Source organism: Paraburkholderia oxyphila NBRC 105797 (assembly GCF_000685075.1).
GTDB classification, from domain to species: Bacteria; Pseudomonadota; Gammaproteobacteria; order Burkholderiales; family Burkholderiaceae; genus Paraburkholderia; species Paraburkholderia oxyphila.
Window position 1 is genome coordinate 171,409 of sequence record NZ_BAYD01000004.1, and the last position, 57,411, is coordinate 228,819.

General features: G+C 65.8%; 47 protein-coding genes, 3 tRNA genes and 2 pseudogenes (2 of these 52 cut by a window edge). 21 read left to right on the forward strand and 31 right to left on the reverse strand.

Annotated features, from left to right (window positions below; translation table 11 throughout):
• The 9 genes from BO1_RS03635 to BO1_RS49520 all read right to left on the reverse strand — a co-directional run.
• A protein-coding gene (locus BO1_RS03635; protein WP_028216394.1) for an alpha/beta hydrolase crosses the window boundary here: on the reverse strand, positions 1-138 show its 5' end (the start). Its footprint begins 825 nt before the window's first position; only the first 138 of its 963 coding nucleotides appear in the window; the start codon lies at positions 136-138; its stop codon lies off the left edge, out of view.
• Positions 139-211: 73 nt separating this feature from the next.
• Positions 212-1,093 (reverse strand): SDR family oxidoreductase, encoded by an 882-nt coding sequence (locus tag BO1_RS03640; RefSeq protein ID WP_028216395.1) that lies wholly within the window; start codon positions 1,091-1,093, stop codon positions 212-214.
• 86 nt (positions 1,094-1,179) lie between these two features.
• Complete coding sequence (locus BO1_RS03645) at positions 1,180-2,178, reverse strand: NADP-dependent oxidoreductase (protein WP_028216396.1); 999 nt, start codon at positions 2,176-2,178, stop codon at positions 1,180-1,182.
• 115 nt (positions 2,179-2,293) lie between these two features.
• The gene (locus tag BO1_RS03650; RefSeq protein ID WP_043283672.1) at positions 2,294-2,791 is read right to left on the reverse strand and encodes a PaaI family thioesterase; all 498 of its coding nucleotides are present in this window, start codon (positions 2,789-2,791) and stop codon (positions 2,294-2,296) included.
• A 17-nt stretch (positions 2,792-2,808) separates the two neighbouring features.
• A complete protein-coding gene (locus BO1_RS03655; protein ID WP_028216398.1) occupies positions 2,809-3,111 on the reverse strand; it encodes a Dabb family protein in 303 nt (100 codons plus the stop codon).
• A 229-nt stretch (positions 3,112-3,340) separates the two neighbouring features.
• Positions 3,341-4,519, reverse strand: coding sequence for an acetyl-CoA C-acyltransferase (locus tag BO1_RS03660; protein WP_028216399.1), 1,179 nt, complete (start codon positions 4,517-4,519; stop codon positions 3,341-3,343).
• 96 nt (positions 4,520-4,615) lie between these two features.
• Positions 4,616-5,251 (reverse strand): bifunctional nicotinamidase/pyrazinamidase, encoded by a 636-nt coding sequence (gene pncA, locus BO1_RS03665; RefSeq protein WP_028216400.1) that lies wholly within the window; start codon positions 5,249-5,251, stop codon positions 4,616-4,618.
• 24 nt (positions 5,252-5,275) lie between these two features.
• The gene (locus BO1_RS03670; RefSeq protein ID WP_028216401.1) at positions 5,276-7,357 is read right to left on the reverse strand and encodes a 3-hydroxyacyl-CoA dehydrogenase NAD-binding domain-containing protein; all 2,082 of its coding nucleotides are present in this window, start codon (positions 7,355-7,357) and stop codon (positions 5,276-5,278) included.
• A gap of 245 nt (positions 7,358-7,602) precedes the next feature.
• Positions 7,603-9,357 (reverse strand): 3-(methylthio)propionyl-CoA ligase, encoded by a 1,755-nt coding sequence (locus BO1_RS49520; protein WP_084687750.1) that lies wholly within the window; start codon positions 9,355-9,357, stop codon positions 7,603-7,605.
• A gap of 176 nt (positions 9,358-9,533) precedes the next feature.
• Between BO1_RS49520 and BO1_RS03680 the strand changes: the two genes are divergently transcribed.
• The 5 genes from BO1_RS03680 (at position 9,534) to BO1_RS03700 (ending at position 13,381) form a co-directional block, all read left to right on the forward strand.
• Entirely contained in the window at positions 9,534-11,132 is a 1,599-nt protein-coding gene (locus tag BO1_RS03680) for a protein adenylyltransferase SelO (RefSeq protein ID WP_043283674.1), read from the forward strand.
• A 59-nt stretch (positions 11,133-11,191) separates the two neighbouring features.
• Entirely contained in the window at positions 11,192-11,611 is a 420-nt protein-coding gene (msrB, locus tag BO1_RS03685; protein ID WP_028216403.1) for a peptide-methionine (R)-S-oxide reductase MsrB, read from the forward strand.
• Positions 11,612-11,709: 98 nt separating this feature from the next.
• The gene (locus tag BO1_RS03690) at positions 11,710-12,243 is read left to right on the forward strand and encodes a septation protein A (RefSeq protein WP_028216404.1); all 534 of its coding nucleotides are present in this window, start codon (positions 11,710-11,712) and stop codon (positions 12,241-12,243) included.
• The gene (locus BO1_RS03695) at positions 12,240-12,566 is read left to right on the forward strand and encodes a BolA family protein (protein WP_028216405.1); all 327 of its coding nucleotides are present in this window, start codon (positions 12,240-12,242) and stop codon (positions 12,564-12,566) included. Before BO1_RS03690 ends, BO1_RS03695 begins: the two co-directional genes overlap by 4 nt.
• A gap of 35 nt (positions 12,567-12,601) precedes the next feature.
• Positions 12,602-13,381, forward strand: coding sequence for a peptidylprolyl isomerase (locus tag BO1_RS03700; protein WP_028216406.1), 780 nt, complete (start codon positions 12,602-12,604; stop codon positions 13,379-13,381).
• 118 nt (positions 13,382-13,499) lie between these two features.
• Here the strand turns inward: BO1_RS03700 and BO1_RS03705 are convergent, their stop codons facing one another.
• Both BO1_RS03705 and purL read right to left on the reverse strand, forming a co-directional pair.
• On the reverse strand, positions 13,500-14,624 hold the full coding sequence (locus BO1_RS03705) for a Fic family protein (RefSeq protein WP_028216407.1): 1,125 nt from the start codon (positions 14,622-14,624) through the stop codon (positions 13,500-13,502).
• 224 nt (positions 14,625-14,848) lie between these two features.
• Positions 14,849-18,925 (reverse strand): phosphoribosylformylglycinamidine synthase, encoded by a 4,077-nt coding sequence (purL, locus tag BO1_RS03710; RefSeq protein ID WP_028216408.1) that lies wholly within the window; start codon positions 18,923-18,925, stop codon positions 14,849-14,851.
• Between the two features lie 119 nt (positions 18,926-19,044).
• On the opposite strand from purL, the gene BO1_RS03715 reads away from it, so the two are divergent.
• The 4 genes from BO1_RS03715 (at position 19,045) to pgi (ending at position 24,409) form a co-directional block, all read left to right on the forward strand.
• On the forward strand, positions 19,045-19,269 hold the full coding sequence (locus BO1_RS03715) for a hypothetical protein (protein WP_043283675.1): 225 nt from the start codon (positions 19,045-19,047) through the stop codon (positions 19,267-19,269).
• A gap of 177 nt (positions 19,270-19,446) precedes the next feature.
• Positions 19,447-20,742, forward strand: coding sequence for an FAD-dependent oxidoreductase (locus BO1_RS03720; RefSeq protein WP_028216410.1), 1,296 nt, complete (start codon positions 19,447-19,449; stop codon positions 20,740-20,742).
• Positions 20,743-20,913: 171 nt separating this feature from the next.
• On the forward strand, positions 20,914-22,578 hold the full coding sequence (locus BO1_RS03725; RefSeq protein WP_028216411.1) for a bifunctional ADP-dependent NAD(P)H-hydrate dehydratase/NAD(P)H-hydrate epimerase: 1,665 nt from the start codon (positions 20,914-20,916) through the stop codon (positions 22,576-22,578).
• A 211-nt stretch (positions 22,579-22,789) separates the two neighbouring features.
• Complete coding sequence (gene pgi / locus BO1_RS03730) at positions 22,790-24,409, forward strand: glucose-6-phosphate isomerase (protein WP_028216412.1); 1,620 nt, start codon at positions 22,790-22,792, stop codon at positions 24,407-24,409.
• An 83-nt stretch (positions 24,410-24,492) separates the two neighbouring features.
• Here the strand turns inward: pgi and BO1_RS49525 are convergent, their stop codons facing one another.
• Entirely contained in the window at positions 24,493-25,275 is a 783-nt protein-coding gene (locus BO1_RS49525) for an ABC transporter ATP-binding protein (RefSeq protein ID WP_084687751.1), read from the reverse strand.
• 6 nt (positions 25,276-25,281) lie between these two features.
• Here BO1_RS49525 and BO1_RS03740 point away from each other — a divergent pair, with 6 nt between their 5' ends.
• Together BO1_RS03740 and BO1_RS03745 are read left to right on the forward strand one after the other, a co-directional pair.
• On the forward strand, positions 25,282-26,043 hold the full coding sequence (locus tag BO1_RS03740; RefSeq protein WP_028216413.1) for an arylesterase: 762 nt from the start codon (positions 25,282-25,284) through the stop codon (positions 26,041-26,043).
• A gap of 159 nt (positions 26,044-26,202) precedes the next feature.
• The gene (locus BO1_RS03745; RefSeq protein ID WP_028216414.1) at positions 26,203-26,550 is read left to right on the forward strand and encodes a hypothetical protein; all 348 of its coding nucleotides are present in this window, start codon (positions 26,203-26,205) and stop codon (positions 26,548-26,550) included.
• A 117-nt stretch (positions 26,551-26,667) separates the two neighbouring features.
• On the opposite strand, the gene BO1_RS03750 is transcribed toward BO1_RS03745, so the two are convergent.
• The 8 genes from BO1_RS03750 to tig form a co-directional block, all read right to left on the reverse strand.
• Positions 26,668-28,608 carry a SurA N-terminal domain-containing protein gene (locus BO1_RS03750; protein WP_028216415.1) on the reverse strand — a complete coding sequence of 647 codons (1,941 nt, stop codon included), beginning with the start codon at positions 28,606-28,608 and terminating at the stop codon, positions 26,668-26,670.
• 102 nt (positions 28,609-28,710) lie between these two features.
• A tRNA-Asp gene (locus BO1_RS03755) sits at positions 28,711-28,787 on the reverse strand.
• 63 nt (positions 28,788-28,850) lie between these two features.
• A tRNA-Val gene (locus BO1_RS03760) sits at positions 28,851-28,926 on the reverse strand.
• A gap of 79 nt (positions 28,927-29,005) precedes the next feature.
• The gene (locus BO1_RS03765; RefSeq protein ID WP_028216416.1) at positions 29,006-29,278 is read right to left on the reverse strand and encodes an HU family DNA-binding protein; all 273 of its coding nucleotides are present in this window, start codon (positions 29,276-29,278) and stop codon (positions 29,006-29,008) included.
• Positions 29,279-29,640: 362 nt separating this feature from the next.
• Positions 29,641-32,070, reverse strand: a complete 2,430-nt coding sequence (gene lon / locus BO1_RS03770) for an endopeptidase La (protein ID WP_028216417.1) — start codon at positions 32,068-32,070, stop codon at positions 29,641-29,643.
• Positions 32,071-32,262: 192 nt separating this feature from the next.
• Positions 32,263-33,534 (reverse strand): ATP-dependent Clp protease ATP-binding subunit ClpX, encoded by a 1,272-nt coding sequence (clpX, locus tag BO1_RS03775; protein WP_028216418.1) that lies wholly within the window; start codon positions 33,532-33,534, stop codon positions 32,263-32,265.
• A gap of 229 nt (positions 33,535-33,763) precedes the next feature.
• Positions 33,764-34,417, reverse strand: coding sequence for an ATP-dependent Clp endopeptidase proteolytic subunit ClpP (clpP, locus tag BO1_RS03780; protein WP_028216419.1), 654 nt, complete (start codon positions 34,415-34,417; stop codon positions 33,764-33,766).
• Positions 34,418-34,586: 169 nt separating this feature from the next.
• On the reverse strand, positions 34,587-35,933 hold the full coding sequence (gene tig, locus BO1_RS03785; protein WP_028216420.1) for a trigger factor: 1,347 nt from the start codon (positions 35,931-35,933) through the stop codon (positions 34,587-34,589).
• Between the two features lie 481 nt (positions 35,934-36,414).
• Here tig and BO1_RS03790 point away from each other — a divergent pair, with 481 nt between their 5' ends.
• From BO1_RS03790 to BO1_RS03800, 3 genes are all read left to right on the forward strand, one after another.
• A complete protein-coding gene (locus tag BO1_RS03790; protein WP_028216421.1) occupies positions 36,415-37,572 on the forward strand; it encodes a glycerate kinase in 1,158 nt (385 codons plus the stop codon).
• Positions 37,573-37,770: 198 nt separating this feature from the next.
• A complete protein-coding gene (locus BO1_RS03795; protein ID WP_028216422.1) occupies positions 37,771-38,217 on the forward strand; it encodes a MarR family winged helix-turn-helix transcriptional regulator in 447 nt (148 codons plus the stop codon).
• 292 nt (positions 38,218-38,509) lie between these two features.
• Positions 38,510-38,788, forward strand: coding sequence for a hypothetical protein (locus tag BO1_RS03800; protein ID WP_028216423.1), 279 nt, complete (start codon positions 38,510-38,512; stop codon positions 38,786-38,788).
• Between the two features lie 292 nt (positions 38,789-39,080).
• Here the strand turns inward: BO1_RS03800 and BO1_RS03805 are convergent, their stop codons facing one another.
• From BO1_RS03805 to BO1_RS03820, 5 genes and pseudogenes are all read right to left on the reverse strand, one after another.
• Positions 39,081-39,548: an Imm50 family immunity protein gene (locus tag BO1_RS03805; protein WP_028216424.1), complete on the reverse strand. Its 468-nt coding sequence runs from the start codon at positions 39,546-39,548 to the stop codon at positions 39,081-39,083.
• Between the two features lie 10 nt (positions 39,549-39,558).
• Positions 39,559-40,590, reverse strand: a complete 1,032-nt coding sequence (locus BO1_RS03810; protein ID WP_028216425.1) for a hypothetical protein — start codon at positions 40,588-40,590, stop codon at positions 39,559-39,561.
• A gap of 89 nt (positions 40,591-40,679) precedes the next feature.
• Positions 40,680-40,939 (reverse strand): annotated as a pseudogene (locus BO1_RS62255) (tyrosine-type recombinase/integrase); the annotation flags it as partial.
• 57 nt (positions 40,940-40,996) lie between these two features.
• Positions 40,997-41,164, reverse strand: a pseudogene (locus BO1_RS62260) (Arm DNA-binding domain-containing protein); the annotation flags it as partial.
• A gap of 194 nt (positions 41,165-41,358) precedes the next feature.
• Positions 41,359-41,445, reverse strand: a tRNA-Leu gene (locus BO1_RS03820).
• A 329-nt stretch (positions 41,446-41,774) separates the two neighbouring features.
• Here BO1_RS03820 and BO1_RS03825 point away from each other — a divergent pair.
• On the forward strand, positions 41,775-42,617 hold the full coding sequence (locus BO1_RS03825) for a squalene/phytoene synthase family protein (protein WP_028216426.1): 843 nt from the start codon (positions 41,775-41,777) through the stop codon (positions 42,615-42,617).
• A gap of 58 nt (positions 42,618-42,675) precedes the next feature.
• Here BO1_RS03825 and BO1_RS03830 read toward each other — a convergent pair whose 3' ends face one another.
• The 3 genes from BO1_RS03830 to BO1_RS03845 form a co-directional block, all read right to left on the reverse strand.
• Positions 42,676-43,917 carry a DUF1501 domain-containing protein gene (locus tag BO1_RS03830; RefSeq protein WP_028216427.1) on the reverse strand — a complete coding sequence of 414 codons (1,242 nt, stop codon included), beginning with the start codon at positions 43,915-43,917 and terminating at the stop codon, positions 42,676-42,678.
• 117 nt (positions 43,918-44,034) lie between these two features.
• Complete coding sequence (locus tag BO1_RS03840) at positions 44,035-45,579, reverse strand: DUF1800 domain-containing protein (RefSeq protein WP_084687752.1); 1,545 nt, start codon at positions 45,577-45,579, stop codon at positions 44,035-44,037.
• Positions 45,580-45,734: 155 nt separating this feature from the next.
• Positions 45,735-46,052 carry a hypothetical protein gene (locus BO1_RS03845; protein WP_245643697.1) on the reverse strand — a complete coding sequence of 106 codons (318 nt, stop codon included), beginning with the start codon at positions 46,050-46,052 and terminating at the stop codon, positions 45,735-45,737.
• Between the two features lie 263 nt (positions 46,053-46,315).
• Here BO1_RS03845 and ompR point away from each other — a divergent pair, with 263 nt between their 5' ends.
• The 3 genes from ompR to BO1_RS03860 all read left to right on the forward strand — a co-directional run bounded on the left by ompR (position 46,316) and on the right by BO1_RS03860 (position 49,194).
• A complete protein-coding gene (gene ompR, locus BO1_RS03850; protein ID WP_027814652.1) occupies positions 46,316-47,050 on the forward strand; it encodes an osmolarity response regulator transcription factor OmpR in 735 nt (244 codons plus the stop codon).
• 53 nt (positions 47,051-47,103) lie between these two features.
• Positions 47,104-48,453, forward strand: coding sequence for an ATP-binding protein (locus BO1_RS03855; protein ID WP_028216430.1), 1,350 nt, complete (start codon positions 47,104-47,106; stop codon positions 48,451-48,453).
• 192 nt (positions 48,454-48,645) lie between these two features.
• The gene (locus tag BO1_RS03860; protein ID WP_028216431.1) at positions 48,646-49,194 is read left to right on the forward strand and encodes a peroxiredoxin; all 549 of its coding nucleotides are present in this window, start codon (positions 48,646-48,648) and stop codon (positions 49,192-49,194) included.
• 57 nt (positions 49,195-49,251) lie between these two features.
• On the opposite strand, the gene BO1_RS03865 is transcribed toward BO1_RS03860, so the two are convergent.
• The 3 genes from BO1_RS03865 to ispD all read right to left on the reverse strand — a co-directional run bounded on the left by BO1_RS03865 (position 49,252) and on the right by ispD (position 51,896).
• A complete protein-coding gene (locus tag BO1_RS03865; RefSeq protein WP_043283682.1) occupies positions 49,252-50,409 on the reverse strand; it encodes an acyltransferase family protein in 1,158 nt (385 codons plus the stop codon).
• Positions 50,410-50,639: 230 nt separating this feature from the next.
• Complete coding sequence (gene ispF, locus BO1_RS03870; protein WP_028216433.1) at positions 50,640-51,119, reverse strand: 2-C-methyl-D-erythritol 2,4-cyclodiphosphate synthase; 480 nt, start codon at positions 51,117-51,119, stop codon at positions 50,640-50,642.
• A gap of 57 nt (positions 51,120-51,176) precedes the next feature.
• Positions 51,177-51,896, reverse strand: coding sequence for a 2-C-methyl-D-erythritol 4-phosphate cytidylyltransferase (ispD, locus tag BO1_RS03875; protein ID WP_028216434.1), 720 nt, complete (start codon positions 51,894-51,896; stop codon positions 51,177-51,179).
• A gap of 345 nt (positions 51,897-52,241) precedes the next feature.
• Between ispD and mfd the strand changes: the two genes are divergently transcribed.
• From mfd to BO1_RS03895, 3 genes are all read left to right on the forward strand, one after another.
• Complete coding sequence (mfd, locus tag BO1_RS03880) at positions 52,242-55,730, forward strand: transcription-repair coupling factor (RefSeq protein ID WP_028216435.1); 3,489 nt, start codon at positions 52,242-52,244, stop codon at positions 55,728-55,730.
• Positions 55,731-55,949: 219 nt separating this feature from the next.
• On the forward strand, positions 55,950-57,191 hold the full coding sequence (gene argE / locus BO1_RS03890; RefSeq protein ID WP_028216436.1) for an acetylornithine deacetylase: 1,242 nt from the start codon (positions 55,950-55,952) through the stop codon (positions 57,189-57,191).
• A 64-nt stretch (positions 57,192-57,255) separates the two neighbouring features.
• On the forward strand, positions 57,256-57,411 hold the 5' portion of the coding sequence (locus BO1_RS03895) for a threonine/serine dehydratase (protein WP_028216437.1). The gene runs 864 nt beyond the window's last position; only the first 156 of its 1,020 coding nucleotides appear in the window; its start codon is at positions 57,256-57,258; its stop codon lies beyond the right edge, outside the window.

A 57,411-nucleotide genomic window follows, 5' to 3' on the forward strand; every position in this document is an offset into this window, starting at 1 on the left:
CGCGGCCGCGATCTCCAGCACCGACGCGCTCTTTTCATACGACGCGCGCGCTTCCCGCGGCGTCAGTTCGTGGTAAGGCGTGCGGCCCGCGCGGGCCACCATGTCGAGTACGAGAGCGATCTTCGCGTTGAGCGGCATGAGTCTTTCGAATGAGGCCTCGCTCGAACGCCACATGGCGCAGGCCGCATGGCCCACGCCGGATAGCGCACTATCAAGCCGGCGCCTTCTTCACTTCGGGCTTGAGCGAGAGCGGATCGGTGGGATTGCGCAGCGTCTCGATGTCTTCGTGACGCAGCTTTACCGATGCGAGTATGCCCGGATGCGTGAGGATGTAGAAGCGTCCATCGCGCACCGCGTCGAAAGTGGCCTTCGCGACGTCGTCGGCCGTGAGACGCCCCGAGCGCACCGCGCGCGCCAATTGCAGATCGGCGGCCTGTTGCGAGCGCGTGGGCGGCGCCTCGTTGCGCAAGTCGTCGGGGCGGCTGCGCTCGGCGTTGGCGATGCCCGTCGGCACGAACGCCGGGCACAGGAGCGAGCAGCTGACCTGCTCGCTGACGTTCTTGAGGTCGTGATAGAGCGTCTCGGTGAGCGCCACCACCGCGTGCTTCGAAGCGTTGTAGACGGCCATCGCGGGCGGCGCGAGCAGGCCCGCCACCGAGGCTGTGTTGACGATATGCGCGCGCTCGCCCTGCTTGAGCATGATCGGCGTGAAGCTGCGCACGCCGTTCGCGACACCCATCACGTTCACGCCGAAGACCCAGTCCCAGTCTTTCGCGCTGCTTTCCCACACGAAGCCGCCGCTGCCCACCCCGGCGTTGTTAAAGAGCAGATGAACCTTGCCGTACGCGTCGAGCGCGGCCTGCGCGAGCGCATCCACCTGCGCCGGGTCGCGCACGTCGGTGCGCACGCCGATCGCCTGCGCGCCTTGCTCGCGCATCGCCTTGACGGTTTCCTCGAGCAAGGCTGCATCGACATCGGCAAGCACGAGCTTCATGCCGAGCGATGCGGCCTGCTGGGCGAACGCACGGCCGAAGCCGCTCGCCGCGCCGGTAATGACGGCCACGCGGCCTTCGAACTGAAACGGATCCGACATCGCGCTCCCTTATCTATTCGTTAGTACTGCACAGGCAATAAAAAACTGGCAACGGGCCGGCGCTCAGGGCCGGCCCGTTGCCTTCGTCAGACGAGCTTGACGAGCTGCTTGCCGAAGTTCTGCCCCTTGAGCATGCCGAGGAACGCGGTGGGCGCGTTTTCGAGGCCTTCCGCAACGCTCTCGCGATACACCAACTGCTTCTTCGCCACGAGTCCGCCGAGTTCGGACAGCGCCTGCGGCCAAACGTCGATATGCTCGCTCACGATGAAGCCCTGGACGAGCAGGCGCTGCGTGAGCAGCAGTTGCGGATGCTTGAGCGGAATCGGCTCGCCGTCGTAACCCGCGATCATGCCGCACAGCGCAATCCGGCCGAAGGCGTTCATGCGCGCGAGCGTGGCGTTCAGGATGTCACCGCCCACATTCTCGAAGTAGCCGTCCACGCCGTCTGGCGTTGCGGCCTTGAGGTCCTGATAGAGATTGCCCGCCTTGTAGTCGACGCAGGCGTCGAAGCCAAGCTCCTCCACGACGTAGCGGCATTTTTCGGCGCCACCCGCGATGCCCACGGCGCGGCAACCCGCGCGTTTTGCCAGCTGGCCCACGACGCTGCCCACGGCGCCACTCGCCGCGCTCACCACGACGGTCTCGCCGGCCTTCGGCGCGATGATGCGGTTCAGGCCGTACCAGGCCGTGACGCCCGGCATGCCCACCGGCCCGAGATACGCGGCAAGCGGCACGTGCGTGGTATCGACGACATGCAGGTCGCTGCCATCCGAGCTGGCGTACTCCTGCCAGCCGCCCATGCCCACGACCTTGTCGCCGGCCTTGAATTTCGGGTTGAGCGACTCGACCACCTCGCCCGACGTGCCGCCGATCATCACGGCATCGAGCGGCTGCGGCGCCGCATACGACTTGCTGTCGTTCATGCGTCCGCGCATATACGGATCGAGCGAAAGCCAGTGATTGCGCACGCGCACCTGACCCTGTGCGAGCGGCGCGAGCGGCGTTTGAACGAGACGGAAGTTATCGACGCTGGCAGCGCCTTCGGGGCGCGAAGCCAGCAAGATCTGACGATTAGTCTGGGTCATGGCGTTCGATGTGGCGTCGTGATGCGCGGTTCGCACCGCGCGGGAATGAAACAGAATCGCAAGCCGCATGGGAAAGCAAAGCACGCATGCGGCCTGCGTGCGTCGGGCACGGCGCTCAGCCGTCGCTCGGGCCCGGTTTTGCGTTGGGGTCGCTGCGCAGGCGCTGACGCGTCACGTCGCGGCCCACCGCGAGGCGGCGCATGTATTTGAAGGTGCCGAGCGCCTTCGCCACGAAATGCCCCTCGCTGTCGCGGATCTCGCCTTCGCAATAGGCCATCGTGGTCGAGCGGTGCAGCACGCGGCCGTAGGCACGCAGCTCGCCGCGGCCGGGCTGCATGAAGTTCACTTTCATTTCGACGGTGACGACGCCCACGCCGTCGGCGGCGACGCTGCGCGCGGCCATCGCAAGCGCGATGTCGGCGAGCGTCATGGTCACGCCGCCGTGCGCGACGTCCCACGTATTCATGTGGCGCTCGGCGAGCGGCAGGAGCACTTCGCTCGCGCCGTCGCGCGCGCTCACGAGCTGCGCACCCAGATGATCGACGAACGGGCTTTCGATCGTCGGCTGCTGGCTGGACGCGCCGTCTTGCGTCGTATCTGCGGTACCGGTCATGGTTAAGCTCGAATCCCTCAGACCACGTAATCGACGCACTGGCGCGCCTCGACCACGTGCTTGGCGAAGTCCTTCACGATCTGGTGATCGGGATGATCCTGATACGCGTCGAGTGCTGCCTTGTCGGCGAAATCGGAGACCAGCACGATATCGAACGTCGATGCGAGGCCCGGCTCGGCGAGACCGGCTTCGAGATGCAAGGTGCCAGGCACGAGATCGCGGCAGCCTTCGAGCATCGTCTTGAACTTCGCGACGTTCTCGGCGCGCGTCGCGCCTTCGGCCGATTCCTTGAATTTCCACATCACGATATGACGAATCACGGGTTCACCTTTTCAGTCTGTCTTGAACGGAGGCCGCGCCGCACGGGCGCGACTCAGCCGTCATGATACCTGCCTCGTCATGTGCTCGAGGGGCGCGCCCTCGGCCGAGCGAGGCCTGGAGGAACGCTCGTGAGTGAGATGCGTGCGATGGGCGAGGCACACGCGGCACGCGAGGAAACCCGAGCGGCCGGTGCAGCGTGCAGCGCGCGCCGCACCGGCCCTGCGGCGATCAAACGATTTCGAACAGCCCCGCCGCGCCCTGCCCGCCGCCGATGCACATCGTCACCACGACGAACTTCGCGCCGCGGCGCTTGCCTTCGATGAGCGCATGGCCCGTGAGTCGCGCGCCCGAGACGCCATACGGATGGCCGACCGCGATCGCGCCGCCGTTCACGTTGAGGCGGTCGGCGGGAATGCCGAGCTTGTCGCGGCAGTAGAGCACCTGCACGGCGAACGCTTCGTTCAGTTCCCACAGGCCGATGTCCTCGACCTTGAGGCCGGCCTGCTTGAGCAGCTTGGGCACCGCGAACACGGGGCCGATGCCCATCTCGTCCGGCTCGCAGCCGGCCACCGCGAAGCCGCGGAAGATGCCGAGCGGCTGCAGCCCTTCGCGCTCCGCGACCTTCGCGTTCATCACCACGCAGGCGCTCGCGCCGTCCGAGAACTGGCTCGCATTGCCGGCCGTGATCACGCCGCCCGGCAGCGCCGTGCGGATCTTCGAGACGCCTTCGAGCGTCGTGTCGGCGCGAATGCCTTCGTCGGCGGCAATCGTCACTTCCTTCGTGATCAGCTGGCCCGAGGCCTTGTCGGCGACACCGGCGAGCACCGTCATCGGCACGATTTCGGCGTTGAAGAGGCCCGCGGCCTGCGCTGCCGCCGCGCGCAACTGCGACTGCACGCCGTACTCGTCCTGGCGGTCCTTCGAGATCTCGTAGCGCCTGGCGACGTTCTCGGCGGTCTGCAGCATGCTCCAGTAGATCTCGGGCTTGTGCTGGTTGAGCCAGCCTTCGAAGGCCATGTGGCGGTTCATCTCGTTCTGCACGCACGAGATGGACTCCACGCCACCGGCCACGAACACGTCACCCTCGCCCGCAATCACGCGTTGCGCGGCGAGCGCAATCGTCTGGAGTCCGGAAGAACAGAAACGGTTCACGGTCATGCCCGGCACCGAGACGGGCAGGCCCGCGCGCAGCGCGATCTGGCGAGCGATGTTGCCGCCGGTGGCGCCTTCGGGGTTCGCGCAGCCCATGATCACGTCTTCGACGCGTGCGGGGTCGATCTTCGCGCGCTCGACGGCGGCCTTCGTGACGTGGCCGCCGAGCGTGGCGCCGTGGGTCATGTTGAACGCGCCTTTCCACGATTTGGCGAGGCCCGTGCGGGCGGTCGAAACGATTACGGCATCAGTCATGTATGTCTCCAGTCGACGGGACTTGGCGATTTAACGCTTGGTCCCATCCCATGCGAACGTGTTGATCCTGCAAATTGGACTAGCTTCGGACGTCCATCAGACGGCGCCGCTCAGCACCTCGGCCGTTTGCGCGCGCTTCACGCCGGCTGCGCTCAACTGCTGCCACGCCGTGGCGAGCGAGCCATTCAGGTCGATGGCGCGCGAGGCGTCTTCGATCAGCACGGTCTCGAAGCCGGCGGCGCGCGCATCGAGCGCGGACCACGCGACGCAATAGTCGGTCGCAAGCCCGCAGCAATAGACGCGCTTCACACCGAGATCGCGCAGATAGCCCGCGAGCCCGGTCGGCGTCGTGCGGTCGGCCTCGAGAAACGCCGAATAGCTGTCGACGTTTGCGTGATGCCCCTTGCGGATGACCGCGCGCGCATGCGGCACGGCGAGATCGCGATGCAGTGCGGCGCCCTCCGTGCCCTGCACGCAATGCGTGGGCCACAGCACCTGCTCGCCGTAGGGCAGCGCGATCGTCTCGAAGGGCTGGCGCCCCGCGTGATTGCCCGCAAACGACACGTGCTCCGCCGGGTGCCAGTCCTGCGTGAGCACCACGTTCCGGAATGCCTGCGCGAGCCGGTTCGCGACCGGCACGACTTCATCGCCGTGCGCGACGGCAAGCGCCCCGCCCGGCATGAAGTCGTATTGCAGATCGATCAGCAGGAGCACGTCTTCAGCGCTTCTCATGATGTTCGTCCGTCACCCAATGGCTTAGTTGAAAGACCCGCCCTTCTCGGCCAGTTCGGCAAGCGACGAGGCGATCTGCCATGCGTCGCCGTTCGGCTGCTGCGCATAGCGGCGGATCGCGCGCGCCACGTTGTAGAGGCCAACGGTGTCCGCATAGAGCATCGGGCCGCCGCGCCACAGCGGGAACCCATAGCCCGTGAGATAGACCATGTCGACGTCCGACGCCTTCGAAGCAATGCCCTCTTCGAGAATCTTCGCGGCTTCGTTCACGAGTGCGTACACGAGGCGCTCGACGATTTCCTCATCGCCGATCTTGCGGCGCCCGGCGCCCACTTCCTTCGAGTACGCGACGATCATGTCGTCCACGAGCTTCGAAGGCAGCGCATTGCGCTCGCCCGCCTTGTAGTCGTACCAGCCCGCGCCCGTCTTCTGGCCGAAGCGGCCCAACTCGCACAGACGGTCGGCGACTTTCGAATACTTGAGGTCCGGCTTTTCCTGGTAGCGGCGCTTGCGGATCGCCCAGCCAATGTCGTTGCCCGCGAGGTCGCTCATGCGGAACGGGCCCATCGCGAAGCCGAACTTCTCGATTGCGCGGTCCACTTGCGCCGGCAGCGCGCCTTCTTCGAGCATGTAGAGCGCCTGGCGCACGTATTGCTCGATCATGCGGTTGCCGATGAAGCCGTCGCACACGCCCGAGACCACGGCCGTCTTGCGGATCTTCTTCGCGACCTGCATGACCGTGGCGAGCACGTCCTTGGCCGTGTCCTTGCCGCGCACGACTTCGAGCAGCTTCATCACGTTGGCAGGACTAAAGAAGTGCAGGCCCACCACATCTTGCGGACGCTTCGTGAACGCGGCGATCTTGTCCACGTCGAGCGTCGAGGTGTTCGACGCGAGAATCGCGCCGGCCTTCGCGACTTCGTCGAGGCGCTTGAACACCTGCTCCTTCACGCCGAGCTCTTCGAACACGGCCTCGATGATGAGGTCGGCTTCCTTGAGGTCGTCATAGGACAGCGTCGGGCGGATCAGCGCCATGCGCGCTTCGAGCTTCTCGGCCGTGAGCTTGCCCTTCTTGACCTGGGCTTCGTAGTTCTTGCGGATCGTCGCGATGCCGCGGTCGAGCGCTTCCTGCTTCGTTTCGAGCAAGGTGACCGGCAGGCCCGCGTTGAGGAAGTTCATGGTGATGCCGCCACCCATCGTGCCCGCGCCGATCACCGCCACCTTCTGGATCTCGCGCGTGGGCGTGCTCGACGGCACGTCGGGGATCTTGCTCGCGGCGCGCTCGCCGAAGAACGCATGGCGCAGCGCGCGGCTCTCCGGCGTCTGCACGAGTTCGAGGAAGCATTCGCGCTCGAACACGAGGCCTTTATCGAAGCCCTGCTTCACGCCCGCGGCAATGGCGTCCACGCACTTCACCGGCGCCGGATAGTTCTTCGACATCGCCGCAACGGTGTTGCGCGAGAACTGCAGGAAGCCTTCGGCATTCGGATGCTCGATCTTGCGGTTGCGCACGAGCGGATGCGGCCCTTGCTTGTCGGCGGCCTTGCGCGCGAAGGCGACGGCCTCGTCGAGCAGATCGCCTTGCGCCATGGCGTCGAACAGGCCCGCATTCGCGAGCTTTTCGGAAGGCACCGGTGCGCCGCTCACGATCATGTTGAGCGCGGCCTCGAGGCCGATGGCGCGCGGCAGGCGCTGCGTGCCGCCCGCGCCGGGCAGGATGCCGAGCTTCACTTCGGGCAGCGCGATCTGCGCGCCCGGCGCGGCGATGCGATAGTGCGCGCCGAGCGCGAGCTCGAGGCCGCCGCCCATGGCCACGCTATGGATCGCGGCCACGACGGGCTTCGCGCTCTTCTCGACTTCCTTGATGACGGTGTGGAGCGTGGGCTCCTGGGTCGCCTTGGGCGTATTGAATTCGGTGATGTCGGCGCCGCCCGAGAAGGCCTTGCCGGCGCCCGTGATCACGATCGCCGAAACGGCCGGATCGCTGTTGGCACGCGCCAGACCCTCGACGATGCCGGTGCGGGTCGAATGCCCGAGCCCGTTGACGGGCGGATTGTTGAGCGTGATGACGGCGACGCCGTCGCGAGTCGTGTAATCCACTGCCATTTGCCTGCCTCCGTACTTGCGGGCCGCGATGTGCATCACGTGTATCAGGCACACGCACCGGCCGCTTCATTGTCCGGCATTCCCGGTCTACACGCAGAATACCGAAAAAAGAACGTTCGTTCAATTTTTTGCTGCGCACAAGACGCCAGGGTTTGTACTGAGTCTTCGGCCAATGCGCGGAAATCGGACAGACAGGCGAAAAAAACGCAGCCCGAGGGCTGCGCTGTGTTCGAGTGTGTTGGGCGCTAGCGGCGCAGGTCGGCCGATTGCGTGCTGTCCGGGGCTCCGCCGGCCGCGCCGCCGCCCGCGCTTCTGTCCGAGTCGTGGGGCTCGAGCGGACACTTCTCGCCCACCTCCAGCGCGCTCGGCAACACGTAATGGCGGAACTGCTCGCGCAGCTTGAGCTTTTGCAGCTTGCCGGTGGCCGTGTGCGGCAGTTCGTCGACGAACACCGCGTCGTCGGGCAGCCACCACTTCACCACCTTGCCGTCGAAGAACGCCAGCAGCTCCTCGCGCGTCACCTGCGCCCCCGGCTTCTTCACCGCGACGATCAACGGCCGCTCGGTCCAGCGCGGATGCGCGCAGGCGATGCACGCGGCCTCCGCGATGGCCGGATGCGCCACCGCGATGTTCTCGAGCTCGATCGAGCTGATCCACTCGCCGCCCGACTTGATCACGTCCTTGCTGCGGTCGGTGATGTGCAGGAAGCCGTCGGGATCGATGGTCGCGACGTCGCCGGTCGGGAACCAGCCGTCCACGAGCGGCGTGCCGTTTTCCTGCCTGAAATAGCGATCAATGATCCACGGCCCGCGCACGTGCAGATCGCCGAATGCCACGCCGTCCCATGGCAACTCGCGCCCGTCGTCGCCGACGATTTTCATGTCGACGCCGAAAATCACGCGCCCCTGCTTTTCGAGCAGCGCGCGTTGCGCCTCGGGCGGGCGCCGCGCCTGCTCCCAGTTCAGCTTGGCGAGCGTGCCGAGCGGCGACATCTCGGTCATGCCCCACGCGTGGATCACCTGCACGCCGTAGTCGTCTTCGTAGGTGCGCAGCATGGCCGGCGGACACGCCGAGCCGCCAATCACCGTGCGCTTGAGCGTGGAGAATTTCACGCCGGTCTCACGCATGTACGCGAGCAGGCCGAGCCACACCGTCGGCACGCCGGCCGAGCAGGTCACGCCCTCGGCTTCCATCAGCTCGTAGAGCGACTTGCCATCGAGATCCTTGCCGGGCAGCACGAGCTTCGTGCCGTTGAGCGGCGCCGCGTGCGGCACGCCCCACGCGTTGACATGGAACATTGGCACGACCGGCAGCAAGGCGTCGCGCGCGGAAAGCCCCATCGCGTCGGGCAGCGATGCACCATAGGCGTGCAGGACTGCCGAGCGGTGCGTATAGAGCGCGCCCTTCGGGTTGCCCGTGGTGCCAGAGGTGTAGCAGAGATTCGAGGCGCTGCGCTCGTCGAGCAAGGGCCAGTCGTACGCGCCGTTTTGCGCCGCGAGCAGCGTCTCATAGCAGAGCACCGGCGTGCGCATGGCCGGCAGGTGAGCCTCGTCGCACAGTGCGATCCAGCCGCGCACCTGCGGGCACTGCGGCGCGAGCGTGTCGACGAGCGCGGCGAATGTGATGTCGAAGAGGACGTAGCGGTCTTCCGCGTGATTGACGATCCAGGCGATCTGCTCGGGGAAGAGGCGCGGATTGATGGTGTGGCACACGGCGCCGAAGCCGGTTACGCCGAAGTACGCCTCGAGGTGCCGGTAGCCATTCCACGCGAGCGTGCCGATGCGCTCGCCCGGTTCGACGCCGAGCGCGATCAGCGCCTGCGCCAGCTGCTTCGAACGTACTTCGCACTCGCGGTACGTATAGCGATGCACGTCGCCTTCGATGCGCCGCGACACGATCTGCGCGTTGCCGTGATGGCGCGCCGCGTGCGCGATCAGCGACGACACGAGGAGCGGCACGTCCATCATTTGTCCCAACAGCGGCGCGGTGGTCGCGGTCATGGTCAGCGGTCTCCTCGACTCGAATGCCAGTTTTTTTGTATGGGATGGCGTAATCCTCGCCGGTCTCGGCGCGGCATGCAGGGAGCCGCAAAGGCAAGTCCGACACGCGTTCGGGCCGCGTCCTGCACGCCGGCGGGCGCGGACTTACAATATCGGCTATTCAACAGGCGCTCAACATGTCGTTTTCACCAGGCCAAACTGACTCAAACGGCGGCTCGACCGCCCCGCGCGCGCCGTCAGACGGCCCGCTCGCCGACTTCGAACGCGCGCTCGGCGTGCCCCGCGACGACACGTTCGCAGCGCTCGGCGCGACCTTCCATACGCGGCTGCCCGGCGCTCCGCTGCCCGCGCCGTACGTGGTGGGCTTCTCGGAGCAGACGGCGGCGCTGCTCGGCCTCGATCGCGAGGTGCCGTCCGATCCCGCATTCGCCGAGTATTTCTGCGGCAACTTCACACGCGAGCGATCGCCTTCGACGATGTCGTATGCGAGCGTCTACTCGGGACACCAGTTCGGCGTCTGGGCGGGCCAGCTCGGCGACGGGCGCGCGCTCATGCTCGGCGAGATCGAGCACGCGGGCAAGCGCCTCGAGGTCCAGCTCAAGGGCGCGGGGCGCACGCCCTATTCGCGCATGGGCGACGGCCGCGCGGTGTTGCGCTCGTCGATCCGCGAATTCCTGTGCTCCGAGGCGATGCATCACCTCGGCATTCCGACCACGCGCGCGCTGACCGTGATCGGCTCGGATCAGCCGGTGCGCCGCGAAGAGCTCGAAACCGCCGCGGTCGTCACGCGCGTGTCGCCGAGCTTCGTGCGCTTCGGCCACTTCGAGCACTTCTATTCAAACGACAACGTGGAGGCGCTGCGCGCACTCGCCGATCATGTGATCGGCCGCTTCTACCCGCATCTGCGCGAAGCCGACGATCCGTATCTCGAGCTGCTCGACGAAGCGGTGCGCAGCACGGCGGCGCTGATGGTCGAGTGGCAGGCCGTGGGCTTCTGCCATGGCGTGATGAACACCGACAACATGTCGATACTCGGCCTCACGATCGACTATGGCCCGTTCGGCTTCATCGACGGGTTCGACGCGAATCACATCTGCAACCACTCCGATTCGCAGGGCCGCTACGCCTACCGCATGCAGCCGCAGATCGCGTACTGGAATCTGTTCCGCCTCGCGCAGGCGCTGCTGCCGCTGTTTGGCGCGCACTACGACATCGCCGACGAAAAGGCGCGCGGCGAGCGCTGCGTGGCCGATGCGCAAGGCGTGCTCGAACGCTTCAAGGGGCACTTCGCGCCGGCGCTGGAAGCCCGCATGCGCGCAAAGCTCGGCCTCGAACACGCGCACGAAGGCGACGACGCGCTTGCGAATCGTCTCTTCGAAATCATGCACGCGAACCGCGCCGACTTCACGCTGACGTTCCGCCATCTTTCGCGCGTCTCGAAGCACGACGCGCAAGGCGACACGTCCGTGCGCGACCTGTTCCTCGATCGCGCCGCGTTCGACGCCTGGAGCCTCGACTATCGCGCCCGCCTCGCACTCGAAACGCGCGACGACACCGCGCGCGCCGTCGCGATGAATCGCGTGAACCCGAAATACGTGCTGCGCAATCACCTCGCGCAAACGGCCATCGAGCGCGCCGCGCAGAAAGATTTCAGCGAGCTGGAACGGCTGGCAAAGGTGCTCGAGCGTCCGTTCGACGAGCAGCCCGAGCACGAAGCCTACGCAGCGCTGCCGCCCGATTGGGCGAGCTCGCTCGAAGTCAGTTGCTCTTCGTGAGCACGCCCCCATCTACGGCAGAGCCTTCCACCGCGCATTTGACCCGACAGGAACCCGACATGAGCCAGGACGATCACAACTCCGACGCCTACCCCGGCCAGAAGTCCGACGCCGAATGGCGCAAGCAGCTCGACGCCACGCAGTACCAGGTCACGCGCCACGCGGCCACCGAGCGCCCCTTCACGGGCAAGTACTGGGACCACACCGAGCGCGGCGTATACGACTGCGTGTGCTGCGGCACGCCGCTCTTCGAGTCGGATACGAAATTCGACGCCGGCTGCGGCTGGCCGAGCTACTTCCGCCCGATCAACGGCGAAGTGATCGAGGAGCGCACGGACCGCTCGCACGGCATGCTGCGCATCGAAGTGCGCTGCAAGCACTGCGGCGCGCACCTCGGTCACGTGTTCGAGGACGGCCCGGCCCCGACCGGCCTTCGGTATTGCATCAATTCGGCTGCGCTACAATTCGAGCCCAAGTGAACGCGGGCGAGGCAAGCTCGCGTCCCGCAGGGGGTGACGCAGGACTGAAAGCGTCGCGCCCTCTTTTTGCGGCTCCTTTTGTAAACTTTCAGGCCGATATGAAATTTCTGTTTGATCTGTTCCCGATCATCCTGTTCTTTGTCGCCTTCAAGCTGTGGGGCATCTTCACGGCCACGGCCGTGGCGATCGTCGCAACGCTCGCGCAGATCGCGTGGGTGGCGTTCCGCCACCGCAAGGTCGACCCCATGCTGTGGCTCAGTCTCGGGATCGTCGTCGTGTTCGGCGGCGCCACGCTCATGCTGCACGACGAGACCTTCATCAAGTGGAAGCCCACGGTGCTCTACTGGGCCTTCTCGGTCGTGCTGCTGGTCTCGCAGGTGGCGTTCGGCAAGAACCTCATCGAAGCGATGATGGGCAAGCAGATCAGCCTGCCGTCGCGCATCTGGACGCAGCTGAACTTCGTCTGGTCGGTCTTCTTCGCGCTGCTCGGCATCCTCAATCTGTTCGTTGCGTTCCACTTCTCCACCGATGCTTGGGTCGACTTCAAGCTGTTTGGCGCGACGGGCATCCTCGTGGTGTTCATCCTCGGCCAGAGCCTGTGGCTCTCGCGTCACATGAAGGAAGAAGAATGAGCGACGTGTTTCTGAATGCCAGCCCCGCCGAGCGCATGGCGCTGATCGAAACGCGCCTCACGGCGGCGCTCGCGCCCGTCGCGTCGATCGTCGTGCGCGACGACAGCGCGCAGCATGCGGGCCATGCCGGCGCCTCGGCGGGCGGCCATTATCACGTCACGATCGTTGCGGCCGCATTCGCGGGGAAAGCCCGCGTGGCAAGGCATCGCATGGTGTATGATGCGCTGGCCGAAGCCATGCAGCGCGGCATTCACGCGCTCGCAATCACGGCGCTCACGCCCGAAGAGGCGGCAGCGCTGCCCCGGCCAGGCGCGCCCCGCTAAACCCTACTTTTAGTTCGCCCCGTTAGGACTTTTCGATGACCCTGAAGAAAACCCGTCTCTGGGTGTTGCTGGCTGCGTGTGCGGCGGCTCCCGCCTTTGCGCAGAACGTTGCCGTCGTGAACGGCACGCCGATTCCGAAGTCGCAGGCCGACGCGCTCATCGCCCAGGTCGTGGCCCAGGGCCAGCAAGACACGCCGGACCTGGAAAAGGCCGTGCGCGAGGAACTCATCAACCGTCAGGTGCTGATGCAGGAAGCGGCGCGCCTCGGCATTCCGAACCGTCCGGACGTGAAGGCGCAACTGGCGATGGCGCAGCAGCAGGTCGTCCTGCATGCGTGGATCCAGGACTTCCTCAAGAACAACCCGCCCACCGACGCCGAAGTCAAGGCGATGTACGACAAGCTCACGCAAAGCGCGGGCGGCAAGGAATACCACCTGCATCACATCCTCGTGGACAACGAGCAGCAGGCGAAGGACCTGATCGCGAAGATCAAGGCCGGCGCGAACTTCGAAGACCTCGCGAAGCAATACTCGAAGGACCCGGGTTCGGCGAAGAACGGCGGCGATCTCGACTGGTCGGACCCGAAGGCCTACGTGCCGGAATTCGCCGATGCGGCCACGCACCTGCAGAAAGGCCAGATCACCGATACGCCGGTGCACACGCAGTTCGGCTGGCACATCATCCGCGTGGACGACATTCGCGACATCGCACCGCCGCCGCTCGAGCAGGTGCGTCCGCAAATCGTGCAGCAGTTGCAGCAGCAAAAGCTGCTCGCGTTCGAGCAGCAACTGCGCGACAAGGCCAAGATTCAGTAAGGCTGCATTCGCGGCTTCGTTGCTGTGATCAAAAACCCCGCGACCTGCGAAGGCGCGGGGTTTTTTGTCGGCCTGGCGGGACGTGATGCGCTGGCGACCGGGCCGTTCAGGTGCGCCGTTACTTCGGCAAAGCATTCAACTCGTAGCTCGTGCTGCGCCCGCCTCCTTCCGCCTTGCGCAAAACGCCGCGCGCGAGCAGGTCGTTGATATCGCGTAGCGCGGTATCGGAGGAGCATTTGGCGATGGCCGCCCATTTGCCGCTGGTGAGCTTGCCGTCGAAACCATCGAGCAGCTTGTTGACCAACTTCGCTTGCCGCTCGTTGAACGGTGCAGTGGCCCAGTGGTGCCAGAAGCGTGCCTTGGCCAGCACCGTATCCAGCGTGAACTGCGCTTGATCGACCGCACGATGCAACGCATCGAAGAACCAGGCCAGCCAGTCGGTGACGTCCATCGACTGTTTCTGGGTGCGCTCCAGGATCTCGTAGTACGCCTTGCGCTCCCGCTGTATCTGTGCCGACAAGCTATAGAAGCGTTGCAGGCTACCGTCTGCACGCGCCAGCAACAAGTCGCCGATGGCTCGGGCCACCCGGCCATTGCCGTCATCGAACGGATGCAGCGTGACGAACCATAGATGCCCAAGGCCAGCCCGGATCAGCGGCGGCTCCTTCGGCGGGCCGTTGATCCAGTCGAGGAAGCCGCTCATCCCGGCGTCGAGCCGTTGCGCAGGCGGCGCCTCGAAATGCACATACTGTCGACCCACCGGACCGGAGACGACTTGCATCGGCCCGCGGGAATCGTCGCGCCACGCGCCGACGTCAATGCGCGAGAGACCCGCGTAGCCGGTCGGAAACAATGCCGCGTGCCAGCCGAACAGGCGCGCTTTCGTGACCGGCAAGCGGCTATGGGAGGTGGCGTCCAGCACCATCTCCACCACGCCGTCGACGTGGCGATCCACGGGTGCCAGCGCGCCGATGTCCACACCCAGACGACGCGCAATGGACGACCGTACCGAGGCAACGTTCAGATGCTCGCCTTCGATCTCGCTGGTTTTGACCACGTCGTCGGTCAAGGCGGCAAGGCTGGCCTGATCGCGCAGCCTCATGCCGACATCGGCCAGACGCCCCATCAGCAATCCCTGGGCGCGGCTCGCCTCGGCCATGGGCTCGGCCAGTTTCGCCAGGTCGTAGCGCCAGATCGGCCAATCGCCGGCTTGCCAGATGTAGGTGTAATCGCCGCTATTCATGCGGCGATTATGAGCCGTATTCGCCGCATCGACAAGTTATTCGCCGCAACAAATGCGGTGAATAAGAGGCGCATTCGCCGCAAGCCTGTCCTGGCGGCACTTCGGGGCGTTCGCTCTCTTGCCGCCAAAAACCTGAAACCCCGGCCACACCCAGGTCCAGGGCATGGCCGGGGTCTCTCGACTCCGACGGGGCCGTCAGTCCGACGGCGGAACGGCAGCGCAGCTTAGCCCAGCCACTTGCGCGCGTTCTGGAACGCACGCAGCCACGGGCTCGCCTCGCCCCAGCCTTCCGGATGCCAGCTCATCGTCACCGTGCGCTGCACGCGCTCGGTGTGCGGCATCAGCACCGTGAAGCGGCCATCGGGCGTCGTGACCGAGGTGATGCCCTGCGGCGAGCCGTTCGGGTTGAACGGATAGCCTTCGGTCGCCTGACCACGGTGGTCGACGTAGCGCATCGCCACCGCCACCTTCGAGATGTCGCCTTGCTGCGAGAAGTCCGCAAAGCCTTCGCCGTGCGCGACCGCGACCGGAATGCGCGAGCCTTCCATGCCGTTGAAGAAGATCGACGGCGAGCTTTGCACTTCGACGAGCGAGAAGCGCGCTTCGAACTGCTCCGACTTGTTGCGCGTGAACTTGGGCCAGGCTTGCGCGCCCGGGATCATCGAGGCAAGGCTCGACAGCATCTGGCAGCCGTTGCAGATGCCGAGCGCGAAGGTGTCCTCACGCGCGAAGAACGCCGCGAACATGTCCGCGAGCTTCGCGTTGAAGCGGATCGTCTTGGCCCAGCCCTCGCCCGCGCCCAGCACGTCGCCGTACGAGAAGCCGCCGCAGGCCACTGCGCCCGCGAAGTCGGCGAGCGTCGCGCGGCCTTCGAGCAGGTCGCTCATGTGCACGTCGTGCGCGTCGAAACCGGCGCGATCGAACGCGTAGGCCGTTTCGAGGTGCGAGTTCACGCCCTGCTCGCGCAGGATCGCCACGCGCGGACGCGCGCCCTTGCCGATGAACGGCGCGGCCACGTCTTCGGCCGGGTCGAACGTGAGATGCGGCTGCATGCCCGGATCGGCGGCGTCGAGCAGCGCGTCGTATTCGGCGTCGGCGCACGCGGGGTTGTCGCGCAGGCGCGCGATGCGCCAGCTCACTTCGCTCCACACGCGTTGCAGTTCCGCGCGCGGCGCTTCATAGATGCGCTTGGCGTCGCGATAGATCTCGATCGAGTCGCGGTTATTGAGCGTGCCGACGACATGCGAGCACGCCGAAAGGCCATGCTGGCGCAGCACGGCGAACACGGCGTCGCGCTGCTGGGCCGGCACCTGAATCACGGCGCCCAGTTCCTCCGAGAACAGCGCGCGCACCGTGCGGTCTTCGCGGCGGCCGCTGGTCTGCTTCGCCCAGTCCTTGGCATCGCCGTAATCGGACTCGTGCTCGCTGTCGAGCGTGAGCATGTCGACGTTCAGCGACACACCCGTATGGCCCGCGAACGCCATTTCGCAGACCGTCGCCCACAGGCCGCCGTCCGAGCGGTCGTGGTACGCGAACAGCTGCTCGTTCGCGTTGAGCTGCTGGATCGCCGTGAAGAACTGCTTGAGGTCTTCGGCGCTGTCCACGTCGGGCACCGCGTCGCCCACCTGCTGGGTGACCTGCGCGAAGATGCTGCCGCCCATACGGTTCTTGCCGCGGCCCAGATCGATCGCGATCAGCACCGAGTCGCCCACTTCGTCGGCGCGGCGCAGTTGCGGCGTCACGTGGCGGCGCACGTCCTCGACCGGCGCGAACGCGGAAATGATCAGCGAGACCGGCGCGACCACTTCCTTCGCGACGCCCTCTTCATTCCACTTCGTGCGCATCGAGAGCGAATCCTTGCCCACCGGAATACCGATGCCGAGCGCCGGGCACAGCTCCATGCCGATCGCCTTCACGGTGTCGTAGAGCGCGGCGTCTTCGCCCGGTGCGCCGCAGGCGGCCATCCAGTTCGCCGAGAGCTTGAGCTTGTCGAGCGAGAGAATGGGCGCGCTGGCGATGTTGGTGATCGCCTCGCCCACGGCCATGCGGCCCGACGCCGGTGCATCGATCACGGCGAGCGGCGTGCGCTCGGCCATCGTCATCGCTTCGCCCTTGTAGCCGGCGTAGTCGAGCGCGGTGATCGCGCAGTCGGCCACCGGCACCTGCCACGGGCCGACCATCTGGTCGCGCACCGTCGTGCCGCCCACCGAGCGGTCGCCGATAGTGATGAGGAAGGACTTGCTGCCGACCGTCGGGTTGCGCAGCACGCTCTTCGCGACTTCGTCGAGCGAGATGCCCGTGACTTCGACTGGCGTGAGCGGCACGCTCGCGTGCTCGACGTTACGGTGCATGCGCGGCGGCTTGCCGAGCAGGATGTCCATCGGCATGTCGACAGGCTGGTGGCCGCCGTTCGCGGCGAGCGCCTGCTCGTCGGTGTCGATCAGCTTCAGTTCGCGCTCCGCGGTCGCCACGCCCACCACGGCGAACGGGCAGCGCTCGCGCTGGCAGATCGCTTCGAACATCGGCAGAGCGGCGGGCGGGATCGCGAGGACGTAACGCTCCTGCGACTCATTCGACCAGATCTCGCGCGGCGAGAGGCCCGATTCTTCGAGCTGCACTTTGCGCAGCTCGAAGCGCGCGCCCTTGTCGGCGCCGTCGACGAGCTCGGGGAACGCGTTCGAGAGGCCGCCCGCGCCCACGTCGTGGATCGAGAGGATCGGGTTGGCCTCGCCGAGCTGCCAGCACGAGTTGATGACTTCCTGCGCGCGGCGCTCGATTTCAGGGTTGCCGCGCTGCACCGAGTCGAAGTCGAGCTCGGCGGTGTTCGTGCCCGTGGCCATCGAGCTGGCGGCACCACCGCCCATGCCGATGCGCATGCCGGGGCCGCCAATCTGGATCAGCAGCGTGCCCGCGGGCAGGTCCTGCTTGTGCGTGAGCGTCGCGCTGATGTTGCCGATGCCGCCCGCGATCATGATCGGCTTGTGATAGCCGCGCACGGTGCCGGCGACGTTCTGCTCGTAGGTGCGGAAGTAGCCGCCGAGGTTCGGACGGCCGAATTCGTTGTTGAACGCGGCGCCGCCGAGCGGCCCGTCGATCATGATCTGCAGCGGCGAGGCGATACGGTCCGGACGGCCATAGGCCTCGCTTGCATCGGCGGGATTGCGGTGCGCGAGCGGCGTGACCGCGTCGCGGGCGTTTTCCCACGTTTCGCGCGCGTCGGGCAAGTCGAGGTTCGAGACCGTGAAGCCCGTGAGGCCGGCCTTCGGACGCGCGCCGCGGCCCGTCGCGCCTTCGTCGCGAATTTCGCCGCCCGAGCCCGTTGCCGCGCCGGCGAACGGCGAGATCGCGGTCGGGTGGTTGTGCGTCTCCACCTTCATCAGCGTGTGCGTGAGCTCGGTGTGGCGGCCGTACTGCTCGCCCGGCGTACCGTCTGTGTTGCTCTTGCGCGGGAACCAGCGTTCCGCGACTGCGCCTTCCATGATCGACGAGTTGTCCGAGTAGGCGACGATGGTGCCCTGCGGGCTCACCTTCTCGGTGTTGCGGATCATCGCGAACAGCGACAGGTCCTGGTCCTGGCCGTCGATCGTCCAGCTCGCGTTGAAGATCTTGTGGCGGCAGTGCTCGCTGTTGGCCTGCGCGAACATCATGAGCTCGACGTCGGTCGGATTGCGTTCGAGCTTGGTGAAGTTCTCGACGAGGTAGTCGATTTCGTCGTCGGCGAGCGCGAGGCCCAGTTCGACGTTGGCCGTCTCGAGCGCCTTGCGGCCGTGGCCGAGCACGTCGACGGTCTGCATCGGCCGCGCCGGCAGCTCGTCGAACAGATGCAGCGCCGTGTCGCGCGAGGCCGCCACGCTTTCGGTCATCCGATCGTGCAGCGCGGCCGCGACGGCGGCGTGCGCCTCGTCCGACAGGGTCTTCTTGCCGCCCAGCAGGCCGCTCTTGAGGATCACCGTGTACTCGACGCCACGCTCGATGCGGCGCACCTGCTCGAGGCCGCAGTGATGCGCGATGTCGGTGGCCTTGCTCGCCCACGGCGACACCGTGCCAAAGCGCGGCACGACGAGGAACGTCACCGCGCTGCCACGCTCCTGCGGGGCCGCGAATGGCGCGCCGTAGTGCATCAGCGCTTCGATCTTCGCGCTGTCGTCAGCGGTGAGCGGCGTGGCCGAGTTGACGAAGTGCAGGAACTGACCGTGTACGCCGACGATATTGGCATCGATACGCTGAAGCGTTTCGAGCAGGCGGGTCTGGCGGAAATCGGAGAGGGCCGAAGCACCGGGGAAACACGAGAAGTGGGCCATGGACTGGGGCGTTGCGTCGAAGTTGCGTCGGAGTTACGTCGCGCCTTCGCCTCGCACGGGCAACTCGCGGGGTGGCGAAGCGCCGCACGCAGGCGGTGACGTCGGGCCGACGTCGGGCGATGAAAGGAGATCGCGATTATAACCCGGAAGCCCCCTTCCGGCCGCCCTTCGAGGCGGGCGCAACGCGCTTGAAACGGCACGCCCGTGCGTCTTTTCGCGACACCGGCGTATGGCGTCACGATGATCCGCGTGGCGTCATCGATATTTTCTTGATTCAGGATGGGCTGGCGCAGCGGTGGCCGGCCGGTATTGCGCGTCTCGCGAGCGGCGCTCGCGCGGCGTGATTGCCCGCTTGTCCTGGGTCGACGCACGCATGCCGCGCACATGGCGAGCGGCCCGGTTTGGCTGCTATGATTGCGCGTTTCACCCGATCGGCGCGACAGCCTGCGCCGCATGCCTCACCCCCTTCGGCAGGGCGCCCTCGCTCCTCGGCGCGCCGCCTGCCTGCAGATCGAATCATCATGGATGTCATCGTCATTGGCGGCGGAATCGCCGGCGTCGCCACCGCCTACCAATTGCGCGCGGCGGGCCACCGCGTCTGCGTAGTCGAGCGCCACGCCACCGTTGCACAAGGCGCGAGCTATGGCCATAGCGGCGTCGTGCTGCCCACACCGCTCGACGTCTGGTTCGGCCCCACTTTCCTGCGCAACGGCCGGCAGTCGTCGGGCGGAGTGATCTGCAAGACCGGTTTCACCGGCCAGGCGCGCACCTTCGTGAAGCGTCTCTCGACACTGCACGGCTCGGAAGCCTTCGCCGCGCGCTACACGCTCCTGCGGCCGTTGATCGAATCGGCGCAAAACGTGCTGGAGGACGCCGAGGGCCGCTTCCAGCTCGAATACGAGCAGCGCGAAGGCCTGCTCTACCTCGTGCGCGGCAGCGACGAATGGTCGCTCACGCAACCCGCGCTCGAATTGCTGCGCCATTTCGAGACGCCACATCACGTCCTCACTGCGCACGAGTGCGTGGCGGCCGAACACACGATTCCCGCCGATCCGCCGTTCGCCGGCGCCGTGCGCTTCGACCACGCGCGCGTGGCCAACTGTCCGCTCTTCGTCAAGCAGCTCAAGCAAGAGCTCGATACGCTCGGCGGCGTGCAGTTCCAGACCGGGCGCACCGTGAGCGCGATCCGCCTCGAGAACGCGCGCGCGGCCGTGGAGCTCGCGCCGCGCCCCGAGGAAGCGGCGCGCAAGCGCGACGTCGAAGTGATTTCCGCCGATGCCGTGGTCGTCGCGGCCGGCGCGCAAACGCCGAGGCTGCTCGCGCCGCTCGGCTTCAAGCTGCCGTTCTATCCCGTGCGCGTGCACACACTGAACGCGCCCGTCGCGCACGAGGAATGCGTGCCGCATACGACGCTGATCGACGCCGCACGGCGTATCGCGATCACGCGCACGAATCACCGGTTGCGCATTTCGGGCGGCGCGGTGCTCCAGCGCATGAAGGAGCTCGACGAGGCGCTGCCCGAGGCGCTCACCGAAGAGGCCCTCGCCCTGCTCGGCGAGGCCTCGCGCGACTGGGCGCCAGGCGCCGCGCGCATTTCGGCGGCGCTCGCGTGGGAAGGCATGAAGCTGCTCTCCGCCGACGGCATGCCCGCGGTGGGCAGCGCAGGGCACCCGCGGCTCTACGTCAATGCCGGGCATGGGCCGGCCGGCTGGGCACTCGCGCTGGGGTCGGCGCGCCTCATTGCTGCACAGATCTCGGGCACCGCGCCCGATCTGCCCGCCGAGACCATCGAAGCGCTCTGGCCCGGGCGCGATTGAGGCGCGCTCGCGCCTTTTCTTCCTTCCGCTTCATGATGTTCCAGGGCCGCTGACACCCTGTCAGCGAGCGCGATAGCGCGTCTGCCAGCACCCGGACGCGCGGCGCTCGGGTATCGTTGCATTGTCGAATTCCCGCACGCGCAGCCGTCTCTTGCGGCTGCCTTCGCCACCATGACAGACGCCACGTTCACCCTGCCCCTTCCGATGCTCGTCAATCCGCACGACCGCGCCGTGCCACTCCTCACCGTCGCGCAGTTACGCGAAGCTGAAACGGCCGCTCAGGCTGCGCTACCCGAGCACACGCTGATGGCACGAGCCGGCGCCGGCGCCGCCCATTTTCTGCGCGAGCAGATCGCGCATGCACCGTCGCCGGTCAGCGCGAAGCCCGTCTGGTTCGCCGCCGGCCCCGGCAACAACGGCGGCGACGCGCTCGTGGCCGCCGCCGAGCTCAAGCGCGCGGGCATCGACGTCGAAGTCTGCATGCCGCTCGAAGTGAAGCCCGACGACGCGCGCTGGGCGCTCGCCGAGGCGCGCGCCGCAAGCGTGCCGATCACCACCGCGCCGCCCGAGTCGTTCGACGCCTACGGCTGGCTCGTCGATGGCCTGTTCGGCATCGGCCTCGCGCGCGCGCTCGACGGCGTGTTCGGTGCGCTTGCGCAACGGCTTGCGGCACGCGCGCGCAGCCACGGGCATGTGCTCGCGCTCGATGTGCCGAGCGGCCTCGACAGCGACACGGGCAACGTCGTCGGTGGCGGCCCGGCCGTGCGCGCGACCCATACCGTCACCTTCATCGCCGCGAAGCCGGGGCTCTATACGGGCGCGGGCCGCGATTACGCCGGCGCGGTGAGCGTGGCGCCGATTGGCCTCGATGCGGGTCTCGCGCCCGACACGGCGCCAGGCGCAAGAACCATCCAGCCAACTGGCATCGAAGCCGATCCCGGAACGCATCCGTTGGCAGACACGATCGCCCAACCCGCGCGCCTGAACGCGCCGGCGCTGTTCTCCGCGGCGTTGCCCGCGCGCGATTTCGCCACCAACAAAGGCAGCTTCGGTACGCTCGCCGTGGTGGGCGGCGACACCGGCATGTGCGGAGCACCGATCCTCGCCGCCCGCGCCGCTCTGCTCGCGGGCGCTGGCAAGGTTCACGTGGGCTTCCTCGGCAGCGACGCGCCGCCCTACGACGCGCCGCATCCCGAGCTGATGCTGCATACCGCCGGCAAGCTCGCCCTCGAGACGATGAGCGCCGTCGCGGCGGGCTGCGGCATGGGCGGGAGCGCGTCCGCACGGCAGCTCGTCGACCGCATCCTGCAGCTCGACGTTGCAGTGCTGCTCGACGCGGACGCCCTGAACCTCGTCGCCCGCGATGAACTGCTCGCCAAGCGCGTGGCCGAGCACTTGAGCGCCCATGGCACGCCATGCGTGCTCACGCCCCATCCGCTCGAAGCCGCGCGGCTGCTCGGCACGGATACAGCCGCCGTGCAGCGCGACCGGCTGGCCGCGGCGCGCGCACTTGCGGCGCGCTATGCGGCGGTCGCCGTCCTCAAGGGCAGCGGCACGATCATCGCCGCGCCCGATGGGCGCGTCGCCGTCAATCCCACCGGCAATGCGGCGCTGGCCACCGGCGGCACCGGCGACGTGCTCGGCGGCCTGATCGGCGCCCTGCTCGCGCAGCGCCTGCCGCCCTGGGAAGCGGCACTGGCGGGCGTCTACCTGCACGGCCTCGCCGCCGACACGCTCGTGAGCGAGGGCGACGGCCCCGTGGGCCTCGCCGCGGGCGAACTCGCACCGGTGGTCCGGCGCCTGATGAACCGCTTGTTCTACGCGCTGAAAGATTGATGCAAGCTTCGCCGGCGGCCTTGCGGCACGCGGTTTGCTAGTCCCACTCGGCGATTCGCACAGTGCTGCTCAGTGACACACGGCCCCGCTATACTGATCTTTCGCGCGCCGCTCACCGGCGGCGCGCGCATCCCCGCAGCGCGTGACGCGCGTCGGCCCACCGGCCCGCGCCGTTCGCCGCCCTCCCTTCGTTTTCCCGCGCTAGACGAACATGACGAATCCGCTTCCTGCCTGGTCCGCGCTACAGACGCACTACGAACAGATCCGCAACGAAAAGATGCGCGACTGGTTCGCACCCGCCAACGATCCCGCGCCGACTCGCGCCGAACGCTACACGTACACGGGCGGCGGCCTCGGAGCCGACTTCTCGAAGAACCGTATCAACGACGCCACGCTGAAGCTGCTCGTGCAACTCGCGCGCGAGGCCGGCGTCGAAAAGCGCCGCGATGCGATGTTCGCGGGCGAAGTCGTCAACCCGACCGAAGGCCGTGCCGCACTGCACACCGCGCTGCGCGCAACCGAGCCCGACGCGCCGTTCCACGCGCAGATCGCCGCCGAGCGCGCCAAGATGGCGAAATTCGCCGACGCCGTGCGCAGCGGCGCATGGACCGGCTACACGGGCAAGCGCATCCGCCACGTGGTGAACATCGGCATCGGCGGCTCGGACCTCGGGCCGAAGATGGTCGTGCACGCGCTCAAGCATCTCGAAACGCCCGAGATCCACTCGCACTTCGTGTCGAACGTCGACGGCGCCGATCTCTGGCGCGTGATCGATGACATCGATCCGGAGGAAACGCTCGCGATCATCGTCTCGAAGACCTTCACGACGCTCGAGACCATGACGAACGCGCGCTCGATGCGCGACTGGTTCGTCCAGCACGGCTGCCCGGAAAGCGCGCTCGCGAAGCACTTCGTGGGGGTTTCGGCGAACCCCGCCGAAGTCGTGAAGTTCGGCATCGCCAAAGACAACGTCTTCGAGATGTGGGACTGGGTGGGCGGCCGCTATTCGCTGTGGTCGGCCGTGGGCCTTTCGATCATGATCGCGATCGGGCCGCAGCAGTTCGACGAGCTGCTCGCGGGCGCCCACGACATGGACAAGCACTTCCGCGAGGCGCCGCTCGAAAAGAACCTGCCGGTGCTGCTCGGCATGATCGGCATCTGGTATCGCAACTTCTTTGGCTCGCAGAGCTATCTGGTTGCACCGTACTCGGAAGCGCTGCACTACCTGCCCGCCTACCTCCAGCAGCTCGAAATGGAGAGCAACGGCAAGTCTGCGCGCCTCGACGGCCAGTTCGTCGATTACCCGACCGCGGCGGTCACCTGGGGCGAGCCCGGCACGAACGGCCAGCACGCGTTCTTCCAGATGCTGCACCAGGGCCCGACGATCGTGCCGATCGACTTCGTCGCCGTGCTCACGCCCGAGCATCCGCTCGGCGATCATCATCCGAAGCTGCTCGCCAACTGCTTCGCGCAGAGCGAGGCGCTGATGCTCGGCCGCACCGAGGAGGAAGCGCGCAAGGTGGCCGGCCCGGACAAGCCCGAGCTCGTGCCGCACCTCGTCTTCCCCGGCAACCGTCCGACCACGACGCTGCTCGTCGACGCGCTCACGGCGCGCTCGCTCGGCGCACTGATCGCGCTGTACGAGCACAAGGTGCTGGTGCAGGCCTCGGTCTGGGACATCAACCCGTTCGATCAGTGGGGCGTGGAGCTCGGCAAGATTCTCGGCAAGGTGGTCGAGGCCGACCTCACGGCCGCGAGCGCCGACGTGAAGCCGCACGATTCGTCAACGGCCGCGCTGATCGCGAGGGCGCGCGCTGCGCTCAAGCGTTGATGCGCTGATGGCATGAAAAAGGCGTGCGCGGTGAGAGCCGCGCACGCCTTGTTTTTTGGGGCGCTAAAGCGTTTTGCGCCCGGTCAACGGCCAGCTTCGATACGGCCGCGCTCGGGCGCTTCGCGCACGTCCTCCGGGCTGCCGATATGAAGCGCATTCGGCACGCGGCGGCCGGCCTCGATCGTCACCATGGCGTCGCAACGGCGCGCGAGATCGACGTCGTGCGTGACGAGCACGAGCGTCGCGCCGCTGTTCCCATCGCTATTTGCACCGGCGTTTGCCCGATTGAGCTCGAACATCAGGTCAATGACGGCATGCCCCGTGGCGGCATCGAGGCTGCCGGTGGGCTCGTCCGCGAACAGCACGGCCGGGTGCGTGACGAACGCGCGCGCCAGCGCCACGCGCTGCTGCTCGCCGCCCGACAGCAGCTTCGGATAATGGGCCGTGCGCTGCCCGAGCCCGACGCGCTCCAGCAGCGCGCGGGCCCGCGCGAACGCCTCGCGCGTGGTGAGCCCGCCCTGCAATTCGAGCGGCAGCGCGACGTTCTCGAGCGCGGTCAGATGCGGCATCAGCTGGAACGACTGGAACACGAAGCCCACCGCGCCGTTGCGCAGCGCCGCGCGCTGATCCTCGGCCATGCCGGTAAGCTCATGGCCAAGCAGGCGAACCGAGCCGGCGCTCGCGCTGTCCAACCCGGCCAGCAGGCCCAGTAGCGTAGACTTGCCCGAACCCGAGGCGCCCACGATCGCCACGCTGCTGCCCGCGTGCACGGTCAGGTCGATGCCGTCGAGTATCGTCAGCTCGCCGCTCGCGTCGGTGACCCGCTTGCACAGGCCACGCACTTCGATGACTGGATCGCTATTCATTCGCACATGATGAAGCAAAGATTCGCCGCCTGGGCGCGGCACGCCGCGCCGGCCGCCACGGCCCGCGCCGCCCTCAACACTATCGCCACCCTCGCCGCTTTCACGGCCACGGCCGCGCTGGGTCTCGCTGCCAGCGCCGCCCTGCCCGGCGGCTCGCACGACGCCTTCGCAGCTACCGCGCCTGCCGTCCAGCCCGCCGCCGCGAAGCCCGTCATCGCCGTGCTCGGCGACAGCCTTTCCGCCGAATACGGGCTGCCGCGCGACACGGGCTGGGTCGCCCTGCTGCGCCAGCGGCTCACGAGCGAGCGGATCGATTATAGCGTCGCGAATGCGAGCATCAGCGGCGACACCACGAGCGGCGGCCTCGCCCGCCTGCCGCTCGTCATGCAGCGCATGAAGCCCTCGATCGTGATCGTCGAGCTCGGCGCGAACGACGCGCTGCGCGGCGTTCCGCTCACGATGACGGAAAGCAATCTGCGCGCGATCGTCGCCGAGATCCGCAAGGGCCATGCGCAGCCGGTGCTGGTGGGCATGTACGTGCCCCCCAATTACGGCCCCGACTACACCCGCCGGTTCCATGGCCTCTACGGCCAGCTTTCGACGGAGTTGAACGTGCCGCTCGTGCCGTTCCTGCTCGCGGGCCTCGCCGACAAACCCAATCTCTTTCAGTCCGACCAGATGCATCCGAACCAGCAGGCACAGCCCTTGCTGCTCGACAACGTGTGGCCGACGCTCAAGCCGCTGCTCGGTGGCGGCGCGCAGCGTTGACAGCGCAATGGCGCGCATCTGCGTGATGCGCCATTGCGCCGTCGTATCAGGCGTGCGACGCCGTCAAGCGCGTTGCGCGTCGTGTGCCAGGTCACATGTTTGCAGCGGACGAGCGGCTTTCGTCTGATTCCCGACTGACCCTGACTGAAGGGAGAAAACGTGAAATTTTTACCTCTGATTGCCATTACGGCCACCCTTGCAGCCTGCGCCAATCAACCTGTGCCGAGCGGCGCACAATCGGTCGGCACGAGCCAGCAACCGCCTGCGGCCGTCGCGCAGTGCATCGCCAGGAAGTGGGCCGACCGCTCGCAGCAGCAAGTCGTCCAGCAGAGCGTCCTCGCCAACGACCAGGCCGTCGATGTCTATGTGCCCGGCCAGCAGCCGCCGAACGGTGCGGCCGCAACGGTGCGCCCGGCGTGGAACGCCAACGCGAAGACGTGGGTCGGCTTCCGTGCCGGCGGTGGCGCGGGCAGCGACGCCACGGGCGATATCAGCGCCTGCCTCTGATTGCGAATGCACGCGCGCGCAGCACCTCAGTCGCGCTGCGAACGCCCAAACAAAAGCCCCGCATTTGCGGGGCTTTTTTTGCACTCACGCGCCTTGGCGTGACGCGGGCTGCGACGCTTACTGCCCGTCGCTGTCAGACTGGCTGGATGCGCCCAGCGAGCCATACATCTTGACCTTGGAGCGATCGCGCAGCGCATCGAGATAAGCCTGCGTCTCGGACTGGCCACTCACGCCTGCGAGCTGCTGCTGGGCGGCGGTCAGACGCGGACCGTCGGCGGGCGGGCCGTTGGTCACGCTGTTCACGCGATAGATCGCATAGCCCTGGTCGCCGAGATCGACGCCCACATAGGCAGGCAGCTTCTGCGGGTCAGCCTTGAACACCGCCGAAAGCGCATTGGGCGGCAGCCCCTGTGCGTCGTTGCGCGTGACCTTCACCGCTGCCGAGAAGCCGTCGGTGGCCTTCGACTTCTGCAGCGCCGCGAGCTTCGCTTCGCCGTCCTTGCGCGCCGCGTCGCCGGCCTGCTCCGCAACCACCTTCTGGCGCACGGCATCCTTGACGGCGGCGAACGCGGGCACGGCGGCGGGCTGGAAGCTCGTCACGTGCGCGGAGATCAGCGTGTTGTTGCCGACGTCGATCGCCTGCGTGTTGTTGTGCTGATTCACCGAGTCGCTCGCGAACACCGCGTCGAGGAACTTCGGGTTGTTCAGCGGGCTGTCCTGCGGCAGCGCGGGGTTCGGCTTCGGCGTGACCGTGGCCGTCTGGAGCGTCAGCTTGTACTTGTCGGCGGCCGGCTGGAGGCTCTTCGACTGCTCGTAGACCATCGAGGTAAAGCCGTCCGTCGCGTCGGCGAGCAGCTTCGCCGCCTGCTGCGCCTTCACGTCGTTGGTGATCTGGCCTTTGACTTCGTCGAAGGACTGGGTCACCGACGGCTTGATGTCCGTCAATTTGACGATGTGGTAGCCGAAGTCCGACTGAATCACGTCGCTGATCTCGTCCTTCTTGAGCTTGAAGACGGCATCGTCGAAGGCCTGGCCGCCCGCGATCATGCCCGGGCCGAAGTAGCCGAGGTCACCGCCCTTCGAGGCCGAGCCCGGATCCTGCGAGTCCTTCTGGGCGATCTGCGCGAACTGGTCGGGATGCGCCTTGACCTCCGCGAGAATCTGCTCCGCCTTCTGCCTGGCGGCGGCACGATCGGCTGCGCTCGCGTCCTTCGCGACCGTGATCAGGATGTGGCTCGCCCGCACTTCTTCCTGCGTCTTGTAGTGCGCGATATTGTCGTCGTAGTACTTCTTGAGATCGGCATCCGTCGGATTGACCGAGGCCCCAACCGTTGCGGCCGAAAGCACCAGATATTGGATCTGCGCCGTGGCCGGCGTGGCGAAGTCGCTCTTGTGCGCGTCGTAGTACGACTGCAGCTGCGCGTCGGTGGGGTTGATCTTCGGTGCGTAGTCGCTCGCGTGGAACGCGAGTCCCTGCACTTCGCGCTGCTGCTCGGAAAGCTCCGTGAGCTGCTGCGCAAGCGCCTTTGGCGTGAACGCGCTGTTCACGAGCGCCGCCGGCAACTGTTGCATCGCGAGGCTATAGCGCACGCGCTCGTCGTACTGCTCGGGCGTCATGCCCTGCATGGCGAGCAACTGCTTGTACTTGTCGAGGTCGATCGAACCGTCGGGGTTCTTCAGCGACGAGATGATCGGATCGGACAGCAGCGTGCGGCGCACCGCGTCGTCCGAGGCGGTCAGATGCAGGCGCTGGACTTCGTCCACGAGCACGCGCTGCTGGATGAGCCCGTCGAGAATGTCCTCGCGATGCTGAGGTGTATCGAACTGAGTGGCGTCGAAGCGTGCGCCCATGATCTGCCGCGCCTGGTCCATCTGCTGACGCGCCGCATTGTCGAATTCGGCGCGAGTGATCTTGTGACCGTTGACGCTGGCAACATTCGCGCTTTCGTCAAAGAAACCGCGGAAGCCTTGAATGCCGACGAAGCCGAGACCTGGCAGAATCACCAGCATCAGCATCATCATCATCAGTCGTTTGTGATTGCGGAAAAAGTCGAGCATGCGTGACCAGGCGTTGGAGGGCGCCGAAAAATAGAACGCCCGATATTACAACAGCGACCAACAAAAAAGGCGAACCGGAGTTCGCCTTCTTGCTGATAGATCTGGCGGAGCGGACGGGACTCGAACCCGCGACCCCCGGCGTGACAGGCCGGTATTCTAACCAACTGAACTACCGCTCCGTGCTGATGGACTGCGTGCGCTACTATCGCGCGCAGGATGCGCGTGTTGCGAATCTGAAGCTGTGGTGGGTGCTGAGAGGCTCGAACTCCCGACCTACGCCTTGTAAGGGCGCCGCTCTACCAACTGAGCTAAGCACCCAGCTTCATGACTCTGCTGCGCTTTTTGCTACTACGCTAACCGCGGCATTTCACTGCGCAGTCATCAAGTAGCAAGCCCGTTAGTTTAGCGCATCTTTGAGCGCTTTGCCAGGCCTGAATTTAGGAACTTTTGCCGCCTTGATTTTGATCGCCGCACCCGTGCGCGGATTGCGCCCCGTACGCGCCGTGCGCTTGCCGACCGCGAAGGTGCCAAAGCCGATCAGCGTGACCGAGCCGCCCTTCTTCAACGTATTTTTGACGCCACCGATCACGGCATCGAGTGCGCGTCCCGCAGCCAATTTTGAGATGTCGGCCTGCTGTGCGATGTGATCGATCAATTCCGTCTTGTTCATTCCAGTCCCCGAGTATGTGTTTGGGCAATCGTGGTGGCGCAAGGTGCCGCCGTGCGCCGGCAAGGAATATCACTGACAAACCGCTCCAGTCTGGTCTGGAACCAGAGCCCGCTCATTTAACGGGGCCGAAACTACCGTGTCAAGCGGGGTTCGGCCCGATGCGGTGATGCTTTCCACGGCCGATCTCCGCGCGCGCGCCGAACGCAACCCATCTGGCGCAACGTCAACGAATCTAACGGGCGCACGCGACGTGCCGCCGCGCGCAATTGCACCCAACAACAAAAACCCGCGGACGATGCCGCGGGTTTTTCGGGGGGCGAGCGTTTCAGCAAGCCGCGCGATCAGCGCGGCTCACGTGAAGCTCAATGCTTGACGACTTCGGTCGCGCCGGCTTCCTTCGTCTCGGCAACGGGCGCCGCCTTGGCGTCGTCGGCCTTCACTTCTTCTTCCGGCAACGGCTGCGGCACACGCTCGAGCGCGAGTTCGAGCACCTTGTCGATCCAGCGGACCGGCACGATCTCGATCGAGTTCTTCACGTTGTCCGGAATCTCGGTGAGATCCTTGACGTTCTCTTCCGGAATCAGCACGAGCTTGATGCCGCCGCGATGCGCCGCGAGCAGCTTTTCCTTCAAGCCGCCGATCGGCAGCACTTCGCCGCGCAGCGTGATCTCGCCCGTCATCGCGACATCGGCACGCACCGGAATGCCGGTGAGCACGGAGACCAGCGCCGTCGTCATCGCACCGCCTGCGGACGGACCGTCCTTCGGCGTCGCGCCTTCGGGCACGTGGATGTGGATGTCCTGCTTCTCGAACGCCTCGTCCTTGATACCGAGACGACGCGAACGCGAACGCACCACCGAGCGTGCCGCTTCGACCGATTCCTTCATGACGTCGCCGAGCGAACCCGTGCGGATCACGTTGCCCTTGCCGGGCATGACCGCAGCTTCGATCGTCAGCAGATCGCCGCCGACTTCCGTCCACGCAAGACCCGTGACCTGGCCGATCTGGTTTTCCTTCGCAGCCAGACCGAAGTCGTACTTGCGCACGCCAAGGAAGGTGTCGAGGTTGGCGCTATCGACCGTGACGGCCTTGTCGGCCTTCTTCAGCAGCAGCATCTTCACGACCTTGCGGCAGATCTTCGAGATTTCACGCTCGAGCGAACGCACGCCCGCTTCACGCGTGTAATAGCGAATGATGTCGCGGATCGCGCCTTCGGTCACCTCGATCTCGCCCGGCTTCAACCCGTTGTTCTTCTTCTGCTTCGGCAGGAGATAACGCTGGGCGATGCTGACCTTCTCGTCTTCCGTGTAGCCCGAGAGGCGGATGACTTCCATCCGGTCAAGCAGCGGCGGCGGAATGTTCAGCGAGTTCGACGTGGCGACGAACATCACATCGGAGAGATCGAAATCGACTTCGATGTAGTGGTCGGCGAACGTATGGTTCTGTTCCGGATCGAGCACCTCGAGCAGCGCCGACGACGGATCGCCGCGGAAATCCATGCCCATCTTGTCGACTTCGTCGAGCAGGAAGAGCGGATTGCGCACGCCGACCTTGGTCAGGCTCTGCAGGATCTTGCCCGGCATCGAGCCGATGTAGGTACGACGGTGACCGCGAATCTCGGCCTCGTCACGCACGCCGCCCAGCGCCATGCGCACGAACTTGCGGTTCGTTGCGCGCGCAATCGACTGGCCGAGCGAGGTCTTGCCCACACCGGGAGGCCCAACGAGGCACAGGATAGGCGCCTTGACCTTGTCCACGCGCTGTTGCACCGCGAGGTACTCGAGAATGCGTTCCTTCACCTTCTCGAGACCGAAGTGGTCTTCGTCGAGCACGGCTTCGGCGTTCGAGAGGTCGTTGTTGACCTTGCTCTTCTTGCGCCACGGCAGGCCGATCAGCGTGTCGATGTAGTTGCGCACCACGGTGGCTTCCGCCGACATCGGCGACATCAGCTTGAGCTTCTTGAGCTCGGCGTCGGCCTTCTTCTTGGCTTCCTTGGGCATGCGCGCGGCCGTGATGCGCTTCTCGAGCTCTTCGAGATCGGCACCCTCTTCGCCCTCGCCCAGTTCCTTCTGGATCGCCTTGACCTGCTCGTTCAGGTAGTACTCGCGCTGGCTCTTCTCCATCTGGCGCTTCACGCGGCCACGGATGCGCTTCTCGACCTGGAGGATGTCGATTTCGGCTTCGAGCTGGGCGAGCAGATGCTCCAGACGCTCCACGACCGGGAACATCTCGAGGATATGCTGCTTCTGGTCGAGCTTGAGCGGCAGGTGCGCGGCGATCGTGTCGGCAAGACGACCGGCCTCGTCGATGCCCGACAGCGAGGTCAGGATCTCCGGCGGGATCTTCTTGTTCAGCTTCACGTACTGGTCGAACTGCGAGACGATCGCACGGCGCAGCGCTTCGGTTTCGGCGCTGTCGGCATGATCGGGCTCGAGCGGCATGACCTCGCACGAGAACTGCGTTTCCTGTTCTTCGATGGAAAGCGTCTTCGCGCGCTGCAGGCCTTCCACGAGCACCTTCACGGTGCCGTCGGGCAGCTTGAGCATTTGCAGGATGTTGGCGATACATCCCACTTCGTACATGTCTTTTTCGGTCGGCTCATCCTTGGCGGCAGTCTTTTGCGCGACGAGCATGATGTGCTTGCCGCCTTCCATTGCCGCTTCGAGGGCCTTGATCGATTTGGGCCGGCCCACGAAAAGGGGAATCACCATATGCGGGAAGACTACGACGTCTCGCAGCGGCAGCAGCGGGAGCGTGGTGCGTTCCGGCGGGAGGAGTTGGGTTCCTGACATTTCATTTCCCCATGAGTGGAATCAATTGTTCGGTAAGTGAGGCCAGAAAAGCCGATTGCAAGCCTCGAGCAAGTGGGAAAAGTTCAGTGACTCCAAAAAAAGTGCGCCATCGACCACAAGATTAAACGAAAAAGCCGTTCATCCCATTGTATGAACGGCTTTTCCCCGGAACTCTTTAGCCGATCACCACCATCAGTTCGAGCCTGCAACCTTTGGAGCGTCTTCGTAGATCAAGAGCGGCTTGCCGTCGCCGTCGATCACGTTGTCGTCGATGATCACCTTGCTCACGCCCTTCATGGCCGGCAGCTCGTACATCACGTCGAGCAACGCCTGTTCCAGGATCGAGCGCAGGCCCCGGGCGCCGGTCTTGCGGCGGATCGCCTTGCGGGCGACGGCCTGCAGCGCAGCCGGACGGATCTCGAGTTCCACGCGCTCCATGTTGAAGAGCTTGTGATACTGCTTGACGAGCGCATTCTTCGGCTCGACCAGAATCTTCATGAGCGCGGCTTCGTCGAGCTTGCCGAGCGTGGCGACCACGGGCAGACGGCCGATCAGTTCCGGAATCAGGCCGAACTTGATCAGGTCTTCCGGTTCCGTTTCGCGCAGCACTTCGCCGGTATCGCGTTCCTGCTTGCTCTTCACGCTCGCGCCAAAGCCGATGCCGGTTTTTTCCGTGCGGTCGGTAATGACCTTTTCCAGGCCGTCGAACGCACCGCCGCAAATGAACAGGATATTGGTCGTGTCGACCTGGATGAAATCCTGGTTCGGATGCTTGCGGCCGCCCTGCGGCGGCACCGAGGCCATCGTGCCCTCGACGAGCTTGAGCAGCGCCTGCTGCACGCCTTCGCCGGAGACGTCACGCGTGATCGACGGGTTGTCCGACTTGCGGCTGATCTTGTCGATTTCGTCGATATAGACGATGCCGCGCTGGGCCTTGTCGACCTCGTAATTGCAGTTCTGCAGCAGCTTCTGAATGATGTTCTCGACGTCCTCGCCCACGTAGCCGGCTTCGGTCAGCGTGGTGGCGTCCGCGATCACGAACGGGACGTTCAGAAGGCGCGCGAGCGTCTGCGCGAGCAGCGTCTTGCCCGAGCCCGTGGGCCCGATCAAGAGGATGTTGCTCTTGGAGAGTTCGACGTCGTCCTTCTTGTCGAGATGCTTCAGACGCTTGTAGTGGTTGTACACCGCTACCGCAAGGATCTTCTTCGCGCGTTCCTGCCCGATCACGTACTGGTCGAGGATGTCGCGGATCTCCTGCGGGCTCGGCAGGTCCGAGCGCGACAGCGCCGCGTCGACGCCCGCGCCTGCGGCCTCGTCGCGAATGATCTCGTTGCACAGGTCGATACATTCATCGCAGATGAACACCGACGGGCCGGCAATCAGTTTCTTGACTTCATGCTGGCTTTTGCCGCAAAACGAGCAATACAACAGCTTCTCGCTGTTAGAACCTTTCTTGTCCGCCATGGATAAATGAGCCTCCGGACACTCTGTTACATGATACGCCGTTTCCCCCAGCGAGGCCGGGGGGCGCGTGAACCGCTTGCTGTGACGGCGTTGGCCGCAGGCCGCGAAGCGCGTTACCGATTATTTCACACGGTCCGCCCGCCCATGCCTATCCCGTATTTCACGGGGTTCGCACATGCAGCGGGCGGACCATCTGTTGGCAAACAGGATGCCAAAAACGCGTGCCGGATCAGGGGCGCTTGTGCAGCACCTGATCGACGAGGCCATAGGCCTGTGCGTCGTCGCCCGACATGAAGTTGTCGCGGTCGGTGTCGCGCGCGATGCGCTCGACCGGCTGGCCCGTATGGTTGGCGAGCAACTGGTTCAGGCGCTCCTTCAGGTACAGGATTTCGCGCGCCTGGATTTCGATGTCCGACGCCTGGCCGCGTGCGCCGCCGAGCGGCTGGTGAATCATGACGCGCGAGTTCGGCAGCGCGAAGCGCTTGCCCTTCGCGCCCGACGCGAGCAGGAACGCACCCATGCTGGCCGCGAGGCCCATGCAAAGGGTCGAAACGTCGGGCTTGATGAACTGCATCGTGTCGTAGATCGCCATACCAGCCGAGACCGAGCCGCCCGGGCTGTTGATGTAGAGGCTGATGTCCTTGTCAGGATTCTCGCTTTCGAGGAACAGCAGCTGGGCGACAACGAGATTCGCGGTCTGGTCGTTCACTTCGCCAACCAGAAACACCACACGCTCCTTGAGCAGGCGCGAGTAGATGTCATACGAACGCTCGCCGCGGCCGCTCGTCTCCACGACGATCGGCACGAGGCCGAGCGCCTGCGGTTCGAGGTCGCGCGAGGCGTGGGAGGTCAACGTGTCCAGCGATTGAGCGCGAATGGTCATGCGGTGCATCCTTGTCTGGAAGAGTTGTTCTGGTAACCCTGATAATGCTCAATGGCGACGGACCCTGCAAAAATCAACCACACGGGCAATGTGGCCAAATTCTGCGGATACAAAAACGGCGTGCTGGCCGTCGGTTGCTCCGACAGCCGGCACGCCGTAGCGGGCAGATTTAAGCCTGCGCCGTTGCGCTTGCCAGTTCTTCGAAGCTCACCAGCTTGTCCGTCACCTTGGCCTTGCCGAGCACGAAGTCCACGACGTTCGATTCGACGACGTAGGCTTCCATTTCGGCGAGACGCTGCTGGTTCGAATAATACCAGCGCACGACTTCCTTCGGGTCTTCGTAGCTTTTCGCGAATTCGTCGACTTCAGCGCGGATTTGCTCCGGCTTCGCTTCGAGGTTGTTCGCCTTCACGAGCTCGGCCAGCACGAGGCCGAGCTTCACGCGGCGCTCTGCCTGTTCCTTGAACATTTCGGCCGGGATCGGCGCGTCCTTGGCGTTGGGCACGCCGCGCTGCGCGAGGTCCGCACGCGCCATTTCGACGAGGCGCTGCTGGTCCTGCTCGACGAGCGCGTTCGGCACGTCGAGTTCGGCGATCTTCAGGAGCGCGTCCATGACCTGGTTCTTGACGATGGCCTGGGTGCGGCGCTTCGCTTCGCGCTCGAGGTTGTCCTTGATCTCGGCGCGCATCTTCACGAGGTCGCCGTCGGCGATGCCGAGCGACTTCGCGAATTCGCCGTCGATTTCCGGCAGGTGCGGCCACTCGATCTGCTGCATCGTGATCGTGAACTTCGCGGTCTTGCCGGCGACTTCCTTGCCGTGATAGTCCTCGGGGAAAGCGAGGTCGAATTCGCGCGACTCGCCCTTCTTCAGGCCGATCGCCGCCTTTTCGAATTCCGGCAGCATGCGGCCTTCGCCCAGCACGAACGCGAAGCCTTCAGCGCTGCCGCCCGGGAATGCGACGTCGTCGATCTTGCCGAGGAAGTCGACCGTCACGCGATCGCCTTCCTTCGCTGCCGTGTCGGCGCCGCCGTCACCGTGCTCGCCCGCTTCGCCGCGTGCGTGGAAGTGCACGCGCTGCTTGCGCAGGATGTCGAGCGTGCGGTCGATTTCGGCTTCGGTGATGGTCGTGGTCGTGCGCTCGATTTCGGCGCTGCCGACGTCGCCGAGCGTCACTTCCGGATAGACCTCGAAGGTCGCGTCGAACGCGTAATCGCCTTCCGTGGCTTCCGCCTTCGGGGCGAAGCTCGGCTGACCGGCCACGCGCAGGTTCTCGGCGCGGCTGATGTCGAAGAATTCCTTGCCGACCTTGTCGCTCAGGACTTCGGCTTCCACCTGGCCCGAGTACTGTTGCGTGACCATCTTGAGCGGCACCTTGCCCGGGCGGAAACCCGGCATGCGCACGTTCTTCGCGAGTTGGCGGATGCGCGAATCGACTTCTTTCTGCACGGCGTCCTTCGGCAGGGAAATCGTCACGCGGCGTTCGAGCTTGCCGAGGTTTTCAACAACGTTAGCCATGGCTTCAATCGTCCTAAAATTGTTCGAGCGTAATCAGTAATCTTTGCTGCCGCAGTCCGATGGGGCTGCCCGCACAGGGTGTGACCCGCATCGCTTGCGTCTCGCTTGTGCCTCGTCGGCGCCGCCTGCCGGTCTGGTCGAGCCAGAACGGGCGGCGTCCTTTCCGTGATCCGCGAGACCCATCCCGCTACAAATCGGCTAATTTGGGCCGAATCGGGCGGTTTGCGGTGCGGTTCCGTCAAAAGAGCCGAGTATTTTAGCAAACTATTGACGCACCCAAATGGAATTGCCGTTCGAGCGTAAAGATGACGCCCAACCCGGTGCGAGATCGGCCCGATTTCGCGCGCCGCGAAACGCCTGCGATGCGTGCTATCTCACCTGAGGTATCCAGCACGCCCCCGCGCACTGGTAAGCTAACGCTCGCGCCGGACGCCCCGCCGGTCACAGCCTCTGCCAACACAACTCTTCCAGTCGAGACACCATGCCTAACCAGACGTTTGCTGACGCACCCGTCGTCGTCATTGCTCCCGATTCTTTCAAAGGCTCGCTCAGCGCGGATGGGGTCGCCGCCGCGATCGCCGACGGCATCCGCCGTGCCCGAGCCGACGCCGATATCCGCATCTGCCCGATGGCCGATGGCGGCGAAGGCACGCTCGACGCGATGCTCAGCGTGGGCGGCGAGCGCCGCGTGATCAATGTGGAAGGCGCGGCCGGCGCGCGGCGCGATGCCACCGTCGGCCTGCTGCATGACGGCAGCGCGATCGTCGAGACCGCCGAGATCGTCGGCATCACCGACCCGGTGGGCATGGGCGTGCCGGTCGCCGCGCGCAGCACGCGTGGCATGGGCGAAGCCATTCGCGCGCTGCTCGACGAAGGCGTGCGCCGCTTCTACGTCGCGCTCGGCGGCAGCAGCACGAACGATGCCGGCGCGGGCCTGCTCGCAGGTCTCGGCCTGCAACTCTTCGACGCGGACGGCAACGCGCTCGCGCCCACGCCGCAGGCGCTCGCGAGCGTGGCGCGCGTCGACGTCTCCGGGCTCGACGCGCGACTGACCGAAGCGAGCTTCGTCGCCATGTCGGACGTCGACAATCCGCTCACGGGCGGGCATGGCGCGACCGCCGTGTTCGGCCCGCAAAAAGGCGTGAAGCCCGAAGAAGTCGCCCCGATCGATGCCGCCCTCGCGCATTTCGCCGATCTGCTCGAAGCCGCGCTCGGCCGCCACGCGCGCGACGAAGCCGGTGCGGGCGCAGCGGGTGGCCTCGGCTTCGCGCTGCGCATGCTCGGCGCGAGCTTCGAGCCCGGCGCCGAAGTCGTGGCGCGCACCATCGGCCTCGACGCGGCGCTCGCGGGCGCGCACTGGCTCATCACCGGCGAGGGCCGCTCGGACGTGCAGACGCTGCACGGCAAAGCGCCCTTCATCGCCTGCCGCCATGCGCAGGCCGCCGGTGTGCCGGCCACGCTGCTTTCGGGCGCGGTGGACCCGGCTGCGCTGCCGCGTCTCGCCGAGCACTTCAACGGCTGCTTCTCGCCCGCGCCCGGCCCGATCACGCTCGAGACGGCCATCCGCGAAGCTGCCACGCTGCTCGCGAACGAAGCGGAGCAACTCACGCGCTTGAAGTACGGATCGCGTGGCGCATAACACCGCGTCCGCAAAATCGTCTGACTTTAGCTTGTGCGCAGTCAACCTTCTCCGCAGTAAGCGATTAATAGATTCGTACGCCCGCGCACGGTGGGCGTACGAGGGTTCATGCGCGTTGACCCGGGCGCTCGTTGAGGCAACAATCATGGTAGGCGCGGCATGATTGCGCCGACCTCACGCGACCAGACCAGGACGACCATGAAGGCAAGCAAAGCCGGACTTGAACAATATCTGACCTATCGGCTCCATGTCCTGAACAAGCTTTCCGAACGCGGTGCGAGCGAGCGCTACCAGGCCAAGCTCGGCATCACGCTGCCGGAGGCGCGCCTCATTGCCGCCGTCGGTGCGTTCGGCCCGTTTTCAGTGATGGAGCTCGCGCGCCACGCGAACCTCGACAAGAGCCAGGCCAGCCGCGCCGCGGAGGCGTTGATGCGCCGCGGCCTCATGCAACGCGACGCCAGCGAGGAAGATGGGCGCCTCGTACTCGTTTCGCTCACAACCGACGGGCGCGCCCTCTATCGCAAGGTCATGCCCATCGCGCGCAAGTGGAACGTCGACCTGTTCGCCTGCCTCGACGACAAGGAGCGCGAGTTGCTCAATCGCGCGCTCGAGAAGGTCATCGCGGCGGCCCAGGAAGAGTCGTGACGCGGCACGCGCGATAAACGGAATAGATGGCGCGCGCGTGATCGAACGCGTGGGCGTCAGAAAAAAGGCCACATACCGGAAGGTATGTGGCCTTTGCTTTTGGTGCGTGAGGCCGCACCGGGCATAAGCGCGGTCGTGGCCATCACCGTGTTCTGGTAGCAGGCAAGCCGCGCACGCTACAACATGGGCATCGACCTGATCCTGAAGCTCGCCGACCACTTCGATTCTCCGCCTATGCGCGAAGTTCGTGCGCGTGCCGCCCGCCTTCTGTGCAGGCACCATGCGGGGCGTAATGAGATACGGTGCAGGTCGGCCGGGCACGAAGGCGAAAACGAGCAGCCTGCACTCGATCGACGTGCGGCGGTTGCATCGCGAAGACCCGCTACTGCCAGGGCTTTCTTGCGGCTGGCTGTGGACGGACGACACCGGCAAACGCACGTCGAGCATCACCATCAGCACACAAGAGCGCGGCGTGACCGTCGCGTACGCAATCGGCGGCGAACCTGTCGCTCAGCGAATCGCCCTCCGCACGACGCTCTGCAACTACGGCAGCGAGCGAGCGTGGTTCTAATGTCCCTTCTGCCGGCGCGGCGTCGCGGTGCTGTAGCTGTCGTCGCAAGTCGCGTGTCGCCAATGCTTCGAACTCGCCTACCCGGGCCAATCCGATAGCGCGATCGATCGTCTCTGGCGCAGGCAGGGAAAGATCGAGGCTCGCATGGAATCGGGCAAGCGGATGACGCACGCCACGCGCCGCCTCTTGGGCTGGTGAGAGCCGTCAACCATACCGTCAACACCGAACCCTCCCACTACGCGCGCGAGGGCGTGCGCATTTGGCGGAAAATGACCGGCCACCTCCGCAAATTTCACGATGCCGGCCGGATGTAAGGTTGCATGTCACTGACCGCGACCTGCGCGCACGTCAACAGCACATCGAACCCGACGTTCGGCATCAGGTCGAGCTGGATCAGTCCTCCCTCGACTCGCTTGAGCGTCATCTCCATGATGGTGGCTTCCTCCAGCATGGCATTCACATCAATCTCTGCCGTGCGCACATCGAGACAGTCCAGAAATACAACATAGTTGTGGCGCCGCCCAACCGGAGGCGGCCCGTAGCGGTCGTGAAGCACCTCCAGCCGAACGTCCACCAGGTCACGCGTTCGGCCGCTCGGCAGCGGCCGACCATCCAGGCCCTCCCCAGTCTCTCGCCGCCGGCTCATGCAGAAAGAGCGAACGGCCGAATCGTGAAACGAGGGGTAAGCACCCAGCATTTTCTTCAATACGTCGTGGTGAGCCGCCAGTTCCCAGCCCCATGTCTGTTCCACATTGTTCATTACCGCTCCCTCATTCGCAGTTGATCGGAGACATCGGCAGGTGTGCGTTGTCCCGCTTTCCGTCGAAGAAATTATGACCGTGCGGCTCGCCGTGGCTCGCGTGGTATTGGGCGCAGAGGTTGCCGTTCGAATCGAAATAGTCCACGTCCAGACCGTTCGGATTGACGAGAAAACCGCCGGGCTCATTGCCAGTCATGCCTACCCCGCGCGCGGCAAGATCCTGAACACCGTCTCCCAGCATATCTGGCACGTACTCGAAGGCTTTCGCCCTCGCGAGCGGCGTGGTGGCGTCGCCTGCGTCGTCGACAAACAGATCGTCGCCGGCACCGCCTGCGTCGTCGCTACTGTCCGAATCGCCGCCGCCGAGCATAGCGCCGGCTACCGCCTCCACCATGCCAGGCAAGTCGTCGCCGTTGCTCGCCAGTGCGGCCGCTGCGCGCTTCGCAGCGTTCGCCGCCTGAATTGCATCGATGCGCTCTACCATCGCGTTGTACTTGATGATGTAGGCCGTCGCGCCGTCGGCATCAAGTCCCATCGAATCCATCACCGACTGGTGAAACGTCTTGCCGCGCGGACTGGCGGCTGCCACTCCGCCTCCGCTTTGATACGTTTCGCCCCAGGTTTGCGGCGCGTAGCGCTTCGATACGCCCACACTGCCACGCCAGTCACGATCGATGGCGGGGACAATCAGGCCATCTCGCACCGCTTCGCGCAGAATGCGCGTGACGTCTTCGCCGTCGATTGGCGTGTGCCATCGCCCACGCACATGCTTGCTGATGAAGTCCGCGTAGGCGCTGAAATCGCCTGAGGTACGCGACGCGCGGCGAGCAATGCTCACCCTGAACAGTTGATCGAAATCCCTTCTGTCCTGCTCCATCTGGTCTTCGCGCGCCTTCCGCGCTTTCTGGCGCTCCTCGTAAGACAGTCGCCAGCCACGGTCTACGTCTTCGATATCGCGAGCCGGCACCAGTGCGCACTGCCAGCCGCCCTTGAGCGGGACGTAGAGCGCGTTATAAGAATTGCCCCATTCGGGTAACGACATGCCACCTCCGCTTGGATGTGGCGTGTTTACTATCACGTCACCAAGCGGCTGACCTTGCGCTATCTGGACTGGCGCGCAGTTGATGCAAGCGCGAGCTGGTGCTCAATGACATTCGGCATCTGTTCCAGTTCCTCATGCAGTATCGTGCGCGCCATCGCTCGAAAGCCGTGGCCAGTAATTTCGGTGCGCGTGTCGTAGCCGAGGCGTCATAGCGCGGCGTTGATAGCCGCTTCACTCATTGGCCGTTTGCGATCGCGCGCGCCGGCGAACACATAACGGCCAGCACCCGTGAGCGCGTGCAGCTCTCGCAAATTGTGACCGTCTGGATCGCGAGAGGCACGATGTGAGCCAGCTTTTCGCGCGCATCCTCGCGCCGCTTGCGCGCTTCGACGAGCGAGACACCAGGGTACGTGCCAAGCGCGAGGCTTTTCTCTTTGCCACCGAACCGGTATCTCAATACCCACCGCTTGCCGCCTGCGGGGGACAGAAGGAGGAAAAGCCCACCGCCGTCGAACAGCTTCTGTTGCTTGTCCGCCGCCTTGGCATTGCGAATCATGAGATCGGTAGGAGCCATACGCCTGCCTATCCAGGTCTCCCGTGGGGGTCTTTCGTGGCCTCATTGCCGAAACGCGGCACAGAAGCCCCGAAAAGCCCCGGTCGGGGGTTGTTGGTACGGGTGATAGATGGGCGCGGTGTGCAACAAAAAACCCCGCAGAGCCAAGCCCGGCGGGGTTTTCTGTCAAACGTTGTGAACGTTTGGATAGTATTTGGTGCGTGAGGCCGGACTCGAACCGGCACACCCTTGCGGGCGTCAGGACCTAAACCTGGTGCGTCTACCAATTTCGCCACTCACGCGAATACTTTGCCTGGCGAGACCGCTGCGAGTTCACGTGAGCGTGTGACGTGGGATACATCGCGTGCGATACAGACCTGCGCTGCAGGCCGGGCGGCGGGATAAGCCACCAGCAAAGCGCAAGCGCGAGATTCTAACCGATTGCCCGGCGCTTGTCTGCACCCTCGCTACGCATGCGCGCCCGGCCTCGCCGGCCGCCCTGGGCGGCCCGCCCAGGCCAAACCCGTGCCGGTGCTAGAATCGCCGCTCCGCGGCCAGTTGCTGCGTTTGCCCCGTCTTTGCCCCGTTGGGGCGCCCACTCATCCGCGCCTCTCCTCGCCCCCCGAACGCCGTGAATTTCGACGATTACTGCCTGCAAAAAGCGGCCCCGCCCGGATCGAGCACTTACTACGCGCTGCGCCAGGCCAGCGCCGCGCATCAACCGGTGCTCGCCGCCCTCTTCGCGCTGCGCCGCGAACTCGAGGAAACCGCCAAGGAGACGAGCGACCCCACCGTCGGCCGCACCAAGCTCGCGTGGTGGCAGAAGGAACTGGCCGCACTGGCGGCCGGCAACGCCGCGCATCCGGTGACAAAAGCGCTCGCCCAGCATCTCGACGACCCGGCGGGCATCTATCCGCTGCTTCAGCAGTTGCTCGCCGGCTTTGAAATGGACTTCGAGCAGGCCCGCTATCTCGACCTGCCGAATTTGCGCCGCTACATGGACGGCGTGGGCGGCACCTTCGCCACGCTCGTGGCCCAGGTGGGCGCACGCGCGGGCGAAGCGCGCGACGGCGTCGCGCAGTGGGCCGCGCCGCTCGGCAATGCGCTGATGTTCGCGCAGTTCGTGCCCGAGATCGGCAACGACGCGCGTCATGGCCGGATCTACGTCCCCATCGACGAATTGCAGCGCTACAACGTCACCGCCGCCGATCTGATCAACCGCCGCTATAGCAATGAGTTCACGGAGCTCATGCAGTTTCAGACGGCGCGCGCACGCGAGGCCGTGAACGCGGCGCTCGATGCGATTCCCGCTTCGCAGCGCCGCCATCAGCGCACCTTGCGCGCACTCGCCGCGCTCGAGCTTGCGCTGCTCGACGAAGTCGAACGCGAAGGCTTCCAGGTGCTGCATCAGCAAATCGTGCTCACGCCGATTCGCAAGCTCTGGATTGCCTGGCGCGCCGCACGCCGCGCGTGACGCGCAAGCGCGCGCCGGTGCTGCCGGTGCAGTTGGTGCCAAAGCGCAGACGCAGCGCTTACACGCGCAGCAATGGCAGCGGCTCGAAACGATGCTGCAGAACCGACTGCGCGTCGAGCCCCCACCAGTTCCCAAGCACCGTCGCGTAGATCTGCCTGAAGTCGACGGCCACCGGCAAATTGCCGTTGCCGTCGAGGCGCGCGAGTTGCGGCGCCTCGCCGTAGAGTCCACCCGCCACCCTGCCGCCGGCCACGAAATGCGCAGACGCCGTGCCGTGGTCCGTGCCGCGGCTCTGATTCTCGCGCACGCGCCGCCCGAACTCCGCATAGGTGACGATCAGCGTGCGGTCCCAGCGTCCCATCTCGACGAGCGCCGAACGCATGGCCACCATGCCCGCCGCAAACTGTCGCAACAGGTCCGCGTGCCGCTGCGGCTGGTTTTGATGCGTGTCGAAGCCGTTGAGCGTGAGCCGGATCGCCGCCACGCCCTGCCCCGGCACCGGCACGGGCCCGCCTTGTGCGGCCGCCACCGTTTCGCCCGAAGCCAGTGCCTGCATCGCGGTTTTCACCGAGGTGCCGAACGCGCCCGCCGGGAACGTCGTCTTCAACACGTACTGGCCGGGGCGCGGACGCAACTGGTCGGCAGCATGGACGATATCGTTCTCGACATCGAGGATATGGGCGAGCGCCGGATTGCGCTCCTTGAGCGAGACCGGCGTCACGAGCCGCGAGGCGCGCGCGAACTGCGCTGGATTGACGAGCGCGACGGCGCGCGCACCATTCGCAAGCGGCCCCATCTCCGCGCTGCCGAGCACGAGGCCGTCGGCCGCGAAGCTCCCCGGCACCGGCGCGCTCGCGAACGCGCGCGTGAGCCAGCCCTCGCGCAGGTACTGATCGGCATTCGAGGCCGTATCCCAGATCTCGATCGAGCGGAAATGCGAGAGATTCGGCTGCGCGTAGCTCACGCCCTGCACGATGGCGAGTTCGTGCTCGCGCCACATCGGCATGAGCGGCGCGAGCGCAGGATGCAACGCCGTGCGTTCGTCGAGCGGAATCGCGTCGCCGCGGCGCACGCCGATGTTCGCGCGAAAGCTGTAGTAGAGCGGATCCGCGAACGGCACGACGGTGTTCAATCCGTCGTTGCCGCCCTTCAGTTCGATGAGGATCAGCAGGTTGTCGTACCCGCTCGCAGGGCGCTGCGCGGGTGCGCCGCCTTGCGCATGCGCGGCCCCGGGCAGCCACGATGCGGCGCCCGCAGCCGTCATCGCGGCCGCCGCGGCCAGAAAGTCGCGCCGCTTCATACCATGCCTCGCTGGTCCGCGCGGCGCCGGGCGGTGCCGCTGTTGTCGTTGCGATTGTCGTTGCTGGCGTTCATGTCAGTCATTCACCGCTGGCGTCGTTGCATCATTTCCACTGGGTCACTTCAACTGATAGACGGGGTCCATCAGGAGTGCTTCGAGATACGCTCCCGCACTGCTGCCGGCCGCAATCGCGTCGACGGGCGCGAGCGGCAGGATGGCGTGCTGCATCTGCAACTGCGCCGACAGACCGGGCACGGTATCGGCCGTCAGTCCGTAATGCCCGAGCCAGCCGTCCAGATCGAAGCGCATGCCGCCCGGCATCGCGCGCGGCTGCGGCTTCATGGTGCCGCTTGCCGGCGCACCCGCCCTGGCGATTTCAGCCGTCTTCACCATCGAGTTGGCCATGCGTGGGCGCGTCGCCTCGGTTGCACGAAACAGCTGCTCGACGAACTGCTTGCGCGCCAGCAGCGTCGCGCTGTTGATCCACATGACGCCGCCGGGCCAGCCCTTCACATTCGGCGGATAGAACAGATTCTCGCCGAGTGCAGCCGATGTGTGCGCGAACATCGCCGTACTCGCGTAGCCCACCTCGAAGCGGCGCACGGTGCCCGCAATGAATTCGACCGGCGAACTCACCAGCACGCCGCGATTGCGCTCGTCCCAGAACGCGGGCGTGACGAGCAGCGCGCCGAGCGCCGCCTTGATGTCGTAGCCGCTCGTGCGAAAGCGCGCGGCCACGGTATCGAGCTGCGCCGGGTCCGGCGCGTCCGAGACGAACTCCCGCCATAGCTTCGCCGATACGAAGTGCGCCGTCTGTGGCTCGCCCAACAGGATGTCCAGCATCGCGTCGCCGTCGAAAGGACCGCTCTTGCCCAGCACCGTCTTCACGCCGTCGTCGTGCTCGGCCGGGCGCCAGACGTAGCGCCACGTGTCGGGATCGACGCCCCAACCCGTGTACGCACGCGCCGCCTCGGCGACATCCTGCTGCGAGTACTGCCCCTCGCCCAGCGTGAAGAGCTCCATGACCTCGCGCGCGAAGTTCTCGTTGGGCTTGCCCTTGCGATTGCTGGCGCCGTCCAGGTACAGCAGCATCGCCGGGTCCTTCGCGACTTCGTGCAGCAGCGTGGCAAAGCTGCCGAGCGCATTGCGCCTGAAGAGCGCGTTCTGCTGGGCCATCAGCAGCGGCTCGGGGACCTTGTCCTCGCCTGTTGCGAAATGGTTGTGCCAGAAGAGCGTCATGCGCTCGGTGAGCGGCGACGGCGTGGTGAGGATTTCGCGCATCCACCATGCGCGCAGTTCGTCGTAATGCTGGCCGCGCTGGCGTTGCGCGTCGCGGCGCGCCTCGGGCGTCAGGGCATTGCGCTGCGCGCGCGTCAACGGGATCTCTGCGCTCCATGCGGGCAATGGCGTAACGGCATCGACACGGGTCGTGGCCAGCACGCGCTCGACGGCCGCCGCGCGCGTGAGCCCGACGTAGGGCCCGATCTCGGCAGGCGCCGGCGCGAAGCCGGTGCGGATGAGCAGATGCATGGCGTCGTCGGCGTCGAGCAGCGCCGCGTCCTGATCCGCGGCGACAGCCGGCGTGCTGGCCGCACCATGACGATGTTTACGGCGCGCCGGCTGGACCGGTCCGGTTCGTTGCGAGACGGGCGTATCGGACATGGGACACCAACGCGCGAGTTCGGCCCGCGCGCCCACAGTGGACGAATGTAACGCAGTAACGGTGCGCGCGATGCCTCTGTTGACCGCGCAATTGCTACGGAATTTTTCAGCGATGTGCCGCGTAGTCTTCATGGACACGCGGGCAGACGGCAAGATCAGCGCTTGTAGAGTTCGCGCACGGCGTCTTCGATGTGCTGGCGCAGAAGGCGGCGCTCGTCGGGCGTCATATGGCCGTCGCGGCGGCGCTGGTCGAGATCGGGGGGAACCGCGGTGCGTTGTGTGATGTCCGAAGCTGGGCGTGCAGGCACATCACGTGCGGCGACATCGTTGCGCATCTTGCGCGCCGACTGCTTCTGGTTTGGGCGTCTCGCCGAGGTGGCAGACGCCTGAGAGCCGTCCGGAAGGGTCTGGGCGTGGGCCGGCGCCGCCTCCAATGCACCCACGATGCCGCTGGCCAACGCCAGTGCAGTCATGGTATGGCGCATCGTAGGCCTGACCCCTCCCATCGTTTTTTTCCCTTCTTGACGCGGCAAACGGCTACCTCGAATGCATGTGCGGACCCGGCTCGATACGGGCACTGGTTCGAATTTCGAATGAAGTATCTACCGAATGGCCGCTTTACGCAAAGAAGTCTATCTGTCAGTGCTTGATGCCGTAGCACAGCACGGGTAAATTTTGTAACTGACTGTAACCTTATAATTATTGCAAACTCGCACCCCATCTCAATCGCGCTAAGATGCCAGGCATGGAAACCAAGAACCCGTCCAAAATTCTCGTTGTCGACGACGACCCGCGACTGCGGGACCTGCTGCGCCGCTATCTCGGCGAACAGGGTTTCAACGTCTACGTGGCAGAAAACGCACCCGCCATGAACAAGCTGTGGGTGCGCGAACGTTTCGACCTGCTGGTGCTCGACCTGATGCTGCCAGGCGAAGACGGCCTGTCCATCTGCCGCCGTTTGCGCGGCAGCAACGATCGCACGCCCATCATCATGCTCACCGCGAAGGGCGAAGATGTGGATCGCATCGTCGGCCTCGAAATGGGCGCCGACGACTACCTCCCGAAGCCCTTCAACCCGCGCGAGCTGGTCGCGCGCATTCATGCGGTGCTGCGCCGCCAGGCGCCGTCCGAGCTCCCGGGCGCGCCCTCGGAAACCACCGAAGTGTTCGAGTTCGGCGAATTCGCGCTGAACCTCGCCACCCGCACCCTCACCAAGGCCGGCCAGGAAATTCCGCTCACGACCGGCGAATTCTCGGTGCTCAAGGTGTTCGCGCGCCATCCGCGCCAGCCGCTCTCGCGCGAAAAGCTCATGGAGCTTGCGCGCGGCCGTGAATACGAAGTGTTCGACCGCAGCCTCGACGTGCAGATCTCGCGTCTGCGCAAGCTGATCGAGCCCGATCCGGGCAGCCCGCGTTTTATCCAGACGGTCTGGGGACTCGGCTACGTCTTCATTCCCGACGGCGCTGCCTGATACTGGATGGTGTCTCGTTGTCTGCACTGCCTCTGTTGAAACGGGAAGGGTCCATGCGGATTGACCGGCGTTTGCTCACGCTCGCGTTTGGCGATCTGTTCTGGCGCACCTTCCTCTTGATCGCGCTGCTCATTGCGGTCAGTCTCGCGGCATGGTTTCAGAGCTTTCGCGTGATCGAGCGCGAGCCGCGCGCGCAGCGCGTGGCGCTGCAACTCGTTGCCGTCGTCAAGCTCACGCGCACCGCGCTCCTCTACTCCGATCCCGACCTGCGCCGCGCCCTGCTCCAGGACCTCGAGAGCAACGAGGGCGTGCGCGTCTATCCGCGCGAGGCCACCGACAAATACAAGCTCCAGCCCGACGAGTCGCTCAATCGGCTGATCGAGCACGACATTCGCGGGCGTCTCGGCGACGACACCGTGATCGCGCAGTCGGTGAACGGCATTCCGGGCGTATGGATCAGCTTCAAGATCGACGACGACGATTACTGGGTCGCGCTCGACCGCGACCAGCTCGACAACGTCACCGGCCTGCAGTGGGTCGGCTGGGGCATTTCCGCGCTCGCGCTCTCGCTCTTCGGGGCGGCGTTCATCACGAGCCTCGTGAACCGGCCGTTCGCGCGCCTCGCCATGTCCGCGCGCATGGTGGGCTCGGGGCAGTCGCCGGCGAAGCTGCCGGAAAGCGGCATGGGCGTGGCCGCCGAGACCAATCGTTCGTTCAACCAGATGGTGCGCGACCTCGAGCAGCTGGAGGCCGACCGGGCGCTGATGCTCGCCGGCATCTCGCACGATCTGCGCACCCCGCTCGCGCGGCTGCGGCTCGAAACGGAGATGAGCCCGTCCGACCAGGCCACCAAGGACGCGATGATCGACGACATCGAGCAGATGGACATGATCATCGGCCGCTTCCTCGACTACGCGCGGCCCGTGCAGCGCATGCCCGAGCGCGTCGATCTTTCGGTCATCGCGGGCGAAATGGCCGCGCGCATGGCGACCGAAGACGGCGTGCGGCTCATCACGCGCCTCGCGCCCACGGCCGTGATCGAGGCCGACGACACCGACATGCGCCGCGTGGTGGGCAATCTGATCGAGAACGCGCGCAAATACGGCTTGAGCGAGGCCGACGGCATTCCGCACATCATGCTGGAAACGCGCGTCTCGCATTCGCGCGTCGAGCTCTCGGTGGTCGACGAGGGCCCCGGCATCCCTGAAGACCAGCTCCCGCTCGTCACGCGGCCGTTCTATCGCGTCGACAGCGCCCGCACCCAGGCCAACGGCACCGGCCTCGGCATGGCCATCGTGCAGCGCCTCGTGGGCCGCTATCGCGGCGCGCTGCGCCTGCGCAATCGCGCCCCGGGCCCCGGTCTCGAAGTCACCATCGAGTTCCCGCTCGCCAAGGGCGCCTGAATCCCGCCTGGCCGCCCCGCTCTGCGGCCGTTTCCTTGCCGGCGCCTGTTCACGCCGATACTGACCTGTGACACGGCACCGGCGCACGCTCGCAGCACGCGCCGGCCACCCCTGCGACAATTGCTGGAAGCAATCGGGCCATGCGGCGCGCGCACGGGGCGCGCGTGCGCCCCGTCTTCAAGGAGCGACGCCATGAAAACCGTCGGCGACAAACTCGAAGCCTTTACCGTCACGGCCGCGAAGCCCGGCTTCAATCAGCACGAAGAAAACGGCGAGTCCGCCTTCCAGGAAATCACCGAGCAGAGCTTTCCCGGCAAATGGAAGGTGATTTACTTTTATCCAAAGGATTTCACGGTCGTCTGCCCGACCGAGATTGCCGCCTTCGCACAGTTGCACAAGGAATTCGAAAACCGCGAGGCCGTGCTGATGGGCGGCAGTTGCGACAACGAATATGTGAAACTTGCCTGGCGGCGCGAAAACCAGGCGCTCGACCGGCTGAATCACTACTCGTTCGGCGACGTGAAAGGCGAGCTGATCGACCAGCTCGGTATTCGCGACAAGGAAGCGGGTGTGGCGCTGCGGGCGACGTTCGTCGTCGATCCCGATAACGTCATTCAGCACGTCTCGGTGAACAACTTGAGCGTCGGGCGCAGCGCCGGCGAGGTCCTGCGCGTGCTGGACGGGCTGCAAACCGGCGAGCTTTGCCCGAGCGACCGCGAGTTGGGTGGCGCAACGTTCTGAAGTCCGCGCAGTGTCCGCTCGGTGAAGGCCGCCCGGTGATGCCGCGGTGAGATCCGCTCAGGTCGGACCTGCCGCGGCACGCGCGGGCAGACGGCTGCGAATCGCCGTGGCGAGCGGCTCCTTCCATTCGAGCACGCGCTTTTCCAGCAACTGCCAGGACAGATGTGCGAGCAACACGGATAGCGTGAACTGCATGACGAGCGACAGCAGATCCTGCGCAAGCGGCGGCACGTGCAGACTCGTGTAGAGCGCCGGCGCCTCGCCCAGGCGCGACGGCACCAAATTGTGGAAAAGATAGAAGCCGTAGCTGATGGTGCCGAGATACGCGAGCGGCCGCGCCTCGAGTGCGGCCACGAGCAGGCTGTCCTGGTGGCGCACGAGCCACAGGAACACGGCGCCGAGCGAGAGCGCGAGGCCGATATCGAGCAAGCCCGGCAAGATCGCGCACTGCGTTGCTTCACAGGCGTCGCAACCGGCGCGCGCGAGCGCGAAGGCAGCGAGACTCGCGCACGCGAGCACGAGCCCGATAGCGCTTTGTACCCGCCCTTCTCCAGGCACCCCAGCCACTTCAGGCACGCGGGCGCCGCCGATGGCCAGCACGCCGCCGAGCGCGAGCAAGGCGAAATTCCAGGGCGAGAACGCATAAACAAGCGGCTCGATCGCCCCACTCGCGTAGAGCGCGAGATGCGCGAGCGCCGCGGCGAATATCATCGCGATGCAAATCGCCAGATGCCGCGACGCGCGCGTGAACAGCAGCGCAAACGGCGCAATCAGATAGAACTGCTGCTCGACCGCGAGGCTCCAGAAATGCGAGACCGTGCCAGGCCATCCGTCATGAACGATGCCGATCCAGAAATTGGAGAGGAATACGTAATGCCACGCGAGCCCCAGATCGACATCGCGTTGATAGAAGCATGCGTGCGCGATCGTCAGCGCAATGAGCAGCAAATAGTAGACCGGGAAGATACGCAGCGTGCGCTTCACGAAGAACACATAGAGCACCGCATCGCGGCGCGCCCTGCGTTGTTCGACACGCAGTCGGTTGCGATGCAGCTCACCGATGATGAGATAGCCGCTGATGAGGAAGAACAGCCACACGCCGATCTTGCCCGCGTCGATCGCCTCGACGTGCGCCTTGTGCGCGAGGAACACCAGCATCACGGCCAGTGCCCGGAGACCGTCGAGGCCTTTCACGCGTCTTTCGAGTCCCGTCATGAACCTTTCCGCTTCCGGTACGCCTGAATACCGTTTGAGTATGTGGCGAAAAAAACGGAAATTAATCGACAAGAAAAGCAAAGGCGGTGATTGCAGGTGCAATCACCGCCTTTTATGCGGGAGCAGGCACGCGGCCTGCGCAGTGCGTTCGACACTTTTCGGGCACGCCGTTTGCGGCGCGCCAATTATTTAGATGTGCCACGCGATGCGATCCGAAGACCGCGCGAGCTTCACGCGCGCGTGAGCAGCACGGCCGCCTGCGCTTCGATGCCTTCGCCACGGCCCAGATAGCCGAGCTTCTCATTGGTCTTCGCCTTCACGTTCACGCGATCGAGCGGCAACTGCAGATCTTCCGCGATGCACGCGCGCATGGCTTCGATATGCGGCGCGAGCTTGGGCGCCTGCGCGATCACCGTGCTGTCCACGTTCACGAGCGCGAAGCCCGCCTCTTGCACGCGGCGCAGGCATTCGCGCAGCAGCACACGGCTGTTCGCGCCGTAGAACTGTTTGTCGGTGTCCGGGAAATGGCGGCCGATGTCGCCGAGCGCGGCGGCGCCGAACAGCGCATCGGTGATGGCGTGCAGCAGCACGTCGGCGTCCGAGTGGCCGAGCAGCCCGCGCTCGTAGGGCACCGTCACTCCGCCGATGACGAGCGGGCGGCCCGGCACGAGCGCGTGCACGTCATATCCTTGTCCGATTCTGATGTCCATGTGTGGGTCTTCCGTATCGTGATGCGCAGTGCGCTTGTGAGTCTGCCTCGCCGAGGCTCAGCTTCCAGGGTTGCGGCTGAGAATGGCTTCGGCGAGCGCGAAATCTTCGGGGTACGTCACCTTGAAATTGCGCAGGCTGCCCTGCACGAGCCGCGGTGAATGGCCAAGCCATTCGATGGCGCTCGCTTCGTCGGTGAGATCGTGGCCTTCTTGCTGCGCGCGCTCGATGGCGGTGCGCAGCATGCCGATGCGAAACATTTGCGGGGTCTGGGCCTGCCAGAGGCCGTCGCGCGATTCCGTGCGGACGATGCGCGGGCCGCCCGGCACATGGTGAGGCGCCACGCGCTTGAGCGTGTCGGCTACCGGCAGCGCCATGATGCCGCCCACGGGGTCGTCCTTGAGCGCGTCGACGAGCGTGCGGATCAGCGCGGGCGTGATGCCGGGGCGCGCGGCGTCGTGCACGAGCACCCAGTCGTCGTCGCTGGCGCCGAAGTCCGCGAGCGCGATGAGTCCGTTGTAGACCGACGCCTGGCGCGACGCCCCGCCGTTGCGGCGCACCGCAAAGCGCAGGCCGGCGAAGCGGCGCGCGTCGAAATGGCTATCGTCGGGAGAAATGACGACGAGCGTCTGGCCAAATTCGCTGCAGGCGTCGAATGCCGCGAGCGTATAGTGCAGGAGTTCGTGTCCGGCAACCGTCCGATATTGTTTGGGCATGGCCGAGCCCGAACGGCTGCCGGTGCCGGCGCAGGGGATCAGGGCAAAAAGGCGTGAAGTCACGGTATCGCTAGCCGCATGAGTCAAAGTAAAGGACGGATTTTATAATAGGTCCTTTACCCGTACGCCCAACGCCCGCAACCAGCGCCGCAACCGTTGCTGGCCGGCGGGCATGGCGGGCACGATGGCAGCCCTTCGCAAGGCCGGGTGCGCCGGCACCTGAGACGCATCGGCGCCGTTCAGGAACCACTGGCGCGACGTCCCGAACGGTGCCGTTGCGCCTTTCATTATTACGAATTGCTGTCGACATCCGGACCGCACGCTCCCTGCCCCGCACGCGTTCCGGGACTAACGCATACGAACCGCACACGAACCGCATACGCAGCGCCTCGCCAACCTGTTGCCCCTATGTCCGATATCGCCGCATCCCCGCTTTCGCCGTCTTCGTCTCCGTCCCCGGTCGCCGTCGTCAAGCCGGGGCAGCGCTTCGCGTTCGACGGCACGCACGGCTCGTCCGATGCGCTCCTGATCGCCCGTTACCGCGAGGCTTCGCGCGCGAGCGCCCCGAGTGTTCCACTGCTCGCCGTGATCTGCGCGAGCGCCGTGGACGCCCAGCGTCTCGCCCAGGAGATCCCGTTCTTCGCGCCCGAAGCGCGCGTGCGCCTGCTGCCCGACTGGGAAACGCTGCCTTACGACACGTTCTCGCCGCACCAGGACCTCGTGTCCGAGCGCCTCGCGACGCTGCACGATCTCGGCGAGGGCCGCTGCGACATTCTCATCGTCCCGGCCACGACGGCGCTCTACCGCATGCCGCCCGCCTCGTTCCTCGCGGCGTACACGTTCTCCTTCTCCCAGGGTGAGCGCCTCGACGAAGCGAAGCTCAAGTCGCAGCTCACGCTGGCCGGCTACGAGCACGTGAGCCAGGTCATGCGGCCCGGCGAGTACTGCGTGCGCGGCTCGCTGATCGACCTGTTTCCGATGGGCTCGCCGCTGCCATACCGCATTGACCTCTTCGACGATCAAGTCGATTCGATCCGCGCCTTCGACCCCGACAACCAGCGCAGCCTCTATCCGGTCAAGGACGTGCGGCTCTTGCCGGGCCGCGAGTTTCCGTTCGACGAGGCCGCGCGCACGGCGTTTCGCAGCCGCTGGCGCGAGGTGTTCGAAGGCGACCCGAGCCGCGCGTCGATCTACAAGGACATCGGCAGCGGCGTGCCTTCCGCGGGCATCGAGTATTACCTGCCGCTCTTCTTCGAAGAGACGGCCACGCTGTTCCACTATCTGCCGGAAAACGCCCAACTGGTGTTTTCGGGCGATCTGGACGCCTCGATCCGCCGCTTCACCGCCGACACGAAGCAGCGCTACAACTTCCTCGCGCACGACCGCGAGCGGCCGATTCTGGAGCCGCAGCGCCTGTTCCTGACCGACGAGGACTTCTTCACGCTCGCCAAGCCCTTCGCGCGTCTCGCGCTGCCGGCGACGAGCGCGGGCGGCTGGGCCAACGCGCTGCCGAGCCTCGCGATCGACCGCCACGCTGAAGATCCGCTCGCCGCGCTGCGCGGCTACCTCGACACCACGAAGAACCGCGTGCTGTTCGCGGTGGAGTCGGCGGGACGCCGCGAGACCATCGCGCAACTGCTGGCCGAGAACCATCTGCGCCCCACGTCCGCGGACAGCTACGAAGACTGGCTCACCGGCGACGAGCGCTTCGCGCTGGGCGTGGCGCCGCTCTCGACCGGCTTCGCGCTGCCCGGCGAAGGCCTCGCGATCATCACCGAGACCGAGCTCTACGGGCCGCTCGCGCGCCGCGCGGGACGGCGCCGCCAGGAACAGGCGAGCAACGTCGATTCGATGGTGCGCGACCTCTCCGAGCTCAAGGTGGGCGACCCGGTCGTGCACGCGCAGCACGGCATCGGCCGCTACCACGGGCTCGTGACGATGGACCTCGGCGAAGGCGACACCGAGTTCCTGCACCTCGAATACGCGAGCGCGAGCAAGCTCTACGTGCCGGTCTCGCAGCTGCACGTGATTTCGCGCTACAGCGGCGCCGATCCGGATAGCGCGCCGCTGCACGCGCTCGGCTCCGGCCAGTGGGAAAAGGCGCGCCGCAAGGCCGCGCAGCAGATCCGCGACACCGCCGCCGAGCTGCTGAACCTCTACGCGCGCCGCGCCGCGCGCGAGGGCCACGCGTTCGCGCTCGAACCGCGCGACTACGTGAAGTTCGCGGAGAGCTTCGGCTTCGAGGAAACGCCGGATCAGGCGGCGGCCATCGCAGCCGTGATCGGCGACATGACGAGCGGCAAGCCGATGGACCGCCTCGTGTGCGGCGACGTGGGCTTCGGCAAGACCGAGGTGGCGCTGCGCGCGGCGTTCATCGCCGTGATGGGCGGCAAGCAGGTGGCGATCCTCTCGCCCACCACGCTGCTCGCCGAGCAGCACACGCAAACCTTCACCGACCGCTTCGCCGACTGGCCCGTGCGCATTGCCGAGCTTTCGCGCTTCAAGACCGGCAAGGAAGTGGGCACGGCGATCCAGCAAATCAATGAAGGCAGCGTCGATATCGTGATCGGCACGCACAAGCTGCTTTCTTCCGATGTGCAGTTCAAGCGCCTCGGCCTCGTGATCATCGACGAGGAGCACCGTTTCGGCGTGCGCCAGAAGGAGGCGTTGAAGGCGCTGCGCGCCGAGGTGGACGTGCTCACGCTCACCGCCACGCCGATCCCGCGTACGCTCGGCATGGCGCTCGAAGGCCTGCGCGACTTCTCCGTGATCGCGACTGCGCCGCAAAAGCGCCTCGCCATCAAGACCTTCGTGCGGCGCGAGGAAGACAGCGTGATCCGCGAAGCCATGCTGCGCGAGCTCAAGCGCGGCGGCCAGGTCTATTTCCTGCACAACGAAGTCGAGACCATCGAGAACCGCCGCGCGATGCTCGAGGCGCTCGTGCCTGAGGCGCGCATTGCCGTCGCGCACGGGCAGATGCACGAGCGCGAGCTCGAAGCCGTGATGCGCGATTTCGTGGCGCAGCGCGCGAACGTGCTGCTGTGCACGACCATCATCGAGACCGGCATCGACGTGCCGACCGCGAACACCATCCTCATCCATCGCTCCGATAAATTCGGCCTCGCCCAGCTGCACCAGCTGCGCGGCCGCGTCGGGCGCTCGCACCACCAGGCTTACGCGTATTTGCTCGTGCACGATCCGCAGGGGCTCACGAAGCAGGCGCAGCGCCGTCTCGAAGCGATTCAGCAGATGGAGGAGCTGGGCGCGGGCTTCTATCTCGCGATGCACGACCTCGAGATCCGCGGCACCGGCGAGGTGCTCGGCGACAAGCAGTCGGGCGAGATCCACGAGATCGGCTTCCAGCTCTACACCGACATGCTCAACGACGCCGTGAAGGCGCTCAAGGACGGCCGCGAGCCGGATCTGAACGCGCCGCTCGCCGCGACCACGGAGATCAACCTGCACGCGCCCGCGATCCTGCCCGCCGACTATTGCGGCGACGTGCAGGAGCGCCTGTCGCTCTACAAGCGCCTGGCGAACTGCGAGCACGACGATTCGATCGACGGCATCCAGGAAGAGCTGATCGACCGCTTCGGCAAGATGCCGCCGCAGGCGCACGCGCTCATCGAGACCCACCGCCTGCGCCTCGCGGCCAAGCCGCTCGGCATCACCAAGATCGACGCGGGCGAGGCCGTGATCGGGCTGCAGTTCGTGCCGAATCCGCCTGTCGACGCCATGCGCATCATCGAAATGGTGCAGAAGCACAAGCACGTCAAGCTCGCGGGGCAGGACAAGCTGCGCATCGAAACGCGCAGCCCCGATCTCGCGGTGCGCGTGGCGACGGTGAAGGAGACGCTGCGCGCGCTTGGCGCGCCTGCACGGGCGGCGGCACGCTGAGCGCGTGAAGAGTCCACCGGCGCATGCGCGGAGATATTGCGCATGCGCCGCTGCGATGGTGATGCTGCATCGCGTCATATTGGCGAATTCGACGTAATCGCAGGCTTACGCGCACCTGTGCGCGTGTTCGCGCTCTGCAACGAGCTATTGCTGCTGTGGCCTTTGGCTTGGCCCATTCTTTTTGGGTAATATGGATGGACAAGCAAGCTGGAGTCCACCATGGTCATAGCCGCTGAATCAGCGCAGTCTTCTACACCGCCCTCCGCAGTTTCGTCGTCCGCCGCCCTTCCCGCCTCGCTCCCCTGGGTCACCCGCCTCGTGTCGATGGACACGGTCAGCCGCCATCCGAATCTCGGGCTGATCGAGACCGTGCGCGACGACCTGCGTGCGCGCGGCATCGAAGCGACACTCACCTACGGCCACGACGGCAAATGGGCCAACCTGTTCGCGACGCTGCCCGCGCACGACGGCTCGACCGACGGCGGCATCGTGCTCTCGGGCCACACCGACGTGGTGCCCGTCGACGGCCAGAAGTGGGACAGCGACCCGTTCAAGCCCGAGATTCGCGACGGCCTGCTCTATGGCCGCGGCACCTGCGACATGAAGGGTTTTATCGGCGCGGCGCTCTCGCTCGTGCCCGAGATCCAGCAGACGAAGCTCGCGAAGCCCCTGCATCTGGCGCTCTCGTTCGACGAGGAAGTCGGTTGCGTGGGCGCGCCGCTCATGATCGAAGACCTCGTGAAGCGCGGCGTGAAGCCCGAGGGCTGCATCGTCGGCGAGCCAACGAGCATGCGCCCGATCGTGGCGCACAAGGGCATCAACGCGTATCAATGCTGCGTGCGCGGGCACGCGGCCCATTCGTCGCTCACGCCGCGCGGGCTGAACGCCATCGAGTACGCTGCGCGCCTGATCTGCTACATCCGCGACATGGCCGACGAGTTCCGCGCGAAGGGCCCGTTCGACGAGCTCTACGACGTGCCGTTCACGACCGCGCAAACCAGCACGATCGAAGGCGGCAACGCCATCAATACGGTGCCGGCCGAATGCCGCTTCGCATTCGAATTCCGCAACCTCCCCACGCTCGACCCCGAGCCTATCTTCGCGCGTATCGAGCAGTACGCGCGCGAGACGCTCGTGCCGAAGATGCAGCGCGAAAATCCGGCGGGCGCGATCGAGTTCATGAAGATCGCCGCAGCGCCGGGCCTCGACGACAGCGAGCAGGCGGCGATCACCCAGCTCGTGCGCGCGCTCACGTCCGACCAGACGCGCCGCAAGGTGGCGTACGGCACGGAAGCGGGCCTCTTTGCCCGCGCCGGCATTCCGAGCGTGGTGTGCGGGCCAGGCGACATCGAGCAGGCGCACAAGCCGAACGAATTCGTTTCGCTCGACCAGCTCGCGGCATGCGAAGGTTTCCTGCGCAAGCTTGTGCACGGCCTTTCGGTCGACGCACAGGCACAGTAGTGGGCTCCTGGCTAACCGGATAGTCATCCTCAACAATCACGTCCCGCGCCGCAGGTCCAACGCCATGTCAACCGCCACGCCGCTGCCCACCGATCGCACGATAGACGGCGAAGCCATACCCACGCTGGACGAGATCGCCTCGCAGCACTTCACGCTTGCGCCGTGGGTGCTGCGCACGCCGGTGTTCGACCGTCACGACCTGCCCTCGCTCGGCAACACG

Bases quoted from the DNA above. Each gene is read 5' to 3' on its own strand.
- BO1_RS03640 (WP_028216395.1), bottom strand. From the start codon at position 1,093: ATGTCGGATCCGTTTCAGTTCGAAGGCCGCGTGGCCGTCATTACCGGC.
- BO1_RS03645 (WP_028216396.1), bottom strand. From the start codon at position 2,178: ATGACCCAGACTAATCGTCAGATCTTGCTGGCTTCGCGCCCCGAAGGC.
- BO1_RS03650 (WP_043283672.1), bottom strand. From the start codon at position 2,791: ATGACCGGTACCGCAGATACGACGCAAGACGGCGCGTCCAGCCAGCAG.
- BO1_RS03660 (WP_028216399.1), bottom strand. From the start codon at position 4,519: ATGACTGATGCCGTAATCGTTTCGACCGCCCGCACGGGCCTCGCCAAA.
- pncA (WP_028216400.1), bottom strand. From the start codon at position 5,251: ATGAGAAGCGCTGAAGACGTGCTCCTGCTGATCGATCTGCAATACGAC.
- BO1_RS03670 (WP_028216401.1), bottom strand. From the start codon at position 7,357: ATGGCAGTGGATTACACGACTCGCGACGGCGTCGCCGTCATCACGCTC.
- BO1_RS49520 (WP_084687750.1), bottom strand. From the start codon at position 9,357: ATGACCGCGACCACCGCGCCGCTGTTGGGACAAATGATGGACGTGCCG.
- BO1_RS03680 (WP_043283674.1), top strand. From the start codon at position 9,534: ATGTCGTTTTCACCAGGCCAAACTGACTCAAACGGCGGCTCGACCGCC.
- msrB (WP_028216403.1), top strand. From the start codon at position 11,192: ATGAGCCAGGACGATCACAACTCCGACGCCTACCCCGGCCAGAAGTCC.
- BO1_RS03690 (WP_028216404.1), top strand. From the start codon at position 11,710: ATGAAATTTCTGTTTGATCTGTTCCCGATCATCCTGTTCTTTGTCGCC.
- BO1_RS03695 (WP_028216405.1), top strand. From the start codon at position 12,240: ATGAGCGACGTGTTTCTGAATGCCAGCCCCGCCGAGCGCATGGCGCTG.
- BO1_RS03700 (WP_028216406.1), top strand. From the start codon at position 12,602: ATGACCCTGAAGAAAACCCGTCTCTGGGTGTTGCTGGCTGCGTGTGCG.
- BO1_RS03705 (WP_028216407.1), bottom strand. From the start codon at position 14,624: ATGAATAGCGGCGATTACACCTACATCTGGCAAGCCGGCGATTGGCCG.
- purL (WP_028216408.1), bottom strand. From the start codon at position 18,925: ATGGCCCACTTCTCGTGTTTCCCCGGTGCTTCGGCCCTCTCCGATTTC.
- BO1_RS03715 (WP_043283675.1), top strand. From the start codon at position 19,045: ATGAAAGGAGATCGCGATTATAACCCGGAAGCCCCCTTCCGGCCGCCC.
- BO1_RS03720 (WP_028216410.1), top strand. From the start codon at position 19,447: ATGGATGTCATCGTCATTGGCGGCGGAATCGCCGGCGTCGCCACCGCC.
- BO1_RS03725 (WP_028216411.1), top strand. From the start codon at position 20,914: ATGACAGACGCCACGTTCACCCTGCCCCTTCCGATGCTCGTCAATCCG.
- pgi (WP_028216412.1), top strand. From the start codon at position 22,790: ATGACGAATCCGCTTCCTGCCTGGTCCGCGCTACAGACGCACTACGAA.
- BO1_RS49525 (WP_084687751.1), bottom strand. From the start codon at position 25,275: ATGAATAGCGATCCAGTCATCGAAGTGCGTGGCCTGTGCAAGCGGGTC.
- BO1_RS03740 (WP_028216413.1), top strand. From the start codon at position 25,282: ATGATGAAGCAAAGATTCGCCGCCTGGGCGCGGCACGCCGCGCCGGCC.
- BO1_RS03750 (WP_028216415.1), bottom strand. From the start codon at position 28,608: ATGCTCGACTTTTTCCGCAATCACAAACGACTGATGATGATGATGCTG.
- BO1_RS03765 (WP_028216416.1), bottom strand. From the start codon at position 29,278: ATGAACAAGACGGAATTGATCGATCACATCGCACAGCAGGCCGACATC.
- lon (WP_028216417.1), bottom strand. From the start codon at position 32,070: ATGTCAGGAACCCAACTCCTCCCGCCGGAACGCACCACGCTCCCGCTG.
- clpX (WP_028216418.1), bottom strand. From the start codon at position 33,534: ATGGCGGACAAGAAAGGTTCTAACAGCGAGAAGCTGTTGTATTGCTCG.
- clpP (WP_028216419.1), bottom strand. From the start codon at position 34,417: ATGACCATTCGCGCTCAATCGCTGGACACGTTGACCTCCCACGCCTCG.
- tig (WP_028216420.1), bottom strand. From the start codon at position 35,933: ATGGCTAACGTTGTTGAAAACCTCGGCAAGCTCGAACGCCGCGTGACG.
- BO1_RS03790 (WP_028216421.1), top strand. From the start codon at position 36,415: ATGCCTAACCAGACGTTTGCTGACGCACCCGTCGTCGTCATTGCTCCC.
- BO1_RS03795 (WP_028216422.1), top strand. From the start codon at position 37,771: ATGAAGGCAAGCAAAGCCGGACTTGAACAATATCTGACCTATCGGCTC.
- BO1_RS03800 (WP_028216423.1), top strand. From the start codon at position 38,510: ATGAGATACGGTGCAGGTCGGCCGGGCACGAAGGCGAAAACGAGCAGC.
- BO1_RS03805 (WP_028216424.1), bottom strand. From the start codon at position 39,548: ATGAACAATGTGGAACAGACATGGGGCTGGGAACTGGCGGCTCACCAC.
- BO1_RS03810 (WP_028216425.1), bottom strand. From the start codon at position 40,590: ATGTCGTTACCCGAATGGGGCAATTCTTATAACGCGCTCTACGTCCCG.
- BO1_RS03830 (WP_028216427.1), bottom strand. From the start codon at position 43,917: ATGAAGCGGCGCGACTTTCTGGCCGCGGCGGCCGCGATGACGGCTGCG.
- BO1_RS03840 (WP_084687752.1), bottom strand. From the start codon at position 45,579: ATGTCCGATACGCCCGTCTCGCAACGAACCGGACCGGTCCAGCCGGCG.
- BO1_RS03845 (WP_245643697.1), bottom strand. From the start codon at position 46,052: ATGACTGCACTGGCGTTGGCCAGCGGCATCGTGGGTGCATTGGAGGCG.
- ompR (WP_027814652.1), top strand. From the start codon at position 46,316: ATGCCAGGCATGGAAACCAAGAACCCGTCCAAAATTCTCGTTGTCGAC.
- BO1_RS03855 (WP_028216430.1), top strand. From the start codon at position 47,104: ATGCGGATTGACCGGCGTTTGCTCACGCTCGCGTTTGGCGATCTGTTC.
- BO1_RS03860 (WP_028216431.1), top strand. From the start codon at position 48,646: ATGAAAACCGTCGGCGACAAACTCGAAGCCTTTACCGTCACGGCCGCG.
- BO1_RS03865 (WP_043283682.1), bottom strand. From the start codon at position 50,409: ATGACGGGACTCGAAAGACGCGTGAAAGGCCTCGACGGTCTCCGGGCA.
- ispF (WP_028216433.1), bottom strand. From the start codon at position 51,119: ATGGACATCAGAATCGGACAAGGATATGACGTGCACGCGCTCGTGCCG.
- mfd (WP_028216435.1), top strand. From the start codon at position 52,242: ATGTCCGATATCGCCGCATCCCCGCTTTCGCCGTCTTCGTCTCCGTCC.
- argE (WP_028216436.1), top strand. From the start codon at position 55,950: ATGGTCATAGCCGCTGAATCAGCGCAGTCTTCTACACCGCCCTCCGCA.